The sequence below is a fragment of the Saccharothrix sp. NPDC042600 genome, assembly GCF_040647305.1.
Classification (GTDB): domain Bacteria; phylum Actinomycetota; class Actinomycetes; order Mycobacteriales; family Pseudonocardiaceae; genus Actinosynnema; species Actinosynnema mutabilis.
In genome coordinates, this window is record NZ_JBEZBW010000074.1 from 1 (window position 1) to 42,056 (window position 42,056).

Sequence of the window (42,056 nt, forward strand, 5' to 3'; positions counted from 1 at the left end):
CCGGCAGGCCGTACGGGGAACGAACCGACGCCCTTCCACCCCCGGGGGCCTGCCGCGCGGCGAGCGCCGCTTTTAGCTCTTCGCTCTTGATCTTTTCGCTTTTCGCTCTTTGCTCTTCGCTCTTCGCTCTTCGCTCTTGATCTTCACTTCACGATGACAACGCGCCAGCGCGACGCGACTCCCGCCACCTGCGGTAGACCGGCGACCGATCCCGAGCCTCGTCATACGACTGGGTGACCAGACAAGCGATCCTCTCCCCCGTCGCCGCCATCGGCCCATCCCGGTGCCACGCCAACACATGCCTGAAGTGGATCGGGTCGCCGACGATAGGCCGAACCGCGATCCCCGGCACCTCGTCAAACGTCGGCTGCACCAGGCTCACCGCATGCCCGTGGCGCACGACTTCGACCAGCAACCTGCCCTCCGCCTCGTACCGGATCCGCATCCGCCTGCCCACACCCAGCGCCACCCGCGCCCAGTACTCCGGCGTGCGGTCCTCCGGCCTGGGCACGGCCCAGTCCTGCTCCAGCAGGTCCGCCAGCTCGACCTCCTCCCGGTCCGCCAACCAGTGCGAAGCCGGCACGATCGCGAACACCGGCTCGGTGACGATCGGACGCAACACCACGCCAGGCGAGGCGGGAAGCTCGTACCCGGGGCTGTCACCGACGATCGCCGCCTCCAAACGGCCGCCCGCCACGTCGTCCAGCAACGGTTGCGGCGTGTGGTGCCCCCTCGACGACACGTCCGCGCCCGGATGGACCTCCCGCACCGCGCTGATCAGGCCACCCAGCAAGGGAGCCGGCGCGGAACCCAGGCGGAAGCGTTCAGCTCCCGCCTTCCGAGGAGCCACCGCGGCCGTGTTCATCAGGTCGTCCAAGGTGGGCAGAACCGCCTGAGCCCGAGCCAGGACCACCTCGCCGAACGACGTGGGCACGACCCCGTTCTGCCCGCGCTCGAACAACGTGCCGCCCAGCATGGTCTCGATGCGGCGCAGTTGGGCGCTCAACCCGGGCTGGGTCTGGTGCAGGGCCGCCGCCGCGCGGGTCAGGCTGCCGGTCTCCGCGATGGCGCAGATCGCGCGCAGGTGCCGCACCTCCAGCTCCATAACGCGATGTTAGTGGGATGTGGGAGGTTCCCGGCCCGATCCGGGCGAGGAACTCTTCTGTGCCATGTCACAGTGCACTAGAGTCGGGCTGGTCGCGGTGGTGGGGTTGCTCGCCCTCACCGCGTGCAACGGGAGCACGGCGCAGGGCGGGTCCACCGGCGAGGCGGTGCGGGGTGGGACCCTGCACGTCCTGGCGAGCACGGACCTCGAACACCTCGACCCCGCGCGCAACTACGTCACGTCCTCGCAGAACGTGGCCCGGCTGATCTACCGGACGCTCACCACGGTCGCGCCCCGACCCGGCCAGGCCGGCGGCGACATCGTGCCCGACCTCGCCACCGACACCGGCAGGCCCAGCGACGGCGCGAAGACGTGGACCTTCACGCTCAAGGACGGCGTCAAGTTCGAGGACGGCCAGCCGATCACCAGCAAGGACGTCAAGTACGGCGTCGAACGCTCCTTCGCGCCGGACCTGCCCGAAGGCGCGCCCTACGCCCGCATGTGGCTGGTGGGCGGCGAGAACTACAAGGGGCCGTACGAGAACCCGCAAGGGCTGCCCTCCATCGAGACCCCGGACGACAAGACGATCGTGTTCCGGCTCAACCGGCCGGTCGCGGACTTCGGGTCCGCCGCTTCGCTCCCGCTGTTCGCGCCCGTACCCGAGGAACAGGACACCGGCGTCGGCTACGACGGCCGGCCGGTGTCGTCCGGCCCGTACAAGATCGAGAAGTTCGAGCCCAAGAAACGCCTCGAACTGGTCCGCAACCCGCACTGGGACCCGAAGACCGACGACGTGCGCAAGGGACTCCCGGACCGGGTGGTCCTCGAACTCAACCTCGACCCCGCCGTGGTGGACCAGCGGCTGGTGGCCGGGCAGGGCGCGGACGCCGAGGCCATCGCGATGGAGCCGATCGGCGCGGCGACCGTGGGCCGGGTGGTCAACGACCCGACCTTGAAGAGCCGGCTGGTCACCGGCGAGTCCATCAACACGCGGTTCCTCACCCTCAACACCCGCCGCGCGCCGCTGGACAACGTCAAGGTGCGCCAGGCGATCGCGTTCGCGCTGGACAAGGACGCGCTGCGGACCGTGCGCGGCGGGCCGATCGCGGGCGACCTGGCCACCACGCTGCTGCCGCCGGGCCTGGCCGGGCACGCCCCGGACGACCAGTTCCCCAGCCCGGACGGCAAGGGCGACGTGGCCAAGGCCAAGGCGCTGCTGGCCGAAGCCGGTCTGGCGCAGGGCTTCGCGGTCACCCTCGACGCACCCTCGACCGCCGGCGGGAAGGCGCAGGGCGAGGCGGTGCAGGCGGCCCTGAGCCGGGTCGGGATCACGGTCACGATCAACGCCATCAGCCCGTCGGCGTTCTACAGCACCATCGCCAACACCGCGCAGATCCACGACATGGCCATCGACGGCTGGACCCCGGACTGGGCCGGCCCTTCCACCTACCTGCCGCTGATCTTCGACAGCCGGCTGATCACCAGCGAGGGCAACAACAACCACTCCCAGTACCACTCCGACGCGGTCAACAAGCGGTTCGACGAGATCGCCGCGCTGTCCGACCCGACCGCCGCCGCCACCGCCTACGGGGAGCTGTCCCGGCAGATCGCGCGGGACGTGCCGGTGGTGCCGTTCCTGTGGGACAAGGCCGCGATCCTGGTCGGGCCGAAGGTCGCCGGCGCCTACGGGCACGTGGCGTACGTGGGGCGCGTGGACCTGGCGACCGTGGGGCTGCGCGGGTGACCGTGCTGCCGATCACCCGGCCGGCCGACGTGCCGCCGCTGCGGAGGCTGCTGCGCCAGCCCTCCGCCGCGGTGGCGCTGGTCGTCGTGGTGCTGCTGGTGTTGATGGCGGTGGCCGCGCCGCTGCTGGTGTGGACATCCCCGACCGACTTCGACTCGGCGGCCGTCGACCCGGCGCTGGGCGGGCTGCCGCGGGGCGCGTTCGGCGGGATCAGCGCCGAGCACCCGTTGGGCGTCGAGCCGGTCAGCGGGCGGGACGTGCTGGCCCGGATCGTCCACGGCGCACGGGTCTCCCTGCTGATCGCGGTGCTCGCGACGCTGGTGTCCGTCGTCGTGGGAACCGGGCTCGGGCTGGTCGCCGGGTTCTTCGGCGGGGTCGTGGACGCGGTCGTCGGGCGGCTGATGGACCTGCTGATGTCCTTCCCCAGCCTCATCTTCATGATCGCGCTGATCTCGGCGCTGCCGAGCGCGAACCGCGAGGCGTTGCTCGTGCTGGTGCTGGGCGGGTTCGGCTGGCCCTACGTCGGTCGGATCGTGCGCGGGCAGGCGATGGTGCTGGCGCGGGGCGAGTTCGTGGCCGCCGCGCGGGCCTTGGGCGCTCCCCGCAGGGCCTTGCTGCTCAGGGAAGTCCTGCCGAACCTGACCGCGCCCGTGCTCGTCGTGGCGACCATGTCGATCCCGGGGTACATCGCGACCGAGGCGGGGTTGTCCTTCCTCGGCGTCGGGGTCCGGCCGCCGACGCCGTCGTGGGGGCAGATGATCGCCTCCGCCGTGCCCTGGTACGCGGCCGACCCGGCGTACTTCCTGATCCCCGGCGGTTTCCTGTTCGTCACCGTGCTGGCGTTCAACGTCCTCGGTGACGCCGTGCGGGACGTGCTCGACCCGAGGAGCGTGCGACGGTGATCCTCTACACGGCACGGCGGTTGGTCGGCGCGGCCGGGATCCTCCTGGTGATCTGCGCGCTGACGTTCGCCGTGTTCTACCTGATGCCCGCCGACCCGGCGCAGGGCGCGTGCGGCAAGGCGTGCAGCCCGGAGCGGATCGCGCAGATCCGGGCCACGCTCGGCCTCGACCAGCCGTTGCCCACCCAGTTCGCCGCCTACCTCGGCGGGATCGTCGCGGGCCGCACGTACGGGTCGCTGGAGTGCGGCTTCCCGTGCCTGGGCTTCAGCTTCCAGACCAACCAGCCCGTGTGGGACGCGCTGACCAGCCGGTTGCCGACGAGCGCCTCCATCGCGGCGGGCGCGGCGGTGCTGTGGCTGCTGGTCGGCTGCACGGCCGGCGTGGTCGCGGCGCTGCGGCGGGGCACGGTGTGGGACCGGGCGGCGATGGTGGCCGCGCTGGGCGGGGTGTCGCTGCCCATCTACCTGACCGCCCTGCTGTCGCAGTACGTCCTGGTCGTGCAGCTCGGGTGGTTGCCCTACCCGCGCGAGGTGGCGCTGACCGACGACCCGGTGGGCTGGTTCCAGTCGATGCTCATGCCGTGGTGCACGCTGGCCATGCTCTACGCGGGCGTGTACGCGCGGATCACGCGCAGCGAGGTGCTGGAGAACCTGGGGCGCGACTACGTCCGCACGGCCCGCGCCAAGGGGTTGCCCGAGGTGACGGTGCTGCGGCGGCACGCGTTGCGGCCGGCGTTGATGCCCGTGGTGACGATCTTCGGCATGGACCTCGGCGCGCTGCTGGGCGGGGCGCTGATCACCGAGTCCGTCTACGGGCTGCCCGGCGTGGGCAAGCTCGCCGCGGACGCGATCAACTCCGCCGACCAGCCGGTGATCCTGGGCGTGACGCTGTTCGCGGCGGCGTTCGTGGTGCTCGCGAACGTGGCGGTGGACCTCGTCTACGCCCTGCTCGACCCGAGGGTGAGGACGGCGTGAGCCTGCTGTCGGTGCGGGACCTGACCGTGGACTTCCACTCCGGGGTGCGGGCCGTGGACGGGCTGGACCTCGACGTGGAGGCCGGGCGGGTGCTGGGCGTGGTCGGCGAGTCGGGGAGCGGCAAGTCCGTGACCAGCCTCGCCGTGCTCGGACTGCTCCGCGGCGCCAGCGTGTCGGGGCGGATCGAGTTCGCCGGGCGGGACCTGTTGTCGTTGCCTCCCAAGGCGCTGCGGGCGTTGCGCGGCGACCGGATGGCGATGGTCTTCCAGGACCCGTTGTCGTGCCTCAACCCCTATTACCCGGTGGCGTTCCAGATCGCCGAGGCCTACCGGGCGCACCGCCGCGCCTCGCGCCGGACCGCGCACGCCCTGGCGGTGTCGATGCTCGAACGCGTCGGCATCCCCGAGGCGGAGCGGCGGGCGCGGTCCTACCCGCACGAGTTCTCCGGCGGGATGCGGCAGCGGGTGATGATCGCCATGGCGTTGTGCCTGGAACCGGACCTGTTGGTGGCCGACGAGCCGACCACGGCGCTGGACGTGACCGTGCAGGCGCAGGTGCTGGACCTGTTGCGGGACCTGCGGGAGCGGTCCGGCACGGCGATCCTGCTGATCACGCACGACATGGGCGTGGTGGCGGGGTTGGCCGACGACGTCGTGGTGATGCACGGCGGCCAGCGCGTCGAGGCCGGCCCGGTGCGCGAGGTCTTCCACTCCCCCGCCACCGCCTACACCCGCGGCCTGCTGGAGTGCGTGCCCCGCGTGGACGGCCCCCTGCCGCACCGCCTGCCGACCGTGGAGGTCCCGTGAACCCGCCGGATACCGCAAGCCCGCCGGAAACCGCAAGCCCGCCGGAAACGGCGAGTCTGTTGGAGACGATCGACCTGGTGAAGCGCTACCCCGTGCGGCACCGGCTGACCCGCCGCCGGATCGGCGAGGTCAGCGCGGTGGACGGGGTGGACCTCGCCGTCGAGCGGGGCGAGACCCTGGGGCTGGTCGGCGAGTCGGGGTGCGGCAAGTCGACCGTGGGCCGGCTGCTCACCCGGCTGGACACGCCGACGTCGGGCACGGTCCGGTTCGACGGCCGAGACCTCGCGCCGCTGAGCGACCGCGAGCTGCGGCCGGTGCGGCGCGACCTCCAGATCGTGTTCCAGGACCCGTTCTCGTCGCTCAACCCCCGCCACACCGTGCGGCAGTTGCTGTCCGCGCCGTTCCGCTACCAGGGGCTGGAGCCCACCGAACCGGTGGAGGACCTGCTCAAACGGGTCGGGCTCAAGCCCGAGCACGCTTCCCGCTACCCGCACGAGTTCTCCGGCGGTCAGGCGCAGCGCATCGGCATCGCGCGGGCGCTCGCGCTGCGCCCCAAGGTCGTCGTGTGCGACGAACCCGTGTCGGCTCTGGACGTGTCGGTGCAGGCACAGATCCTGAACCTGCTGCGCGACCTGCAGGACGAACTGGGCCTGAGTTACGTGTTCATCGCCCACGACCTGGGCGCGGTGCGGCAGGTGAGCACCCGCGTGGCCGTGATGTACCTCGGCGTGGTCGTCGAGACCGCCGACCGGGACGCGTTGTTCGGGCACGCCGCCCACCCGTACACGCACGCGCTGCTGTCCGCGGTCCCGGTGCCCGACCCGGACCTGGAACGCGGCCGGCAGCGGATCGTGCTGCGCGGCGACCCGCCGAGCCCGTTGGACCCACCGTCCGGGTGCCGGTTCCGCACCCGCTGCCCGAAGGCGGCGGACGTGTGCGCCGCGGAACGCCCGGTGTCGCGCGAGATCGCCCCGGGCCACCGCGTGGCCTGCCACTTCCCCGGGGAAAGGACCCCATGAGCCCGTTCCACGAGCCGCGCCGCGCGTACGCCCTGCCCGGGATCGCGGTGCGCGAGCACGTCTTCACCGTGCCGCTGGACCACCACGACCCCGGCGGCCCCACCACGGAGGTGTTCGCGCGCGAGGTGGTCGATCCGGCGCGGGACGCGCTGCCCCTGCCGTGGCTGCTGTTCCTCCAGGGCGGTCCGGGCGGCAAGTCGCCGCGTCCCCTGCGGTCGGCGGACGGCTGGCTGCGGCGGGCGTTGCGGACCCACCGGGTGCTGCTGCTCGACCAGCGCGGCACCGGCCGCAGCACCCCGCTGACCGCCCGCACGGCCGCCGGGTTCGCCTCGGCGCGCGCGTTGGCCGACCACCTGGCCCTGTTCCGGGCCGACTCGATCGTGGCCGACGCGGAGTGGATCCGGCGGCGGCTGTGCGGCGACGAGCCGTGGGAGACGCTGGGCCAGAGCTACGGCGGGTTCATCACGCTGACGTACCTGTCGTTCCGCGCCGAGGGGCTGCGGGCCTGCCACGTCGCGGGCGGGCTGCCCGACCCGACCGGCACCGCGGACGACGTGTACGGCCTGACCCACCACCGGGTGCGGGACAAGACGATGGCGTTCTACGAGCGGTACCCGCAGGACGTGGACGTGGTGCGGCGGATCGCGACCTTGCTCGACGCGCGGGACGTGCGGCTGCCCGACGGGGACCGGTTCGGCGTGGGGCGGTTGCGGGCGTTGGGGCTCGTGTTGGGCATGGGCGACGGGCCGCAGCGGCTGCACTGGCTGCTGGACGAGGCGTTCGGGCCGGACGGGGAGTTGAGCGACGCGTTCCGGCACCAGGTGGTGGCGTTGACCGGGTTCGTGGACAACCCGCTGTTCGCCGTGTTGCAGGAGGCGGCCTACGGGCAGGGCGCGGCGACGGCGTGGTCGGCCGCGCGCGTGGGCCGGCGGTTCCCGGAGTTCGCCGAGGACGCCGACCCGCTGCTGTTCACCGGGGAGATGTTCTACCCGTGGATGTTCCGGGAGATCGGGGCGTTGCGGCCGTTCGCCGACGCGGTGGACGTCCTGGCCGAACGCGCCGACTGGCCCGCGCTGTACGACCCGGACCGGTTGCGCGCCAACAAGGTCCCGGTCGCGGCGGTGGTGTACCACGACGACATGTACGTGCCGGTCGAGCTGTCGCTGAAGACGGCGGCGGCGCTCGGCTCGTCACGCGTGTGGATCACCAACGAGTGGGAGCACGACGGCATCTCCGCCTCCGGCGACCGCGTGCTCGCCCGACTGTTCGACATGACCGCCGGCGTCGTGTGACGGCCGGCCGCGGTCAGGCCGGTTCGGCGACCGGGCTCAGCCGGGGCGGCAGGGCGTCGCGGCCGGTGACCTTGAGCTTGCGGTAGGCCTTGGTCAGGTGTTGTTCGACCGTGCTGACCGTGACGTAGAGCCGTTCGGCGATCTCGCGGTTGGTCAGCCCGCGTGCGGCCAGGGCGCTGACGCGCAGTTCGGCGTCGCTGAGCACGCGGGCCGGGTCGGGGGCGCGGCGCGTGAGGGCCGGGCGCGGCGGGGACGGGTCCGCGCCGCACTGGCGGGCCAGGTGCCACGCGCGGCGCTCGACGGTCCGGGCCCGGTCGGGGCGGCCCGCCGCGTGGTGGGCCTGGGCCAGGTCGTGCAGGACGCGGGCGAGTTCGAGCCGCGCGCCGCACGCGTCGAGCACCTCGCGCGCCTCGGTGAGCAGGGCGGCCCGCTCGCGGGCGGGCGCGGTGGCGGCCAGCAGGCGCAGGGCGGTGCCGCGGGTGCGGGACGGGGTGCGCGGGGCCTTGGCCAGTTGCTGCTCGGCGTAGCGGCGGGCCAGGCGCGGGTTGCCGTGGCGCAGGTGCTGGGCGGCCAGGTCGGTGCGCCACGGCGCGAGCGGGGCGAGGTCCACGCGCAGGCGGCGGGCCAGGTGGCCGGAGACCTCGAAGTCGCGGCGGGCGTCGCGCAGGCGTCCGGTGGCCAGGTGGTGGTGGCCGCGGGCGTGCAGGTGGAACAGGCCGCCCACGGTGTCGAACAGCTCCGCCGGGACGGGCCGGTCCACCAGGGCGGCGGCGTCGTCGTGCCGCCCCATGGCCGTGTGCGCCGACACCAGCGCCGCGCGCGGCCCGCCGACCCGCACACCCCACTCCGCCTCGCCGAGGTGGGACAGCGCCGCTTCCCCGTGCTCGACGCACGCGGCCAGGTCGCCGGCGTGCAGGGCCACCACCGACCGCAGGTAGGCGAACTCGGCCCGCCACGTCTGCGAGTTCCGCACGGCGGGTTCCGCGCTCACCCGGTCCACCGCGGCGGCGGCCTCGACCAACCGGTCCGCCGCCACCAACGCCTGCACACCCGCCACCACGGAGTCCACAGTGGACTCGTCCACGGCGGTGGCCGCCAGCATCCGCTCGACCTCCGCGACCAGGACGTCCGACGCCCCGTCCGTCAACACCCGTCGCAGCAGCGTGAACGCCTCCAGGTGCGGCGCGGCGGCGACGGTGGCGGGCTCCGCCGGCAGCACCGCCCGGACCCCCGCGCGCAGCAGGGCGGGGTGGAGGTGGTCCAGCAGCAGCCGCAACCGGCTCAACTCGGCCGGGCACTGCGGCCCACGCCGACGCACGTCCTCGACCAGCCCCTCCAGGGCGTCCCGCGCCTGGCGCACCCGGTCCATCCGCAACAACAGGGTGACCAGGGTCGCGGCGACGGCCTGCGGCAACTCCCCGGCCCGCTGAGCCTCGACCAGCCCACCCAGCCGCCGGTGCGCGGCCAACGGGCTGAACCGCCACTCGACCTCCGCCAACCGGGCCGTGACGAGGTGGCGGGTGGCGGCGTCACCAGCACAACGCCCCGCGGCCTCCAGGTACTCGACGGCCCGCTCCAGCCGCCCAGCCCCGACCTCCGACGCCGAAGCGGCCATCAACACGCCCACGACCCAGGGTTCGGCACGCACCCCGGCGGCCACCACGTGCGGAGCGACCCGCGAAGCGCTCTCCCCCGCCTCGAACAGCTCCCGAGCAGCCGCCCACTCCACCCGCACCCGCTCGGCGGCCGACAACCCCGCCAGGATGGCCCCGGGCACAGCGGAATCCCGAAACCCACCGCCGACCAACAGCCCGGACTCCTCCAACCCGCGCACCACGACATCCACGGCCACCACCCCAGCCACCGCCCCGACCACCCCCGCACCGACCAAGCCAGGACTGTCGGTCCCCCGTGCGACAATGGAAGCGGGGGCCGGAGGCCGCGCCAAACCATCTCGACCCAATCCGGCCGAGCCATCCCGAACCGCCGCAGCCGAGCCATCCCGAACCGCCGCAGCCGAGCCATCGCGAACCGCCGGCGCGGTCAAGCCGTCGCGAACCGCCGGCGCGGAGGCGCTCAACACCGCCAACGCCTTCAGCACGGCCGCCGTCTCGGGATCGCAGCGCCCCAGGTACTCCCGCACCGCCTCCCCGAACCGCCGCCCCGGCCCGACCACCCCCGTCTCCCGGAAGTCCCCGACCAGGGCGTCCAGCAACAGCAGGTTCCCCCCGCTCACCCGGTGGAACTCACCCGCCGCCCCCTCCACCCCGAGCAGCCCGGCCACCTCGTCAACATCCACAGTGGACAGTCGAACCGCCCGCGCGTGCGGCAACCGCCCCAACTGCGCCTCGAACCGCCGGTAGTAGTCGTCCCCACCCCCGGCCGCCAGCACCACCCGCATCGACCTCGACCCCACCCGCCGCGCCACGTAAGCCAAGCAGCGCAACGAAAGCCGGTCCGCGTGCTGCGCGTCGTCCACGCACACCAGCACCGGTCCGCCGGCCGCGAGGTCGAGCAACGCCTCCCCGGCCTCGCCCACGACGCGCGGGTCCTCGGGGTCCGCGCCCCGCCACCCCGGCAGCAACTGCCCCACGACCCCCAGCGGCAGCCCGCGTTCCTCGGCCGACGCCGAAGCGCTGCGCACCTCCCCCGACCACGACTCGGCCAGGCCGTGCAGGAGCGTGCTCTTGCCGGTCACCGGTCCGCCGTGGACGAGGACCACCTCTCCGCACCCACCGGAGACCGACGCCCGCGCACGACCCACCCACCCGCTCGACCGCAACTCTTCTCCCCCGAGAAAGCGAAAGGACCCCAGAGCGGCGACATCGCCGTCGGATCGACCCTCGCACGGCCGTCGCCGGAACTCGATGCGGAGTTCCGACGACTTCCCGGGGTTACCCGCGGTTCCACCCGAACGGGAATCCGCGACTACGGTCAGTGAACGCGGTCAGGGGTAGGAGAAGAAGCCCTCCCCGGTCTTGCGGCCCAGGTACCCGCCCTCGACCATGCGCAGCAGCAACGCGGGCGGCGCGTGCAGCGGCTCCTTGGTCTCGGCGTACATCGCCTCGCTCACCGCCGCGATGGTGTCCAGCCCGATCAGGTCGATCAACCGCAGCGGCCCCATCGGGTGACCGCACCCGGCCGTCATCCCGCGGTCGACGTCCTCCGCCGTCGCCACCCCCGACTCGACCAGCCGCACGGCCGCGAGCAGGTACGGAACGAGCAGCGAGTTCACCACGAACCCCGCCCGGTCCTTGGCCCGCACGACCTCCTTGCCCAGCACGTCCTCCAGGAACGCGCGGGCGCGCTCGGCGGTCGCCGGACCGGTCGCCAGCGACGAGATCAGCTCGACCAGCGGCATCACCCGCACCGGGTTGAACAGGTGCACGCCCACCACCCGCGACGGGTCCCGGGTCGCCCGCGCCAGCTTCATGATCGGCAACGCCGACGTCGTGGACGCCAGCACCGCGTCCCCGTCGGACACCACCTCGTCCAGCGCGGCGAACACGGCGAGCTTGCGGTCCAGGTCCTCCGGCGTCGCCTCCAGCACGAACTCGCGGTCGGCCAGGTCGGCGAGGTCCCAGGAGAACGCGACCCGGGCCAGCGTCCCGGCCCGCTCGTCGGCGGTCAGCTTCCCCTTGCCCACCAACCTCTCCAGCGACTGCTCCAGCCGCTGCCGGCCCCGCGCGGCCGACGCCTCGCCGGAGGCCACGACCACCACGTCCGTCCCGGCCCGCGCGCACACCTCGGCGAACCCGCACCCCATCTGGCCGGGCCCGACGACCCCGACCCGCGTCACGGCGCTCACCCGGACCACCGCACCAGGCCGGTGCCCACCGACATGCCGCCGCCGAACGCCGACAGCAGCACCAGGTCGCCGGGCCGGACGTGCCCGGAGGTGACGGCGTCGTCCAACGCCACCGGCACCGACGCGCTGCCCAGGTTGCCGTACCGGTCCACCACCAGGTGCGTGTGCGCGTCGGCCAGCCCGCAGCGCGCCGCCAGCTCGCGCAGCAGCACGCCGTTGGCCTGGTGCGGCACGAAGCAGTCCACGTCGGCGACGGACAGGCCCAGGTCGGTGACCAGCTCGTCGACCAGCTTGGGCACGTTCTCCAGCACGAAGTCGCGCACGCCCCGGCCCTGCATGGTGAAGTAGTGCCCGCCGGCCGCCACGGTCGCCGCCGACGTCGGCACCCGGCTGCCGCCCGCCACCACCTTGATCAGGTCCTGGGCGTCGCCGCGGCTGCCGAGGTCCACGCGCAGGATGCCGCCGTCGGGCACCTCGCCGACGACCGCCGCGCCCGCGCCGTCGCCCAGCAGCACGGCCGTGCGCCGGTCGGTGAGGTCGAGGATGCGCGAGTACACGTCCGCCCCGACGACCAGGGCGCGCGTGCCCGGCCGGGCGGTGGTCAGCGCGTGGGCCAGCTCGACGCCGTAGACGAAACCGGCGCACACGGCGTTGATGTCGAAGCAGGCCGCGTTCCGCGCGCCGATCAGGTCCTGCACCAGGCACGCCGTGGGCGGCTGCGGGAAGTCACCCGTCGAGGTGGACACGATCAGGTAGTCGATCTGGCCGGGGGTCAGCCGCGCCGCGTCGAGCGCGCGCAGCGCCGCCCCGGCCGCGAGGTCGGAGGTGGCCTCGTCCGGCGCGGCCCACCGGCGGGTCGCGATGCCGGTCTTGGCCAGCACCCACTCGGGGGTGGCGTCGGTGACCAGCTCGGCGATCTCGTCGTTGGTGACGACGCGGTCGGGCAGGTACGAGCCGGTGCCCAGGAACCCGATGGCCATCCGGGTCACCGCCCCGACCGCAGCGGCGTGATGCGGTCCGCGCCGAGCCGGGCGCGCAGGTCGGGGTCGGTCACCCCGAGGCCGGGCTCGGGGGCCATGCACAGCACGGCGACCTTGCCGATGTGCCGGTTCTCCTGGACCAGCCGCACCGCCTCGGCGACCTCGGCCAGCGGGTACACCTCGGTCATCGTCGTGGCGATCGCGCCGGAGGCGATGAGCTGGTTGGTCTCCCACTGCTCCTGCAGGTTCGCGACGTGGCTGCCGATGACCCGCTTGAGCTTCATCCACAGGTACCGGTTGTCGTAGACGTGCTGGTAGCCGGTGCTCGACCCGCACGTCACCACGACGCCGCCGCGCCGCACGACGAACACGGAGATGCCGAAAGTGGCGCGGCCGACGTGCTCGAACACGATGTCGGGGTCGCGGCCGACCCTCTCCCGGATGATCCGCCCGAGCCGGCGGCCGATCTCCAGCACCCGGTCGGGGTCGTCGGACGGGTCGTCGGCCAGGCCGAACTCCGACCGGTCGATGACGATCTCGCAGCCCAGCTTGCGCAGCACCTCGGCCTTGGCGGGCGAGCCGACGATCCCGACGGGGATGCCGCCGCCGTTGCGCACGAACTGCACGGCGTACCCGCCCAGGCCACCGGCCGCGCCCCACACCAGCACGACGTCGCCCTGCTTCATGCGCGCGCCGCGGTCGCCGACCAGCATCCGGTAGGCGGTGCCCGCGCACAGGGTGTTGCAGGCGGCCTCTTCCCACGTCAGGTGGGCGGGCTTGGGGACGAGCTGGCTGGCGCGCACCACCGTGTACTCGGCCAGGCCGCCGAAGTTGGTCTCGAAACCCCAGGCCCGCTGCTCCGCGCCGAGCATGCCGTCGGCGTGCGCGGCGGGCTCCTGGTCGTCCACGTAGGCGGGGCTGATCACCACGTGGTCGCCGACCTTCCACCGCCGCACCCCGGACCCGAGGCGCACGACGACACCCGCGCCGTCCGAGCCGACGACCTGGTAGGGCAGGTCGTGCCGGGTGGCCCAGCCGCCCTGGCGGGCGAAGTTCTCCAGGAACCGGAAGGTGGAGACCGGCTCGAACATCGCCGACCACACGGTGTTGTAGTTGACCGAACTGGCCATGACCGCGACGACCACCTCGTCCGGCGCGGGCTCGGGCACGGGCACCCGGCCGACCCGCAGGGACTTGCGCACGTCCTTGTCGGCCACCCCGAGGAACATGTCCTGGTCCTCGGCCCGCAGGTGCGCGGCGACGTGCTCGTCCGGCAGCGGCAGCCGCTCGATCTCCGCGGGCGGGGCGCCCGCGAGCAGCGCATCAGCCAAAGCGCTCATGTATCCCCCAATGCGCGGATTCACCACGAAATTCGGCCGATCAGACCGACGACAACGCCTCCGGACACTAACCACGGCACTCGCGGCCGGGGCACCCCAGCCAACCCCAGCTCCCCGACCCCACCCCCCAGCGCCGGAACACGGCGCGACCGCGGATCACGACGCCCGGAAAGCCAGCCCGAAATGCCGGTTCCACCCCGCCGGAACGGCCGGGTGACACCCATTATTTCGACCAGATCGCATCGCCGGGCCGGTCTATTCACGGCATGTGGGTGAAGGCCCATGACTAAAGGCCTACGACGTGTGAGTGACGCACTTGTCTGGACCAACCGACCCCCGCTACTGTCGGCCGGGAACGAGTCGCGGCTCATTTTCGGATGACGAGCCGTTCCAGGGGGACCGCCATAGGGTCTGGGCAGTCCGGGCGCATTGTGTCGAATTCCGGATATGCCGTCCTTCGCGCGCCCTACCGGCGTCCCCCGACAAACCGACAGGGGAGATCTCCATGGGCAAGATCGCCGTCCTGACCAACGACCTCCAGGGTGACGTGGTTTTCCTGACCCCCGAGCGCACGGCCGTCATGGCCGAGGCGCAGCCGCACTACACCGGGTTCCTGGCGGAGATGCGCCGGCGCGGCCACACCGTCTTCCACCTGCAGCTGATCAACCTCCCGGACGACCCCAACGCCAACCGCCGGGCCGACGGGACGCTGCCCCTGCGACGCGGCACGGAAGGCGCGGAGATCCTCGCCGACTTCCTCGGCGAAGGGGACGTGGTGGTCGAGAAGAACAAGGACAGCGGTTTCTACGAGACCGAACTGCACGACCTCCTGCAAGCCGCCCGAGTGGACACCGTGGTGGTGACCGGGTTGCAGACGCAGATCTGCGTGCAGACCACCGCCGCCGACGCGTTCTTCCGCGGCTACAACGTCTGGGTGCCCTCCGATTGCGTCGTCTCGGACAACCCGGCGGACCGCGACCGCTCCCTCACCTGGCTCAGCGGGTATTGCGCCACGGTCGCGCATTCGAAAGAGATCCTGGAGACCCTCGACACCAACGGCGAACTGCCCCGCCGGGTCGTCAAAACGCTTCCCTGAACCATTCGGAACACCACCTGGCAAAGGCCCGGAAAGGGAGGACGCGATGGCAAGCCCGGCGACCGGCCTCGACGAGGTCGTCCTCGACCACGGCAGCGGGGCCAAGCTCAGCAACGACCTGATCGCGCTCGTCGTCCGGACGCTCGGCGAGGTCTACGTCGGCGAGATGGAGGACAGCGCCGTGCTGTCGGTCCCCGCCGGCCGGATCGCGATGACGACCGACTCGTTCGTCGTGGACCCGCCGTTCTTCGGCAACGGCGACATCGGCAAGATCGCGGTCTGCGGCACGGTCAACGACCTGGCCGTGGTCGGCGCCCGGCCGCTCTACCTCACCCTCGGCATGATCCTGGAGACCGGCCTGCCGATGGACCGCCTCCTGCGGGTCGTCTCCTCGATCCGCGACACCGCCCTGGAGGCGGGCGTCCGGATCGTCTGCGGTGACACCAAGGTGGTCCGCGAGGGCGAGGTCGACCAGATCTACCTCAACACCGCGGACGTCGGCGTCTTCGAGCGCGCGCCGCTGCGGATGCGGGACGTGCGGCCCGGTGACCGGGTGATCCTCAGCGGACCCATCGGCAACCACACCGTGCACCTGCTGTCCATCCGCGAGGGCCTGGGGTTCGAACAGCGCGTGCTCAGCGACTGCGCGCCCCTCAACGGGCTCGTCGACCACCTGCTGACCGAGGTCGGCGACGGGGTGCGGTCGGTCCGGGACGTCACCCGCGGCGGGCTGGCGGCCGTGCTGCACGAGTACGCCAAGGCGTCCGGGCGCGCGATCAGGTTCGACAAGGACCGCCTGCCCATCCAGTTCGAGACCGTGATGGCCACGGACATGCTGGGCATCAACGCCATCCACGCCGCCAACGAGGGCTGCCTGTGCCTGTTCGTGGACCCGGCGGTCGAGGACCGGGTGCTGGCCGCCCTGCGCGCGCACAAGTACGCCGCCGAGGCCGTGACGATCGGCGAGGTGACGGCCGAGGAGGGCCCGGTCGTGCTGATGCGCGAGGACGGCCGCGACTCGGTGGTCGAGGAGCTCCAGGGCGCCGAACTGCCCCGGCTGTGCTGAGGGCCGGCGACATGTCCGACAGCGACATCCGGCGGCGCATCCGCGTGGTGGGCGTGGTGCAGGGCGTGGGGTACCGGCCGTTCGTCTACAAGCTCGCGCTCCGGCACGACCTGACCGGCTGGGTGCTCAACGACCCGGAGGGCGTGCTGGTCGAGGCGCAGGGCCGGCCCGGCGAGGTGGCGCGGTTCACCGAGGCGCTCAGCGCCCAGGCCCCGCCGCAGTCCCGCGTCACGTCCGTCCACGCCGAGGACGTCCCCACCGCCCGCGCGGACGGGTTCACCATCCGGGAGAGCGTCCACAGCGGACAGCGGACCACGATCGTGCCCGCCGACTCGCACGTGTGCGCCGACTGCCTGGCCGAGCTGCGCGACCCCGGCGACCGCCGGCACCGCTACCCGTTCATCAACTGCACCAACTGCGGGCCCCGCTACTCGCTCATCCGGGACCTGCCCTACGACCGGGCCGCCACGACCATGGCCGTGTTCACCATGTGCGGTCCGTGCGCCCGCGAGTACGCCGACCCGTTGGACCGCCGCTACCACGCCCAGCCCAACGCCTGCCCGGTGTGCGGTCCGCGCCTGTTGCTGGCCGCTCCGGACGGGACGGCCGCGGAGGGCGAGGACGCCTTCCGCCAAGCCGCGAAGACGTTGTCCGAAGGCGGGATCGTCGCGGTCAAGAGCGTCGGCGGGTTCCACTTGGCCGTGGACGCCCGCGGCGCCGACGCGGTCACCCGGCTGCGCCGCCGCAAACGGCGCGACGCCAAGCCGTTCGCCGTGATGGCCCGGGACCTGGCCGCCGTCGAGGCCGTCGCCGAGGTCCGCCCGGCCGAGGCCGACCTGCTGCTCTCCCCCGCCCGCCCCATCGTGCTGCTGCGCAAGCGGCCCGGCGGACTGCCCGAGCAGATCGCGCCACGCAACCCGAACCTGGGCGTGATGCTGCCCTCGGCGCCGCTGCACCACCTGCTGGTCGACCACCCGGGCCTGGACGCGTTGGTCATGACCAGCGGCAACATCTCCGGCTACCCGATCGTCCACCGCAACGAGGACGCGCTGGCGCAGCTGTTCCAGGTCGCCGACCTGATCCTCTACCACGACCGGGACATCGAGGTGCGCGTGGACGACTCGATCGTCCGCTACTCCGAGCACCCCGACCTCGCCGAGCCGGTCACCAGCTTCATCCGCCGCTCGCGCGGCTACGCGCCCTACCCGGTCGAGATCGGCACCGACCTCGTCCCCCTGGTCGCCTACGGCGCGGAACTCAAGACCACGGTGGCGTTGACCAGCGGTTCCCGCGTGTACGTGAGCCAGCACATCGGGGACATCAAGAACGACGAGACCTTCGGCGCGCACAAGGCCGCCGTGCGACACCTGGCGGACCTGCACGCCCTGCGCCCCCGACACGCCGCCGTGGACCTGCACCCGCAGTTCCGCGCGACGCGGTTCGCGTTGGAGGAGCAGGGCGGGGCGTTCGAACAGGTCGTCCATGTGCAGCACCACCACGCGCACATGGCGTCCTGCATGGCGGAGAACCGGTTGCGCGGCACGACGATCGGGGTCGTCTTCGACGGCGCCGGGTACGGCCCGGACGGCACCACGTGGGGCGGTGAGGTCCTGGTCGGCGACTACCGGGACTTCCGCCGCGTCGCGCACCTGCGGACCGTGCCGCTGCTGGGCGGGGACAAGGCCGTCGCCGAGCCGATCCGGACCGGGTTCGCCCTGGCCCTGGACGCGCTCGGGGACGACGCGGTCGAGGCGTTCCCCGTCCTGCAGACCCTGGACGAGCGACAACGGCACGTCTTCACCGCCATGACCAGGCGCGGGATCAACTCGCCACCCGCGTCCAGCATGGGCCGGCTGTTCGACGGCGTGGCCGCGCTGCTGGGCATCACCACCCACGCCGAGTACGAGGCGCACGGCCCCATCGAGCTGGAGGGCCTGCTGCGCCGCGACCTCACCCCGGCCGACCGGCCCTACCGGTTCGGCCTGACCGACCGGGACGGCGTGACCGAGATCGACCCCCGCCCGGTCCTGCGGGCCGTCGCCGCCGACCTCGCGGCCGAGGACCCGGAGGTGATCAGCCGGCGGTTCCACACCGCCGTGGTGGACGTGGTGGTGGACCGGTGCCGGGCGGTGGGCGGCACCGACCGGGTGGTGCTGTCCGGCGGGGTCTTCCTCAACGAGTTCCTGCTGGTCAACTGTCTGGTGGCGTTGCGCGCGGCGGGGTTGTCCGCGCACTGCCACCGCCAGGTGCCGACCAACGACGGCGGCATCGCCCTGGGCCAGGTCGCGGTGGCGAACGCCCGCCTGGCGCCGGACCGAGGAGTGGACGGGCCATGACGAAGTACCTGATCACCGGCGGGCGCGGCTACCTCGGGTCGGTGCTGACCCGGCGCCTGCACCGCTCCGGGTCGGCGGTCGTGGTGGTGGACAACGGGCTGGTCGGCGGGCCGGAGCTGGACCTGCCGCGGGTGGCCTACGTCGAGGGCGACGTCCGCGACGTCGGCGCGTGGGAGAGCGCCCTCGACGGCGTGGACGCGGTGGTGCACCTGGCCGCGATCGTGGGCGACGGGGCGTGCGGCGTGGACACCGACACCGCCTGGGAGGTCAACTACCTGGGCACGATCCGGGTCGCCGAGGCCTGCCGGCGCGCCGGGGTGCGGTCGCTGGTGTTCGCGTCCACGTGCAGCAACTACGGCGTCACCGGCGACGTCGAGGTGGACGTCTGGTCGCCGATGGCGCCGCAGTCCACCTACGCCGAGACGAAGGTGATGTCCGAGCACTACCTGCTGTCGCTGCCCCGGGACGTGCTGTCCACGCGCCTGCTGCGCTTCGCCACCATCCACGGCCTGTCCCCGCGCATGCGGTTCGACCTCGCCGTGAACGTTATGACCGCCGACGCGGTGGCCCGCGGCCGGGTCACCGTGCACGGCGGCACCCAGTGGCGGCCGTTCCTGCACGTCGAGGACGCGGCGGACGCGGTGCGGCTGGTCCTGCGCGACGAGCGGCGCGCCGCGCCCGCGGTCTACAACTGCGGGTCCGGCGAGGAGAACCACCGCCTGGACGCGATCGCCGAGCTGATCGCCGCCGAGGTGCCGGGCGTGCGGGTGGAGGTCCACGCGGAGCAGACCGACCCGCGCAACTACCGGGTGAACTTCGACCCGATCGGGGAAGACCTGGGGTTCACGCCGGGACTGCGGGTCGTGGACACGGTCCGCGCCATCCGGGACGCCCTGCGCGGCGGGGAGTTCGCCGACTACGACTCCCCGCGGTACAGCAACTACCTGACCGCGGTCGCCGCCGTCCACAGAGGAGCCTGACCGGTGAACACCCGTCGCCCGCCGCGCTTCCCCGAACCCGTCCCGCTGACCCGCCCGACCGTGGACGCCGAGGCGGACCTGGAACCGGCGCTGAAGGAGGTCTTCCGGTCCGGCATGCTCACCAACGGCCGGCACGTGCGCGAGTTCGAGGAGGCCGCGGGCGCCTACCTGGGCGGCGTGCACGCGGTCGCGGTCAGCAACTGCACCACCGGCCTGATGCTCGTGCTGCGCTGCCTGGGCCTGTCCGGCGACGTCGTCGTGCCCAGCTTCACGTTCATGGCCACCGGTCACGCCGTCGCGTGGGCGGGTCTGCGCGTGCGGTTCGCCGACGCCGACCCCCGCACGTGGACGCTGGACCCGGACGCCGTGACCGGGCCGGCGGCGGCCGTGCTGGCGGTGCACACCTTCGGCGCCCCGTGCGACGCCGACCGGTTGCAGGCGCTGTGCGACGCCCGGGGCGTCCCGCTGCTGTTCGACTCCGCGCACGGCTTCGGCAGCCGGTACCCCGACGGGACCATGGTCGGCGGCAAGGGCGTGGCCGAGGTGTTCAGCCTCAGCCCCACCAAGACGCTGAGCACCGGCGAGGGCGGGCTGGTCACCACCCGGGACGCGGCGCTGGCCGCCGAGCTGCGCACGGCCCGCGAGTACGGCAACCCCGGCGACTACGACAGCCGGTTCATCGGGCTCAACGGCCGCATGACCGAGGTGTCCGGGCTCATGGGCGTCCACGCGCTCAAGAGCTTCCCGCGCTGGCTCCACATCAGACAGTCGCTCGTGGACCACTACCGGGAACGCCTGGTCGACCTGCCGGGCCTGGACTTCCAGGAGGTGCCGGCGGGTGCGGTGAGCGCGTACAAAGACCTCGCGATCCGCGTGGACGCGACCCGGTTCGGGATGGGCCGCGACGAGCTGGCCGCGCGGCTGGCGCGGGAGAACGTCAGCACCCGCAAGTACTTCAGCCCCGCGCTGCACCGGCAGACCGCCTACCGGGACGTCGTCGGCCCGGACCTGCCGGTCACCGACGCGCTGGCGTCGAGCATGATCACGCTGCCGCTCTACTCGCACATGCCCGCGCACCTGGTGGACGGCGTCTGCGACCTCGTCCACGACCTGCACGCGGGCCGCTGACCACACACGGAGGCATCGTGAACGACTACGTGGCCGACCTGCGCGCGCTGGTCGGCACCCGGCCGCTGGTCCTGCCCGGGACCTCGGTCGTGGTGACCGACGCGGCGGGGCGGGTGCTGCTGCTGGCCCGCGTGGACACCGGCGGGTGGGGCCTGCCCGGCGGGATCATGGAGCCCGGCGAGTCCTTCGAGGACACCGGGCGGCGGGAGGTCGAGGAGGAGACGGGGCTGGTCGTGGGCGAGTTGAGCCTGCTCGGCGTGTTCTCCGGCCCGGAGTACTACTACCGCTACCCCAACGGCGACGAGGTCTACAACGTCACCGTCGCCTACCTGGCCCGGTTGCCGCACGACGCCACGATCACGGTGGACCAGAGGGAGAACAGCCGGTGGCGGTTCTTCGCGCCGGACGAGGTGCCCGACACGGTGATCACGCCCGAGCGGCCGATCATCGCCGAGTACGCGAAGGTCGTGCGGTGAGCGCCGACTTCACCGGGTTCCTCGACTCGTGCCTGCGGGAGGCGTCCGCCGTGGCGGTCCGGCTGCGCGGCGCGGGGACGGCCTCGGTGAAGGAGGATCCCAACCAGGTGGTCACCGAGGCGGACCTGGCGGTGAGCGCGGTGCTGACCGCCCGGATCGCCGAGGCGTTCCCCGGGCACGCCATCCTGGAGGAGGAGAGCGGCGCGCGGCCGGGTGACGGGATCACCTGGGTGGTGGACCCCTTGGACGGCACGAGCAACTACGCGGCCGGCAGCCCGCTCTACGGGGTGATGATGGCGGCGGTCGGGCCGGAGGGCGTGATCGCCGGCGGGATGGCGTTGCCCGCGTTCGGCGCCGTCTACCTCGCCGGAGCCGGTCGGGGCGCCACGCGGGACGGGAAACCGTTGCCACGGCTGCCTTCCACCGCTCCCGAGCGGTCGTTGGTGGCCTACGGCATGGACAAGGTGCCCGAGATGGACGTCGAGGGCCGGTTGGTCGCGGCGTTGGGCACGGCTTGTCTGGGCGTGCGCATGAGCAACAGCGTGTTCGACCTGTGCATGGTGGCCGATGGCGCTTATGGCGCGTTCGTGCACCGCAATTGCCGCATCTGGGACATAGCAGCGGCGGTGTGCGTGCTCAGCGAGTGCGGCGGTGTGTGCACCGACCTCGCCGGCCGCCCGTTGGACCTCACCGACCCGGTGGCGCAGGCGGACCGGGTGTTCGACGTCTGCCTGGCCACCGCCGCCGTGCACCCCGCCGTCATGGCCGCGCTCCGGTCGGTCGAGGAGGACCGATGAACCGCAGGGACACCCGGGTGGGTGTGTTCGCCGTGCTCATGGGCCTGACGTGCGGGTACGACGCCACCGCGATGGCCGGCGCGTTGCTGCTGGTCACCGACCACTTCGGGCTCACCACCACCGGGCAGGGCTCGCTGTTCTCGGCCACGGCCGCCGGGTGGATCGCGGGCGCGCTGCCGGCGGGCCGGCTGGTCGGCGCGATCGGCCGGCGGCGGACGTTGTTCGCGCTGGTCGGGCTGTACCTGGTGGGGACGGCGGTGGCCGTCTCGGCGGGCGGTCCGGTGTGGCTGGACGTGGGGCGGTTCGTGCAGGGCACGGCGATCGGGGTGGCGATCGTGGCGACGCCGGTGTTCATCGCCGAGTCGGCCTCGACGCGCGTGCGCGGCCGGATCGCGGTGCTGTACCAGGTGGCGACCTCGCTCGGGTGCGCGCTGGGGTACTTCGGCGGCTACTTCCTGGCCGGCGGCGGGCAGTGGCGGCTGATGCTCGCCATCCCCGGCGTGCTCGCCCTGGTCGCCGCCGCGAGCCTGGTGCCGCTGCCCGAGAGCGACCGGTGGCGTCGGGACGGGCCACGCCCCGCGCTGCGCGCCCTGGTGAGCGCGCGGCACCGCCGGTTGACGTTCTTCGTCGTGGCGCTGGGGTTCTTCGTGCAGGCCACGGGCATCAACGCGATGGTGTTCTTCAGCCCGCGGATCTTCGAGCGGATGGGGTTCGCCGACGCGTTCGGCCTGCTGGTGCTGCCCGGGTTCGTGCAGCTCGCGGGCGCGGTGGCGGCGTTGGCGTGCGCGTTGACGGTGGACCGGTTCGGGCGGCGGCCCGCGTTGCTGACCGGCACCGCCCTGATGGCGCTGGGGCACGCGGTGATGGTGGTCGTGTTCGCGGCCGACTCCCCCGGTGTCGTGGGGTTCGTGGGGCTGGTCGTGTTCGTCGTCGGGTTCAACTCCGGGTTCGGGGCGCTGGTGTGGGTGTTCGCCGCCGAGGGCTACCCCGACCACCTGCGCGGGGCGGGGGCGTCGGCGATGCTGCTGACCAACCTCACGACCAACCTGGTGGTGGCGCAGTTCTTCCTCGACCTGCTCGGCGCGGTCGGCGGGGCCGGGACCTACCTGCTGCTGCTCGGCGTCACCGCGGCGGCGTGGCTGTTCGTGTTCCTCCTGGCCCCGGAGACCAAGGGGCGTTCCCTGGACGAGGTCCAGGCCCACTGGGAAGGTGCGGCCGGTGCCGCGGCGCGGTGACCGGGACGCGGTGGAGGTCGAGGCCCTCCACGACGGCCGCGACCTGTTCGTCGGCGGGGTCCTGGAGCGGGTGGACGCCTCGACGTGGGCGCTGCCGCCGGTGACGCTCGGCCGGGCCGACGTGCGCCGGGTCCGGGAGGCGACCGGGGCGGTGGCCGGCGCGTTCGGGGTGCGCGGGCCGGTGCACGTGCGGTTCGCGTTGGTGGCGGGCGTGCCGCGGGTGGTGGAGACGGTTGTCGGGGTGGGGCGCGGGGTGCCGTTCGTGTGCGCGGTGACCGGGGTGCCGCTGGTGCGGGCCGCCGCGCGGGTGGCGCTCGGGGCCGGCATCGCGTCGCTGCGCGCCGAGGGGGTGCTGCTTTGCGACGGGGACGGCGTGCCGGTGGCACCCGTGGCGGTGCGGGTGGCGGGCGGTGGTGGAGGTGTCGGGGTGGGGGCGTCGTTCGGTGAGGCTTTCGCGCGGGCGCGGGCGGTCTGCGACCCGTTGCCGACCGGCGGGAGGGTGTTCGTGGCGGTGGCCGACCGGGACCGGCGGGCGGTGGTATTCCCGGTGAAGGCGTTGGCGGACCTGGGGTTCGAGGTGGTCGCGCCCGCGCCGACGGCCGAGTTGCTGCGGCGCGGCGGGGTGCCTGCCGCGGTCGGCGGTCCGGACGGGGCGGACCTCGTCGTGGACACCCGGGACGGGGCGCGGGCGGGTGTCACCACGGTCCGGGGGCTGGCCGCCGCGGTGCTGGGGATCGAGGCCGTGGTCCGGGGTGGGCTCGCCGTCACCGCCGCCCGGTCGGTTCGGCGTCCAACTCGGTGAGCCGGGTGGTCAGGCCGTCCCGCACCGTGCGCGCGGCCGTGCGCCGGACCATGATCAACCGGCCGATCGCCAGCACGCCGTAGAGCGCGGACAGCACCAGGAACACCGTGCGGTTGGCGTCGGCGGACAGGGTGATGCTCGCGACGAACTGGATGGCGAACAGCACCAGCAGGGCGGTCGCCCCGAGCGCGGTCACGCCCAGGTCGATCAGCACGGCCACCGCGAACAGCGACTGCGCGGCCGTGATCAGCAACTCCAGGCGCTGGTTGTCGTCCAGCGGGAGGCCGTGGGTGGTGCCGGAGGACAGCGCGAACACGATCGGGATGGTGCCGACGAGCAGCGTCCACTGGTTGACCTTGCTCGACAGCAGGGTGCCGAGCGACTCGGCCGCCTTCAGCCGCGCGGCGAACAGGCAGGCGACCACCAGTTCGGGTGACTCGCTGGCGATCGGCGCGACCCACTGCACCAGCAGGAACTCGTCCACGCCCAGGGAGTGGCCGGTGGCGACCAGGCTCTCGGCGAAGTGCTCGGCGGTGGCCAGGATGACCAGCCCGGCCGTGCCGAACAGCACCGCGACCAGCGTCCGCCGCCGGGTCTTGGGCCGGCCGCCCACCCACGCGGCGACACCGGTCAGCTCGGGTTCCTCGCGCGGGGCCTTGGCCAGCCGCCACACGTACGCGGCGAAGATCCCGACGAACACGACGGCGTCCACCAGCGACAACGACGACCGCAGCGGGAGCGTGAGCGAGTACAGGGTGGCCAGCCCGAGGAACACGACGTCCACGGCCATCACCGGTTTGAGCGCCACCCGTCCGGGCTCGGTCGTGGCGGTCCGCTTCCGCGCCCGCACCGCCGCGACCGTCGCCACCAACACCACCAACGGCCACCCGAACCCGACCAGGATCCGGTTGGCGCCGGTCATGTTGGCCAGGGCCAGCGAACACGGGTTCACACCGCCGTGCTCACAACTCCCCTGTTCGGCGTACTGCTGCCCGGCGCGGAAGGTGAAGACGAGGTCCACGGCGTACTCGGGCAGCACCGCGAGCACCGCCAGCAACGCGATCGCCAGCCCGGCGCTGAGATCGACCTGCGCCGCCTCCGCCGCCCACGTGAGCAGGAACGCGGAGGCGACGATCCCCAACCCGAACACGACCACGGCCACCGGCGCGCCGAGCCCGGGATGCGGCCACCCCAGGTAGTCGGCCGCGCCGAGGTAGGCGCCGGGGGCGGCGGCGGCGCCGACGAGCGCGAGCCGGCCCCGGATCGGACCATCTCCCATGCGCACGGGGTTCCCCGCGACCGCGCCGGGCAGTCGTCCTCCCGGATCAACCGACCGTGGACAGGGCCCAGAAGTCGGCGTACCGGCCGCCCCGGCCCACCAACTCGTCGTGCGTCCCCTCCTCGACCACCCGGCCGCCGTCGAGGAACACGATCCGGTCCGCCCGCCGCACGGTGCGCAGGCGGTGGGCGACCACGACCACCGTCCGGCCCGCCGCCAGGCGTTCGACGCCCTCGTGCACGGCCGCCTCGTTGACCGGGTCCAGCGCCGAGGTCACCTCGTCGAGCAGGACGATCGGCGCGTCCTTCAGCAACGCGCGGGCGATGGACACGCGTTGGCGTTCGCCGCCGGACAGCAGCGCGCCGCCCTCGCCGACGTTCGCCGACCACCCGCCGGGCAACCGGTCCACCACCTCGTCCAGCCGGGCCGCCTTCGCCGCCGCGCGGACCTCCGCCTCGGTGGCGTCGGGACGGCCCAGCCGGACGTTGTCCTCGATGGTGCCGTCGAACAGGTAGACGTCCTGGAAGACGATCGCGACCTTGCCCATCAGCACCTCCGGGTCGATCGCCCGCACGTCCACCCCGCCCACGCGCACCGCCCCCGCGGCCACGTCGTGGAACCGAGCCAGCAGGTGCAGCAGCGTGCTCTTGCCCGCCCCGGACGGGCCGACGACCGCCAGCCGCCCGCCCTCCGGCACCGACAACGACAGCCCCTCGACCACCGTCCGCTCGCCGTGGCGGAAGGTGACGTCCTCGAAAGCGATGTCGTGGCGGCGCGGCACCACCGGTCGCGGCGCGGTGGGCAGCGGTCGGGTGCTGAACACCTCGTCCAGCCTGCCCAGCTCGGCGAACGCCGCCCGCAGCGCCCCGCCGACCTCCGACAGCGCCAGCAACGGGTCCGCGCACCGGGCCGCCAGCACGAGCGTCGCCAGCAGCTCCGCCGCCCCGATCCGCCCGCCCAACGCGAGGTACGCGCCCAGCGCCGCCAAGCCGGTGAACACCGCCTGGACGGTCAGCGCCGACCCGATCACCCCGGGCAGCGCCGCCAGCGCCGACCGGCGGGACGCCGCGTCCAGGCCGCGCAGCGAGTCGTCCAGCAGGCGGAACCGCTCACCGGTCCGGCCACCGGCCCGCAGCACCGGCTGGGCCTGGAGGTACTCCACGACCCGCGCGGCGGCGGCGTGGTCGCGGGCCGCGCGTTCGGCGTCGGCGGCGACGCCGCGCCGCGCCGTCCACACCTGGACCGCGGCCACCACCGGCACGGCGGCCAGCGCCGCGAGCCCCAGCCGCCAGTCCACCACCAGCATCACGCCCACGACCGTCAACGGCGTCACGCAGGCGGAGACGAACGGCGCGAGGAAGTGCGCCGACACGCTCATCGCCTGCAACACGCCCCGCCCGGCCAGCACGGACACCTCACCGACCCGCCCCGGCGTGTACCAGCCGATGGGCAGCCGGGCCAGGTGGTCGCCCAACCTGCGGTAGACGGCGTGCAGGACGGAGGTCCCGACCCGGAACCCGGCGAGGTCGCTGAGGTAGCGCAGCACCGCGTACCCCGCGACCGCGGCGGCGAACCCGAGCAGCCACGGCCGCGCGTCCCCGCCGCCCAACAGCGCCCGCAGCACCGGGAACAGCAACCCGTACGACAGGCCCTCGACCACGGCGGTCGCGGTCATCAGCGCCACCGTGCGGCGCATCGGTCCGGCGTACTCGTGCCCGAGCACCCGCAGCAACACCCTGATCATCGCTCTCCCCCCGCGGCCCGCTGCGCGTGCCAGAACTCCGCGAACTTCCCGTCCCGCGCCACCAGCTCCCGCGGCGTGCCGCGCTCGACCACCGACCCGTCCTCCAGCACCACCACGGTGTCCGCGTCGGCGACGGTCTCCAGCCGGTGGGCGATGACCAGCACCGTCTTCTCGCCCCGCAGGTCGGCCAGCGTCCGGCGCACGGCCCGCTCGGTGCGCGGGTCGGCGAACGCGGTGGCCTCGTCGAGCACCAGGACCGGCGCGTCGGCGAGCAGGGCGCGGGCCAGCGCGAGGCGTTGCGCCTCGCCGCCGGACAGGCCCGCGTCCTCGCCGATCACCGAGTCGTAGCCGCGCGGCAGGTCCGCCACCCGGTCGTGGATGCCGGCCCGGCGGGCGGCGCGGACCACGGCCTCGCGGTCGGCGTGCGGCACGGCCAGCGCGATGTTGTCCGCGATCGACGCGCGCAGGAGCTGGACGTCCTGGAACACGAACGACACCAGGCGGTTGCGGTCGGCGTCGGCCAGGTCGCGCAGGTCCACCCCGCCGAGGGTGACCGCGCCGCCGGTCGGGTCGAAGAACCGCGGCAGCAGCCGGACCAGCGTGGACTTGCCACTGCCCGACGGCCCGACCAGCGCGGTGACCGTGCCCGGTTCCAGCACCAGGTCGATCCCGCGCAGCACCTCGCGCCCGTCGTCGTAGCCGAACCGGACCCCGCGCAGCTCCACCCGGTGGCCCCGCGGCGAGACCGGGTTGGCCGGTTCGGGCAGCGGCGGCACGGCCAGCACGTCCCGGATGCGCCCGACCGCCCGGTGCGCGGCCTGCAGGTCGTCGAACCCGTGCCCGAGGGCGGCGACGGGCGCGGTCAGCCCGAGCCCGAGCAGCAGGAACGGCAGCAGGTCGGCCGGGGCGAGGCCGCCGTCGCCGACCCGCACCGCGCCGCCGGTCAGCACCACCAGCAGCACGAACGGCGGCGACAGCGCCAACTGCATGCCCGCGGCGATCGGCGACACCCCGCGCACCCAGCGGCTGAACGTGGTGACGAACTCGTCCGCGGCGGTCCGGAACCGGCGGTGCGCCCGCCCGGCCCCGCCGAACGCCTTGACCACCGCGATGCCGCGCACGAACTCCACGACCGAGTCGGAGATCCGGCCCATCGCGCCGTCGAACTCGGCCTGCTCGCGCTGCCGGGCCGGGGTCATCATCAGCGGCACCAGCGCGATCGCCAGCAGCACCGGACCGAGGGTGACCAGCGTCAGCCGCCAGTCCACGGTGAACAGGTAGACCAGCGACACCAGCGGCACCACGAACGCCGACACCAGGTCGCCGGGCGTGTGGGCGATGAACGGGTGCACGGCGCTCACGTCGTCGCCCACGACCTTGGCCAGCTCGCCGGTGCGCCGCCCGGAGAGCCACCCGACGGGCACCCGGCCCAGCCGGTCGGCCAATCGGCGGCGGAACGAGAGCTGGACGCGGCCGTCGAGCAGGTGCCCGGCGCCGGCGGAGGCGGCGGTGAACACCAGCCGCACGAACAACCCGACCGCGCCCGCGACGACCGCGAACCACACCCCGTCGGGGTCGGGCGGGCCGGGCCGCAGCAGCAGCCGCCCCAGCTCGACCACCGCGAGCAGCGGCGCCAACCCGGCGACGGCCCCGATCACCTGGAAGAGCGCGACCAGGCTGAACGTGCCCGCGAACGGCCGCAGCAACGCGCCCAGACCCGGCCGGTCCACCGGGTGCGCGGTGCTCATCGGGCGGCCAGCCCGCGACGCAGGGCCGCGCCCAGCTCGGCGATCTGGCGCTGGGACACCTCGGCCGACAGGATCGCCTGCGACCCGTGGAACGTCCCCGGCCACTGGTGCAGCTCGACCGACACGCCCGCTTCCAGCAACCGGACCGCGTAGGCGATGTCCTCGTCGCGGTTGGGGCAGAACTCCGCCGACGCGATGTACGCGGGCGGCAGGCCGGACAGGTCCGCCGCCCGTGCCGGGGCCGCGTACGGCGTGGCCGGCGCGCCGCCCAGGTAGTGCCGCCACGCGGCGGCGACCTTGGAGCGGTCCATCCACGGCGTGGCGGTGAAGTTGCGCGCCGACCACGACTCCTGCCGGTCGTCCAGGCCGGGCTGGTTGAGCAGCTGGAAGCAGATCCGCGGGCCGCCCTCGTCGCGGGCCCGCAACGCCACGGCCGCCGCGAGCCCGCCGCCGGCGCTGTGCCCGCCGACCGCGATCCGCGCCGGGTCCACGCCCAGGTCCGCGGCGTGCTCGACCACCCAGTGCAGCACGGCCCACACGTCGTCCAGGGCGGCGGGGAACGGGTTCTCCGGCGCCAGCCGGTACCCGACCGACACGACCACCGCCCCCGACTGCTGCGCGATCCGCGCGGCCCACGGGTGCTCGGTGTCCACGTCGCCCATGACCCAGCCGCCGCCGTGCAGCCACACGACCGCGCCCTGGGCCAGGCGGGGGCGGTAGACGCGCACCGGCACGTCCGGGTCGGCGGGCACGGCGCGGTCCTCGACCTCCATGTCCGCGAGGTCCGGCGCGGCGACCGAGGTGGCCAACCCGGCGAACTTCGCCCGCCCGGCGACCGGGTCGGCCGGGTCGGTGCGCGGGAACAGCGGGACGAAGGCTTCCAACTCGGGATCCATGCCGTCCATCCTCACGACGGACGCGCGGATGATCATCCGCCACCCGTCGCGCGTGCGGCCGTGATCACGCACCGTTCGGTGCGCCTATCCTGGCGGCATGGAGGCCCTGGCTCAGCGGTTGTCGCAATTGGACACGCACGTGGAGGGCGCTCTGCGGGTGGTGATGTTCTACGACACCCTCATGCGCCGCCGGGTTGACCTGCCGGCGTTGGCGCGCGCGTCGGCCAACCTCGCCGAGTGCGTGACCGGTTTCCGCCTGCACGGCACCGGCGCCACCACCCGGTTCGCCCCCGACGGCACCCCGGCGACCACCCCGGCGGCCCCGGCGTCCTCGACCGCCCCCGTCACGCTGGACGGGGAGGAGATCGGCACGGTGTGGCTGGAACGGGCCGGCCCACCCAGCCCGTTGGACGACGTGGTGCTGGACCGGCTGGCGATCGCCGCGGCGGCGGTGGTCGAGCGCTACGGCCCGGCGCGCACCACCATGGCCGACCCCGCGCTGGTGGAGCTGGTGATCAGCCCGGACACCGACGAGCCGGCCCGCGACCGGGCCCTGCGGCTGCTCGGCTTCCCGGCCGACGCGCCGGTCCGGGTCGCCGCCGTCCGCTCCCCCGAGCCGCTGGACCGGATCGCCGCCCGCCTGTGCCCGACCCGTCCGGTGAAGGCCGCGCCGGTCGGCGGGGTCGGCGCGATCCTCGCGACCACGCTGGACCCGGCCGGGTTCCCGCCGGGCGTCCGCGCCGGGCTGGGGGCCACGACGTGCCCGGCGACCTCCTGGCACCAGGCCCGGACCGCCCTGCGCTTCACCACCGCCCGGCAGCCGGTCGTCCACCACGACGACCTGGGCGCGCTGGCCCTGTTGACCCGCATCCCGCCCGACGCCGTCCGCGCCAACCCCGACGTGACGAGGTTGGCCGACCTGACCGACGACGACCTGGCGACCCTGGACGCCTACTGCACCACCGCGTCACTGCGCCGTGCCGCGGACCTGCTGCACCTGCACCACACCAGCGTGGCCCGGCGCGTGGAGCAGATCGGCCGGACCTTCGGCGCGGACCTGACCACGCCGACCGGTCTGACCCGCGCCCGGCTGGCCTTGGCCCTTCGCCGCCTGCTGGACGAGTAGAAAGTATCGTCAAGGAACGCACGAGCGGGGACGTGGACGGAGTCGCGGATGGACGTCGGCCGGAGGTCGGAGATGCGGCTGCGCGTCCTGGAGGCGATCACCGACAGCGCGTTGCGGGAACTGGACCTGGACAAGCTGTTCGACGTGCTGCTGGCCAAGGTCCGCGAACTGCTCGCCGTGGACACCGTCACCGCGCTGCTGACCGACCCCGGCGGCTCGCACCTGGTCGCGCGGGCCACCGTCGGCCTGGAGGAAGAGGTCTTCCAAGGGGTCCGGGTGTCGGTCGGGATGGGGTTCGCCGGGCGCGTGGCCCAGCTGCGCGAACCGGTGCAGATCTCGAAGGTGGACGAGTCCACCGTGGTCAACCCGCTGCTGTGGAAGCGGGGGCTGCAGGTCCTGCTCGGCGTGCCGATGATCGCCGAGGACCACCTGGTCGGGGTCCTGCACATCGGCAGCACCACCGACCGGCTGTTCACCGAGGACGAGGTGGACCTGCTCCAACTGGTCGCCGACCGGCTCGCGGTCGGGGTGTACGCGCACCGGTCGCGCTCGGAGCAGGCCGCCGCCGCCGTGCTCCAGGACAGCCTGCTGCCCACCCGCCTGCCGGCGACCGAGGGCTGGGGCATGGCGGCGCGGTACGTGCCCGGCGCGGACAGCGGGGTCGGCGGCGACTGGTACGACGTGTTCCAACTGCCCGGCGGGCGGACCGGCCTGGTCATCGGGGACGTGGTCGGCAGCGGCCTGCCCGCCGCGATCGTGATGGGCCGGCTGCGCAGCGCCTTGCGCGCCTACGCCCTGGAGTTCGAGGACCCGGCGCAGGTGCTCGGCCGCCTGGACCGCAAGGCCGCCCACTTCGAGCACCACAGCATGGCCACGGTCGGCTACGCGGTGATCCACACCGAGACCGGCCGGATGGACCTGTCCCTGGCCGGCCACCTGCCGCCGGCGCTGGCCGTGCCGGGCGAACAGCCGCGCTTCCTCGACGCCCCGGTGGACCCGCCGATCGGCTACCACCTGGCCGTGACCGGCCGCCACACCACCAGCGTCGAACTGCCGGCCGGCGCGCTGGTCGCCCTCTACACCGACGGCCTGGTGGAACGCCGCGACACCGACCTGGACACCCGCCTGGAACTGCTGCGCCAGTCCGTCGTCCCGACCGCGCCGGAACTGGCGTGCGCCCGCATCATGGCCAACCTGGTGGGCGACCACCCGGCCACCGACGACATCGCCCTGCTGACCGTCCGCCACACCCCGCCCCAGCCACCCGGCGCGGCGGCGGGCGGCCTGCTGTAACGGATTCGCCGACCGTGCTGGGACAGGCCCAAGGCGGCGGGCCGGGGCGGTGGCTTCGCGGCGTGCGGCAGATCCGGCCCCGACACCACGACCCGCTCGACCCCGGCGCGCGGACCCGCCCCCTGGTCCGCCTCCGCTAACGCGCCCCCAGCGGGGCGAAGGCCGGGCGGTCGCCGGTGACCGTGGTGTAGACGCGGGTGGTCTTCTCCGCCACGCAGGTGGGGCTGTAGCAGGTTCGGGCGCGGTCCGCGCCGGCTGTGCCGTAGGCGTCGCGCAGCGCCGGGCTGCCCAGCAGGCGGCGCAGCGTGCGGACCAGGGTGGGGCGGTCGTCGCCCGGCACGACCACGCCGGTCACGCCGTCCACCACCAGGTCCGCCGCCGTGCTCGCGGCCGGGGCCACGACCGGCACGCCGCACGCCATCGCCTCCAGCACGCCCGGGCCCGCGGCGGTGCCGACCAGCAGGTCCGCCGAGCGCAGCAGGCGGGGCAGGGCCTGCTCCGGCAGGTCGGTGGCCAGGCGGACCCGGGAGCGCACGCCGTGGTCGTGGGCGAGCGTGGCGAGCCGGTGCACCTCCGCGCCGGCGCCCGGGGCACGGCCGCCGACCACCACCAGCTCGGCGTCGGGCACCGCGGACAGCGCGCCGATCACCTCGTCCAGGCCCGACGTCGGACCGAGGCGGCCGACCGAGACCAGGCGGTGCCGAAGGCGGCGGGTGTCGCGAGGGCCGTCGGGGGTGAAGCGGTCCACGTCGACCATGTCGGGGATGCTGGTCAGGTTCGGTCGGGGCACGCCCATGCGCAGCAGGTCCCCCGGGTCCACGCGGCCGTGGGCCAGCACGTGCGCCGCCTGCCGGACCACCATGCGTTCGAACGCCACCCGCTTGGGGTGCACGGCCACCCCGGTGCGCCGCAGCCGGACGCCCAGGTCGTGGCAGCTCTGCACCACCGGGACGGCCCGCCCGCGCACCGCCAGCAGGGCCGCGACCCCCGACGTCCACTCGTGGGCGTGCACCACGTCCGGCGGGTCCTCCGACCAGTGCCGCTCCAGCACGCGGACGCACTCGTCCAGGTCGGTCGGCGTCCGCACGCACCCGGGGCGCGACGGCGCGTCCGAGTGGACCACGACCCGGTGGCCCAGGCGGGACAGGCCTTCGGTCAGAGCAGCCGACTGGCCCGTCAAGCCGGTCCGCAGGGCCACGACAGCGATGCGCACGGTGTTCCACCCCGGTCTCGCTTCGGCGACCGCGGGCGGCGGGACGGCGGGACGGCGGTGGTCGGCAGGAGGAGGACACCCTGCGGCGAACCGTCCGCGACGCTCGGCCCCCGGCCGTCCGCGGTCGTTCGACAGGCTGTCTGTTCAACCCTTGGTCACCGACCGTACCCAGGCCCGGGCGGGTCCGCCACTCAGAGTGTCCGCACCGGACGACGTGGTTGGAGCGCCGCGCACGGGTAACCACGTGGCGTACGCGCGAACGCCCGCCGAACCACGGACGGAAGGCGACTCATGGCCGACGACATCCCACCCGGGACCGGGCCGCTGCGCACCGACGGCGCCGACCTGGCGACCCACCTGACCTCCATCGCCCGGCTCCTGCAACGACAGGGCGGCGAGCAGGACACGATGGACGCCATCGTGCGCGCGGCCGTGGGCACCGTCCCGGGCGCCGAGCACGCCGGGATCATGACGGTGCTGGGCCGACGGGAGGTGCGGACCGTCGCCGCGACCGGCGAACTGCCCCACGACGTCGACCAGGTCCAGTACGACACCGGGCAGGGCCCGTGCCTGGCGGCCCTCTACCAGGAGAAGGTCGTCTCGGTGCCCGACCTGGCCCACGAGCCCCGGTGGCCCGCGTTCGCGACGCGGGCGGCGCGCCTGGACGTGGGGTCCATGCTGTCGTTCCAGCTGTTCGTCCAGGACGACGACCTCGGCGCGCTCAACCTCTACGCCGCGCGCGACCACGCGTTCGACGACGAGTCCGAGCACGTCGGCAGCCTGTTCGCCGGCCACTCGGCCATCGCCCTGGCCACCGCCCAGCAACGCGAGCACCTGGGCGAGGCGGTGCGCACCCGCGACCTGATTGGGCAGGCCAAGGGCATCCTGATGGAGCGGCACAAGCTCACCGCCGACCAGGCGTTCGCCGTGCTCGCGCGGGCCAGCCAGCTCACCAACTCCAAGCTGCGGGACATCGCCGAGCAGCTCACCCGGACCGGTGAACTCCCGACCCGACCGGGTGAGGACCGCTGATCACCTCCGCCACGGTTGAGGAAGCGATCTCGGGGGTAAGCCGGTGGGGTACAGCGGAGGCGGAGGGAGTGGTGCGGCAGATGTTCCCCGACGTCCCGACCACCGGCCCCGCCCCCGGCCGACGAGCGGGCCGCAGGCGGCCCGCGGTCCTCGCCGACCGTGCCGAACGGTGATCGCACCATGAACGAAGACCACGCCGCTCACGGGCGACCCCCGGACCACGCCGCCGACCGCGCCGCCGAACAGCAACGCAGCCTCGTCCAGGCGTGGCAGCGCGCCGAGTTGTCCACCGAGGAGCTGTGGCTGCGGTACTTCGGGCTGGGCGGCGAGGCCGGTTTCCTCGACGTGGACGCCTACGTGCACGGCCTGGGCGGCCTGGCCCCGCTGGAGCGCGACGTGCTCGCCCACGCGGTCAACGAGCGCCTGGACGAGCTGGCCTGGTCCCACCGCGCCGGCTACAGCCGCCCCTACCGCGACAGCACACCGCGCAGCGAGCCCTTCGCCGCCCTGGTCAGGCTGCTGGAGGGCGGCGAACTGGCCCCGCCGGACCGGCTGCCCGCCGTCGCGGGGGCCGCCGCCAAGGCCCTCGGCGTGACCATCACCGTCCACCTGGTCGACTACGAGCAGCGCCTGCTGCGCCCGATGGCCTTCCCGGGCGGGCCGACCGGCCCCGCCGAGGCGCTGGAGGTGGACACCACCCTGGCCGGCCGCGCTTACCAGCAAGTGCGGATCTTCCCTGCGGAGGGGCCGGGCGCGCCCCGGCTGTGGGTGCCGCTGGTGGACGGCGCGGAGCGGCTGGGCGTGCTGGAGGTCGAGGTCGACGACGTGGCGGACCTGCACGACCCGGGCCTGCGCACCCAGTGCCGGTGGCTGTCGATGCTGCTGGGCCACCTGGTCACCCTGCTGTCCCAGTACGGCGACGGCGTGGACCGCACGCGGCGGCCCGAGAAGCGCACGGTCGACGCCGAACTGATCTGGTCCCTGCTGCCGCCGCTGACCGCGGGCGTGGACAGCTTCGTCGTCTCCGGCGTGCTGGAGCCCCGGCACAGCGTGAGCGGCGACGCGTTCGACTACGCCCTGTCCGAGACCACCGCCACCCTGGTCGTGCTCGACGCCGACGGCCGGGACGTGCGCAGCGGCCTGGTCGCCGCCGCCGCCCTGTCCGCGCACCGCAGCGCCCGCCACGCGGGCCTGGGGCTGGTCGAGCAGGCGCGCGCGATGGACGAGACGCTGCGCCGCCAGTTCGACGGCGACGTCTCGGCCACCGCCGTCCTGGCCGAGCTGGACCTGGTCACCGGTCGGCTGAGCTACCTCAACGCGGGCCACCCCCGCCCCCTGCTGCTGCGCGGCGGGCAGGGTGGCCTCCCGCTGGCCGGGGGCGGTTGCCGCCCGCTCGGGCGCGGGCTGGACGAGGTGACCGTGGGCGAGGAGGTGCTGCAACCCGACGACTGGCTGGTGCTCTACACCGACGGCGTCACCGGGGCGAGCGACGCCGGCGGCGCCCCGTTCGGCGAGCCGCGCCTGGTGGACTTCCTGCGCCGCGAGGCCGCCGCCGGCAACCCGCCCCCGGAGACCGCCCGCCGGCTGGTCAAGGCCGTGCTGGCGCACCAGGGCGGCGCGCTGCGCGACGACGCGACCGTCCTGCTCGCCCGCTGGGCCCACCCGGACCGCATCCTCCCGTGATCGTCCACAGTGGACCTGCCGGTCACCGGGTCGGGTCCGCCGCCGACGAGTCCGTTTCGGGCGGACGGGGTGGGGAACCTTCCGTCCATGTGGCTGTGGAGACCGCCTGGGGTGTACCGCCCGCAGGAGGACACGTGGCTGGCGGCGGAGGCCCTTTCCGTCGCCGGCGTGCCCGAGGGGGCACGGGTGCTGGACGTCTGCACCGGCACCGGGGTGCTGGGCGTCCTGGCAGGACTCGCGGGGGCGGCCGAGGTGACGGCCGTGGACCGCAGCAGGCGGGCGGTGCTCGCGGCGTGGTGCAACGCGCGGGTCCGCGGCGTGCCGATCCGCGTGCGGCGCGGCGACTTCGGCGACCTGGTGGGCGCCGGCACGTACGACGTGGTGCTGGCCAACCCGCCCTACGTCCCCGCGCCGCGGACGCCCGAGCGCGGCCGGGCGATCGCCTGGGACGCCGGGCCGGACGGGCGGTCGGTGCTGGACCGGCTGTGCGCGGTGCTGCCGTTGTTGCTGGCGGACAAGGGGATGGCGTTCATCGTCCACTCCGCACTGGCCGATGAGGACCGGACGCTGCACCAGTTGCGCGGCGGCGGGCTGAAGGCGGCGGTGGTGGCGCGGCGGGTGGTCCCGTTCGGGCCGGTGCTGCGCGGGCGGGCGGAGTGGTTGCGCGCCAACGGTTTCGTCGAACCCGGGCGGGACCAGGAGGAACTCGTGGTGGTGCGGGCGGACGCGGCGTGAGAGCGCCGGGTCCGCACCGCGCGGACCCGGCCCCGCACCACGTCACCCGGCCCCGCACCACGTCCACCCGGCCCCGCACCCTCACCCGGGCCGGACCACGTCACAGGGGGCGCAGCAGCGAGCTGTGCCCGGCGTCCCACGCGCCCAGCAGGTGGTCGGCCAGGCGCTGCTCCAGCAGCTCGGTGGCCCGGATGCCGAACACGACCGACCCGGCCAGCGCCGGTTCCCGCGCCACCAGGTCGCCCACCACGTCGTGCCGCATCACCTGCTCGTGCACCGCGTCGGCCTCGATGTGCTCGGTGAAGAACTCGACGCAGTCGGGGTGGGCGTTCATCCGGGTCAGCGCCTTGGCCAGGCGGGCGGCGCTGGGCGCGGTGGTGATCTCGGCGGCGGCGAAGTGGCCCACCAGCGCACCGCGCAGCCCCTGGTGCAGGCCGCACAACGACATCAGGTTGACCGCGGCCAGCATCGGCGCGGGGACGTGCTCCAGGTAGTGCAGGTAGCCGGTGGCCAGGCCCGCGCCGGCGAGCAGCCGGGCGTAGAGCTGGGAGTGCATCCGGTCGCCGCGCCCGCCGCCGAACTCGTCGAACTCCACGGCCACCAGGGCCGCTTTGGCCTTGCCGGACAGGCGCGGGATCACCCACGCGTGCGGGTCGGCCTCCTTGAGGTGGTAGACCGACCGGTGCACGAGGTACTCGCGCATGTGCCACCACTCGCCGCGGTCGCGCAGGAAGTGGCTGACGCCCGCGCCGTCCACCGGTTCCACCAGCAGGTCGTCCAAGGCGTCGGCGAGGTCCACCCGGTCGGCCAGGTCGGCCTCCAGCGCGGCGCGGAACACCCGTTCCAGCTCGGCGCGCAGCCGCAGCAGCTCCGGCTCCCACTCCCGCTCGGGCGAGACGTCCCGCCAGCCCCGGTAGTGCAGCTCGTAGAGGACGTGCAGGGCGAGGTGCAGGTCCTCGCCGTACGGGTCGGCGGCGGCGGCCCGCTCCAGCGGCAGGTCGGCGGCCGGCGGGTCGGCGCGCAACGCCTCCACCACCGCGGCGGACACCTCCCCGCGCGGGGTCGGGAGGACGGGGATCTCCAAGGCCAGGGTCACGACGGCGGGTTACCCGCCTGCGCGCCGGCGATGCACGCCCGCGCGAGGGCGTCCACCACAGCGACCGGTCCCCCGGCCGCCGCCCGCCGCTGCAACCGCGCGCCGCCGTCCTCCCGCGGCACGTCGGGCAGCCCGACGTGCCGGACCAGGGCGGTGACCAGGTCGGTCGCCGGGACCCGCACCCCGCGCCGGGGATCGACGCCCGGACCGTCCAGGCCGTACCGGGCGGCCGTCCACACGGCGGCGGCCAGCACCTGGTCGTCCAGCACCGGACCCTCCCGGCCCGCCGCCAGGTCGGCCAGCGCCCGGTCCACCAGCGCCCGGGTCAGCACGGCCTGCGCCACGGCCCCCGCGACGGACGCGGCGGTGTCGGCCGCCCGCACCTCCACGGTCGGGTACTTGGTGGACAGGCGCGCCAGCCAGAAGCTCATGCCGGCGTCCACCACCACCCCGCAGTCCACCAGCCGCGCCACGGCGGCGTCGTACTCGTCGGCCGACGCGAACCGCGGCGGCACGCCCGAGCCGGGGAACCGGGACTGCTCGACCATGCGCCAGCTGCCGAACCCGGTGTCCCGGCCGTGCGCGAACGGCGAGTTCACCGACAGGGCCAGCAGCGTCGGCAGCCACGGGCGCAGGTGGTTCACCACGGCCACGGCGGTGTCCCGGTCCGGCACGCCGACGTGCACGTGGCAGCCGCAGCACTGGTAGTCGGCGACCTGGCCGCCGTAGAGGTCGGTGATCCGCCGGAACCGCTCCTGGTCGCGGCGCGGCGGCGGGGTCGCCCCGAGCACCGGCGCGCCGGCGGGGACGAGCAGCACCCCCACGTCCCGGGCCGCCCGGTCGAGCGCGCGCCGGCCCTCGGCGAGCTGGTCGGCGAGCTGCCCGGCGGTGGTGCACACGCCACTGGCGAACTCGACCTGCGTGGCGTGCAGCTCGCCGTGCACCCGCCCGGCGCGCAGGCCGCCCACCCGGGCCAGCACGTCGTCCGCGCACGGCACGGGCCGCCGGGTCTCGGCGTCCACGAGGAGGAACTCCTCCTCCACACCCACGGTCGAACCGGGTCTGTCCAGCACGGGTCTCCTTCGGTCGTCCCCCGATCGGTCGATACCCCGCCCCGCCCGTGACGAACCGCGACCGCCCGAGCGGGTGGGATTGGCGGGTCACCGGCCCGGGAACCCGCCGGGTGCGCCCCGCGGCGCGGGTCCGCGGGCGGCCCGAGGCGGCGATGGCGGATGAGTTCGGCGATGAGCGTTGCGGAGCTGGTCGACGCGGTGGACCGCGCGATCCGCACCGCGTTGAGCGAGACCTGCCCACCCCACGACCCGGCCACGTGCGCGCGTGCCGCGCACCTCCGCCTGGTCGAGGCGCTGGAGTCCACCCACCGGGGTGACGAAGGCCTGCCGGGAGCGGCCCAGGCGTGCGTGGACGCCGCGTGCGAGCACCTCCGGTACGGCGAACTGCTGGAGGCGCGCATCCTGCTGACCGCCGCGCTGGGCCAACTGGCCCCGGCCCGGACCCCGGCGGACGGCGCAGCGGCTTCAACCCGGCGGCGGCGGGGTAACCGTCCGGCATGACCGAACCCGGCGACGCGCCGCTGAACCCGGACCCGCCCCCGTCCCCGGGCACCCCGCGCCTGGAGGACCTGGACGTCGAGGTGCCGGCGGTGACCCGCGAGACACCGACCACCCAGGACACCGCCGAGGAGGCCGGGACCGTCGAGCCGCCCGACTGAGCCGGTCAGGGGCGGAGCGGGCGACGCTCCGCCCCTGACGCCGAAGCGCGGGAAGCCGGTGCGGCCGTCAGCTACCGGAGGACGCGCCGTCGCGCAGCCACGCCGGCGTGTGCTCCTCCGCGCGCGGGAACAGTTCCAGCTCGCGGGCGTAGGCCTCGGCCGGCGGCGGGGTGCCGAAATCGGGCAGGTCGGTGCGGTTGTAGTCCACCGAGTACTGGTCCGGGTAGTCGAGGCGGAGGGTCGCCTGGAACCACGTGCCGCGGTCCGGGCGGGCCATGCCGGCGCGCAGCGCGGCGAACCGCTCCTTCACGTCGTCGTCCGGCGGGACCCACCCGTACAGGCCGCCGTTCTCCATGCGCAGCAGGCCGGAGAACGCGACGTACTCGCCCACCGCCGCGTACACGAGCTGGAGGTGGCTCCACCCCGCGGGCAGGTCGAACACCAGCCGTTCGGTGATCCCGGCCAGGACCTCGCCCTGCGCTTCGAGGCTGAGTGGTTCGGTCATGCGCGTCAGTATCCCTCACTCGTGTCGGACAGCCGCGCCCGCAGCCACTCGGGGACGTGCTCCGGGTCGCGCGGGTAGGTGGCCTGGTCGTTCGCCCACGCCTCGACCGGGAGGTCCGGCGACCAGCGCGGGTCGCGGTCGAAGTTGAACAGCACCCGGTACTCCTGCGGCGGGTCCAGCGTGTAGCGCAGGGAGAACCACGTGCCGGCGCCCGGCTCGTACATCAGGTCGCGCAGCTCGCGCAGCGCGGGCTCCACCGTCGGCGGCAGGTCCACCGCCACGGCCTGGCCGCCCGGTCGCAGCACCGTCAGCGTCGAGTGTCCGTAGTGGACGTTGCCCCAGTACTTCAGGTCGATGCGGTGCCAGCCCGCCGGGGCCGCCGCGACCAGGTCGAGCCCGACCCGGTGCAGCAGCCGTTCGCCTTCCTCACGGGGTTCCCGCCGGTGGCGGGGTGCGGAAGTTGGCGTGTCGGGCCTGTTCGGGGACATTGTGGAAAGACCTTCCTTCGGTGCGCACCAGGGGCGGGTTGTCCGTGGACAGCGTCCACCTCGCGTGCAGGGCGTCGGGCGTGTGCCGGTCCGGCGTCTGGCGCTCGGCCCACACGTCGAACCGGTCGACGTTCACGCCCCTCTGCTGGCCCATCTTGGTGAGGTCGTTCTCCATGGCGCGCCAGGAGTCGCTGGTCGGGCGCTCGTCCAGCTTCCAGTTGCTGTTCTCGTACGCCCACTGCGGCACGTGGTTGATCCGCTCGCCGGGACCACCGGCCTCGTAGGAGATGAGGTGGCCGCCCGCGAACCGGTACCACTTCTGCTCGTTGAGCGGCTTGGACTTCTGGTCCAGCTCGCCGGGCAGGTGGGTGGCGGGGTTGGAGTTGTGGAGCGTGCCGCCGGTCGCGATCTGACCGACGTCGGTCTGGAGCCTGCCGTCGTTGTCGATGCCGCCCTCGCCGCGCCGCGGCCCCCAGTGCGCCGGGGCGCTGGTGCCGGCGGGCGGGTAGTCGGGCCTGCCGCTGGCCGCGATGGTGTCGCCGTGCTCGTCGGTCCGGTAGAGCTGCCGGGGCTCGCGCGGGTCGAAGCCGTGGTTCTCCATGTGCTTCGGCCCCACCGCGTAGGTGGTGTTGGGGCGCGGCACGTCCAGTTGGTCGCTCCACGTCCGGCCGGTGCCCAGCTCGGGGTTGAAGCCGTGCTTCTGGTTGCCCGACCACGTGTGCACGTGCGAGAAGTTGCCGTCCCCGTCGGTGTAGAACGTGCCGTGCCAGTCGCCGTTCTTGTCGTACACGTCGTAGCGCGTGTGCCGGTCGAGCGGCCCCTTGAGCGAGAACGGCCCGTCGGTGCGGACGTCGTAGTCGCGGACCGGGTCCGCCGTCGTGTAGTGGCCGTCGGCGTTGCCCGGCGGGTCCCAGTCGACCGCGGCCGGGGCGTTGCCCGAGTCGAACCCGTCGAACCGCTGCGGCGGGTGCACCGGCGCGGGCTCCGCCGGGTCGCGCGGCGGCGGCACGGTGGCGTCGGGCTCGGGCCCGGACGGCCCGCGGGTGTGCGGCACCGGCGCTTCGTAGACGTGGTTGAAGTTGTGGCCGAGGTCGAGCCGGTACACCGCGCCCGGGACGGGCTTGTCCAGGTCGGGGTTGGTCGGCGCGACGTACGGGTCGGTGCCGAAACCCTTGTTGGGCAACGAAGTCTCGACGTGGGTGATGTTGCGGTCGGCGTCGGTGTAGAAGACGCCGCGCGGGTTGCCGTCGCTGTCGGTGACGACCATCCGCGAGTTGGGCTGGAGCGGGTCGCCGCCGTTGAAGTCGGAGACGCGGGTGCCCGGCGGGACCTCCAGCGCCACCTCGGGCAACGGGTCGCCGTTGGGTTGGCGCGGCGGGTCCCAGGTGGTCTGGTGCTGCGGGGTCCGGTCGTAGTCCGGCGAGTCGGTGACGGCCTTGACCGGCTTGGCCATGCGGTCGCGGGCGTCGTCGGCGTCGGTGTGGTTGGTGCGGTGGTGGTCTGGGGTGCCGGGGACGTAGCCGTCTTGGCTTGCTTTGGTTTTGGTGCCGTCGGGGTGGTGGGTTTCCCATTCGCCGTTGGGTGGGATTTTGGGTTGGCG

36 protein-coding genes and 1 pseudogene are annotated in these 42,056 nt (G+C 74.0%); 22 read left to right on the top strand and 15 right to left on the bottom strand.

The features are described 5' to 3' along the window. Nucleotides 1–148: 148 nt before the first annotated feature. Complete coding sequence (locus tag AB0A74_RS31255) at nucleotides 149–1,105, bottom strand: LysR family transcriptional regulator (RefSeq protein ID WP_358255100.1); 957 nt, start codon at nucleotides 1,103–1,105, stop codon at nucleotides 149–151. Nucleotides 1,106–1,169: 64 nt separating this feature from the next. Between AB0A74_RS31255 and AB0A74_RS31260 the strand changes: the two genes are divergently transcribed. The 6 genes from AB0A74_RS31260 to AB0A74_RS31285 all read left to right on the top strand — a co-directional run bounded on the left by AB0A74_RS31260 (nucleotide 1,170) and on the right by AB0A74_RS31285 (nucleotide 7,842). Beyond that, the gene (locus AB0A74_RS31260) at nucleotides 1,170–2,849 is read left to right on the top strand and encodes an ABC transporter substrate-binding protein (protein ID WP_358255102.1); all 1,680 of its coding nucleotides are present in this window, start codon (nucleotides 1,170–1,172) and stop codon (nucleotides 2,847–2,849) included. Continuing rightward, entirely contained in the window at nucleotides 2,846–3,751 is a 906-nt protein-coding gene (locus AB0A74_RS31265) for an ABC transporter permease (protein WP_358255103.1), read from the top strand. The genes AB0A74_RS31260 and AB0A74_RS31265 overlap by 4 nt, the downstream gene beginning before the upstream one ends. After that, nucleotides 3,748–4,725 carry an ABC transporter permease gene (locus tag AB0A74_RS31270; protein WP_358255105.1) on the top strand — a complete coding sequence of 326 codons (978 nt, stop codon included), beginning with the start codon at nucleotides 3,748–3,750 and terminating at the stop codon, nucleotides 4,723–4,725. Before AB0A74_RS31265 ends, AB0A74_RS31270 begins: the two co-directional genes overlap by 4 nt. Continuing rightward, nucleotides 4,722–5,531: an ABC transporter ATP-binding protein gene (locus tag AB0A74_RS31275; RefSeq protein ID WP_358255107.1), complete on the top strand. Its 810-nt coding sequence runs from the start codon at nucleotides 4,722–4,724 to the stop codon at nucleotides 5,529–5,531. Before AB0A74_RS31270 ends, AB0A74_RS31275 begins: the two co-directional genes overlap by 4 nt. Nucleotides 5,532–5,608: 77 nt before the next feature. Next, nucleotides 5,609–6,550: an ABC transporter ATP-binding protein gene (locus tag AB0A74_RS31280; RefSeq protein WP_358255109.1), complete on the top strand. Its 942-nt coding sequence runs from the start codon at nucleotides 5,609–5,611 to the stop codon at nucleotides 6,548–6,550. Next, nucleotides 6,547–7,842, top strand: a complete 1,296-nt coding sequence (locus tag AB0A74_RS31285; RefSeq protein WP_358255111.1) for an alpha/beta fold hydrolase — start codon at nucleotides 6,547–6,549, stop codon at nucleotides 7,840–7,842. The genes AB0A74_RS31280 and AB0A74_RS31285 overlap by 4 nt, the downstream gene beginning before the upstream one ends. 13 nt (nucleotides 7,843–7,855) lie before the next feature. On the opposite strand, the gene AB0A74_RS31290 is transcribed toward AB0A74_RS31285, so the two are convergent. From AB0A74_RS31290 to ccrA, 4 genes are all read right to left on the bottom strand, one after another. Then, nucleotides 7,856–10,564, bottom strand: coding sequence for a LuxR C-terminal-related transcriptional regulator (locus tag AB0A74_RS31290; RefSeq protein ID WP_358255113.1), 2,709 nt, complete (start codon nucleotides 10,562–10,564; stop codon nucleotides 7,856–7,858). A 225-nt stretch (nucleotides 10,565–10,789) separates the two neighbouring features. Then, a complete protein-coding gene (locus AB0A74_RS31295; protein WP_358255115.1) occupies nucleotides 10,790–11,650 on the bottom strand; it encodes a 3-hydroxybutyryl-CoA dehydrogenase in 861 nt (286 codons plus the stop codon). Beyond that, on the bottom strand, nucleotides 11,647–12,630 hold the full coding sequence (locus AB0A74_RS31300) for a beta-ketoacyl-ACP synthase 3 (RefSeq protein WP_358255117.1): 984 nt from the start codon (nucleotides 12,628–12,630) through the stop codon (nucleotides 11,647–11,649). Before AB0A74_RS31300 ends, AB0A74_RS31295 begins: the two co-directional genes overlap by 4 nt. 5 nt (nucleotides 12,631–12,635) lie before the next feature. Continuing rightward, nucleotides 12,636–13,970, bottom strand: a complete 1,335-nt coding sequence (ccrA, locus tag AB0A74_RS31305; protein WP_358255119.1) for a crotonyl-CoA carboxylase/reductase — start codon at nucleotides 13,968–13,970, stop codon at nucleotides 12,636–12,638. A gap of 505 nt (nucleotides 13,971–14,475) precedes the next feature. Between ccrA and AB0A74_RS31310 the strand changes: the two genes are divergently transcribed. From AB0A74_RS31310 to AB0A74_RS31350, 9 genes are read left to right on the top strand one after another with little or no spacing between them, the layout of a single operon-like run. Continuing rightward, nucleotides 14,476–15,066: a cysteine hydrolase gene (locus tag AB0A74_RS31310; protein WP_358255121.1), complete on the top strand. Its 591-nt coding sequence runs from the start codon at nucleotides 14,476–14,478 to the stop codon at nucleotides 15,064–15,066. Nucleotides 15,067–15,112: 46 nt separating this feature from the next. Further along, nucleotides 15,113–16,132: a hydrogenase expression/formation protein HypE gene (hypE, locus tag AB0A74_RS31315; RefSeq protein WP_358255123.1), complete on the top strand. Its 1,020-nt coding sequence runs from the start codon at nucleotides 15,113–15,115 to the stop codon at nucleotides 16,130–16,132. 11 nt (nucleotides 16,133–16,143) lie between these two features. Beyond that, the gene (hypF, locus tag AB0A74_RS31320) at nucleotides 16,144–18,468 is read left to right on the top strand and encodes a carbamoyltransferase HypF (protein WP_358255125.1); all 2,325 of its coding nucleotides are present in this window, start codon (nucleotides 16,144–16,146) and stop codon (nucleotides 18,466–18,468) included. Further along, the gene (locus tag AB0A74_RS31325) at nucleotides 18,465–19,448 is read left to right on the top strand and encodes an SDR family oxidoreductase (protein ID WP_358255127.1); all 984 of its coding nucleotides are present in this window, start codon (nucleotides 18,465–18,467) and stop codon (nucleotides 19,446–19,448) included. Before hypF ends, AB0A74_RS31325 begins: the two co-directional genes overlap by 4 nt. A gap of 3 nt (nucleotides 19,449–19,451) precedes the next feature. After that, the gene (locus AB0A74_RS31330) at nucleotides 19,452–20,576 is read left to right on the top strand and encodes a DegT/DnrJ/EryC1/StrS family aminotransferase (protein ID WP_358255129.1); all 1,125 of its coding nucleotides are present in this window, start codon (nucleotides 19,452–19,454) and stop codon (nucleotides 20,574–20,576) included. A gap of 17 nt (nucleotides 20,577–20,593) precedes the next feature. Next, the gene (locus tag AB0A74_RS31335) at nucleotides 20,594–21,052 is read left to right on the top strand and encodes an NUDIX hydrolase (protein WP_358255131.1); all 459 of its coding nucleotides are present in this window, start codon (nucleotides 20,594–20,596) and stop codon (nucleotides 21,050–21,052) included. After that, nucleotides 21,049–21,849 (top strand): inositol monophosphatase, encoded by an 801-nt coding sequence (locus AB0A74_RS31340; RefSeq protein ID WP_358255133.1) that lies wholly within the window; start codon nucleotides 21,049–21,051, stop codon nucleotides 21,847–21,849. The genes AB0A74_RS31335 and AB0A74_RS31340 overlap by 4 nt, the downstream gene beginning before the upstream one ends. Next, nucleotides 21,846–23,084, top strand: coding sequence for an MFS transporter (locus AB0A74_RS31345; protein WP_358255135.1), 1,239 nt, complete (start codon nucleotides 21,846–21,848; stop codon nucleotides 23,082–23,084). The genes AB0A74_RS31340 and AB0A74_RS31345 overlap by 4 nt, the downstream gene beginning before the upstream one ends. After that, nucleotides 23,068–23,886: a hypothetical protein gene (locus tag AB0A74_RS31350; RefSeq protein ID WP_358255137.1), complete on the top strand. Its 819-nt coding sequence runs from the start codon at nucleotides 23,068–23,070 to the stop codon at nucleotides 23,884–23,886. The genes AB0A74_RS31345 and AB0A74_RS31350 overlap by 17 nt, the downstream gene beginning before the upstream one ends. On the opposite strand, the gene AB0A74_RS31355 is transcribed toward AB0A74_RS31350, so the two are convergent. The 4 genes from AB0A74_RS31355 to AB0A74_RS31370 are packed head-to-tail and all read right to left on the bottom strand — an operon-like array spanning nucleotide 23,849 to nucleotide 29,553. Then, nucleotides 23,849–25,165, bottom strand: coding sequence for a sodium:proton exchanger (locus tag AB0A74_RS31355; protein WP_358255139.1), 1,317 nt, complete (start codon nucleotides 25,163–25,165; stop codon nucleotides 23,849–23,851). The genes AB0A74_RS31350 and AB0A74_RS31355 overlap by 38 nt on opposite strands. A gap of 46 nt (nucleotides 25,166–25,211) precedes the next feature. Beyond that, nucleotides 25,212–26,909: an ABC transporter ATP-binding protein gene (locus AB0A74_RS31360; protein WP_358255141.1), complete on the bottom strand. Its 1,698-nt coding sequence runs from the start codon at nucleotides 26,907–26,909 to the stop codon at nucleotides 25,212–25,214. Beyond that, entirely contained in the window at nucleotides 26,906–28,657 is a 1,752-nt protein-coding gene (locus AB0A74_RS31365; protein WP_358255143.1) for an ABC transporter ATP-binding protein, read from the bottom strand. Before AB0A74_RS31365 ends, AB0A74_RS31360 begins: the two co-directional genes overlap by 4 nt. Then, nucleotides 28,654–29,553 (bottom strand): alpha/beta hydrolase, encoded by a 900-nt coding sequence (locus tag AB0A74_RS31370; protein ID WP_358255145.1) that lies wholly within the window; start codon nucleotides 29,551–29,553, stop codon nucleotides 28,654–28,656. Before AB0A74_RS31370 ends, AB0A74_RS31365 begins: the two co-directional genes overlap by 4 nt. Before the next feature lie 97 nt (nucleotides 29,554–29,650). Between AB0A74_RS31370 and AB0A74_RS31375 the strand changes: the two genes are divergently transcribed. Together AB0A74_RS31375 and AB0A74_RS31380 are read left to right on the top strand one after the other, a co-directional pair. Further along, entirely contained in the window at nucleotides 29,651–30,679 is a 1,029-nt protein-coding gene (locus AB0A74_RS31375) for a helix-turn-helix domain-containing protein (RefSeq protein WP_358255146.1), read from the top strand. 48 nt (nucleotides 30,680–30,727) lie between these two features. Next, entirely contained in the window at nucleotides 30,728–31,972 is a 1,245-nt protein-coding gene (locus AB0A74_RS31380; protein WP_358255148.1) for a GAF domain-containing SpoIIE family protein phosphatase, read from the top strand. A 136-nt stretch (nucleotides 31,973–32,108) separates the two neighbouring features. Here AB0A74_RS31380 and AB0A74_RS31385 read toward each other — a convergent pair whose 3' ends face one another. Further along, the gene (locus tag AB0A74_RS31385; protein WP_358255150.1) at nucleotides 32,109–33,185 is read right to left on the bottom strand and encodes a glycosyltransferase family 4 protein; all 1,077 of its coding nucleotides are present in this window, start codon (nucleotides 33,183–33,185) and stop codon (nucleotides 32,109–32,111) included. Nucleotides 33,186–33,476: 291 nt separating this feature from the next. Between AB0A74_RS31385 and AB0A74_RS31390 the strand changes: the two genes are divergently transcribed. The 3 genes from AB0A74_RS31390 to AB0A74_RS31400 all read left to right on the top strand — a co-directional run bounded on the left by AB0A74_RS31390 (nucleotide 33,477) and on the right by AB0A74_RS31400 (nucleotide 36,635). Next, nucleotides 33,477–34,217: a GAF and ANTAR domain-containing protein gene (locus tag AB0A74_RS31390; RefSeq protein ID WP_358255151.1), complete on the top strand. Its 741-nt coding sequence runs from the start codon at nucleotides 33,477–33,479 to the stop codon at nucleotides 34,215–34,217. Between the two features lie 180 nt (nucleotides 34,218–34,397). Then, nucleotides 34,398–35,900 (top strand): SpoIIE family protein phosphatase, encoded by a 1,503-nt coding sequence (locus AB0A74_RS31395; protein ID WP_358255152.1) that lies wholly within the window; start codon nucleotides 34,398–34,400, stop codon nucleotides 35,898–35,900. A gap of 87 nt (nucleotides 35,901–35,987) precedes the next feature. Next, a complete protein-coding gene (locus AB0A74_RS31400) occupies nucleotides 35,988–36,635 on the top strand; it encodes a HemK2/MTQ2 family protein methyltransferase (RefSeq protein WP_358255153.1) in 648 nt (215 codons plus the stop codon). Between the two features lie 100 nt (nucleotides 36,636–36,735). Here the strand turns inward: AB0A74_RS31400 and AB0A74_RS31405 are convergent, their stop codons facing one another. Both AB0A74_RS31405 and AB0A74_RS31410 read right to left on the bottom strand, forming a co-directional pair. Beyond that, nucleotides 36,736–37,731: an iron-containing redox enzyme family protein gene (locus AB0A74_RS31405; protein ID WP_358255155.1), complete on the bottom strand. Its 996-nt coding sequence runs from the start codon at nucleotides 37,729–37,731 to the stop codon at nucleotides 36,736–36,738. Next, complete coding sequence (locus AB0A74_RS31410; protein WP_358255156.1) at nucleotides 37,728–38,804, bottom strand: YbdK family carboxylate-amine ligase; 1,077 nt, start codon at nucleotides 38,802–38,804, stop codon at nucleotides 37,728–37,730. The genes AB0A74_RS31405 and AB0A74_RS31410 overlap by 4 nt, the downstream gene beginning before the upstream one ends. A 171-nt stretch (nucleotides 38,805–38,975) precedes the next feature. Here AB0A74_RS31410 and AB0A74_RS31415 point away from each other — a divergent pair, with 171 nt between their 5' ends. Both AB0A74_RS31415 and AB0A74_RS31420 read left to right on the top strand, forming a co-directional pair. Then, nucleotides 38,976–39,305: a hypothetical protein gene (locus AB0A74_RS31415; RefSeq protein WP_358255158.1), complete on the top strand. Its 330-nt coding sequence runs from the start codon at nucleotides 38,976–38,978 to the stop codon at nucleotides 39,303–39,305. Then, on the top strand, nucleotides 39,302–39,463 hold the full coding sequence (locus AB0A74_RS31420) for a hypothetical protein (RefSeq protein ID WP_358255160.1): 162 nt from the start codon (nucleotides 39,302–39,304) through the stop codon (nucleotides 39,461–39,463). The genes AB0A74_RS31415 and AB0A74_RS31420 overlap by 4 nt, the downstream gene beginning before the upstream one ends. A gap of 67 nt (nucleotides 39,464–39,530) precedes the next feature. Here AB0A74_RS31420 and AB0A74_RS31425 read toward each other — a convergent pair whose 3' ends face one another. From AB0A74_RS31425 to AB0A74_RS31435, 3 genes and pseudogenes are all read right to left on the bottom strand, one after another. Next, the gene (locus AB0A74_RS31425) at nucleotides 39,531–39,968 is read right to left on the bottom strand and encodes a hypothetical protein (protein ID WP_358255162.1); all 438 of its coding nucleotides are present in this window, start codon (nucleotides 39,966–39,968) and stop codon (nucleotides 39,531–39,533) included. Nucleotides 39,969–39,973: 5 nt separating this feature from the next. Next, nucleotides 39,974–40,456 carry a hypothetical protein gene (locus AB0A74_RS31430; protein ID WP_358255163.1) on the bottom strand — a complete coding sequence of 161 codons (483 nt, stop codon included), beginning with the start codon at nucleotides 40,454–40,456 and terminating at the stop codon, nucleotides 39,974–39,976. Beyond that, a pseudogene (locus AB0A74_RS31435) lies at nucleotides 40,395–42,056 on the bottom strand (hypothetical protein); the annotation flags it as partial. The gene AB0A74_RS31430 and the pseudogene AB0A74_RS31435, both read right to left, overlap by 62 nt.

Excerpts from the sequence above, each read along its gene's own strand:
- AB0A74_RS31255 (WP_358255100.1), bottom strand. The coding sequence starts at position 1,105 with ATGGAGCTGGAGGTGCGGCACCTGCGCGCGATCTGCGCCATCGCGGAG.
- AB0A74_RS31365 (WP_358255143.1), bottom strand. The coding sequence starts at position 28,657 with ATGAGCACCGCGCACCCGGTGGACCGGCCGGGTCTGGGCGCGTTGCTG.
- AB0A74_RS31345 (WP_358255135.1), top strand. The coding sequence starts at position 21,846 with ATGAACCGCAGGGACACCCGGGTGGGTGTGTTCGCCGTGCTCATGGGC.
- AB0A74_RS31420 (WP_358255160.1), top strand. The coding sequence starts at position 39,302 with ATGACCGAACCCGGCGACGCGCCGCTGAACCCGGACCCGCCCCCGTCC.
- AB0A74_RS31370 (WP_358255145.1), bottom strand. The coding sequence starts at position 29,553 with ATGGATCCCGAGTTGGAAGCCTTCGTCCCGCTGTTCCCGCGCACCGAC.
- AB0A74_RS31300 (WP_358255117.1), bottom strand. The coding sequence starts at position 12,630 with ATGGCCATCGGGTTCCTGGGCACCGGCTCGTACCTGCCCGACCGCGTC.
- AB0A74_RS31400 (WP_358255153.1), top strand. The coding sequence starts at position 35,988 with ATGTGGCTGTGGAGACCGCCTGGGGTGTACCGCCCGCAGGAGGACACG.
- AB0A74_RS31425 (WP_358255162.1), bottom strand. The coding sequence starts at position 39,968 with ATGACCGAACCACTCAGCCTCGAAGCGCAGGGCGAGGTCCTGGCCGGG.
- AB0A74_RS31390 (WP_358255151.1), top strand. The coding sequence starts at position 33,477 with ATGGCCGACGACATCCCACCCGGGACCGGGCCGCTGCGCACCGACGGC.
- AB0A74_RS31360 (WP_358255141.1), bottom strand. The coding sequence starts at position 26,909 with ATGATCAGGGTGTTGCTGCGGGTGCTCGGGCACGAGTACGCCGGACCG.
- AB0A74_RS31380 (WP_358255148.1), top strand. The coding sequence starts at position 30,728 with ATGGACGTCGGCCGGAGGTCGGAGATGCGGCTGCGCGTCCTGGAGGCG.
- AB0A74_RS31355 (WP_358255139.1), bottom strand. The coding sequence starts at position 25,165 with ATGGGAGATGGTCCGATCCGGGGCCGGCTCGCGCTCGTCGGCGCCGCC.
- AB0A74_RS31325 (WP_358255127.1), top strand. The coding sequence starts at position 18,465 with ATGACGAAGTACCTGATCACCGGCGGGCGCGGCTACCTCGGGTCGGTG.
- AB0A74_RS31375 (WP_358255146.1), top strand. The coding sequence starts at position 29,651 with ATGGAGGCCCTGGCTCAGCGGTTGTCGCAATTGGACACGCACGTGGAG.
- ccrA (WP_358255119.1), bottom strand. The coding sequence starts at position 13,970 with ATGAGCGCTTTGGCTGATGCGCTGCTCGCGGGCGCCCCGCCCGCGGAG.
- hypE (WP_358255123.1), top strand. The coding sequence starts at position 15,113 with ATGGCAAGCCCGGCGACCGGCCTCGACGAGGTCGTCCTCGACCACGGC.
- AB0A74_RS31395 (WP_358255152.1), top strand. The coding sequence starts at position 34,398 with ATGAACGAAGACCACGCCGCTCACGGGCGACCCCCGGACCACGCCGCC.
- AB0A74_RS31430 (WP_358255163.1), bottom strand. The coding sequence starts at position 40,456 with ATGTCCCCGAACAGGCCCGACACGCCAACTTCCGCACCCCGCCACCGG.
- AB0A74_RS31260 (WP_358255102.1), top strand. The coding sequence starts at position 1,170 with ATGTCACAGTGCACTAGAGTCGGGCTGGTCGCGGTGGTGGGGTTGCTC.
- AB0A74_RS31310 (WP_358255121.1), top strand. The coding sequence starts at position 14,476 with ATGGGCAAGATCGCCGTCCTGACCAACGACCTCCAGGGTGACGTGGTT.
- AB0A74_RS31415 (WP_358255158.1), top strand. The coding sequence starts at position 38,976 with ATGAGCGTTGCGGAGCTGGTCGACGCGGTGGACCGCGCGATCCGCACC.
- hypF (WP_358255125.1), top strand. The coding sequence starts at position 16,144 with ATGTCCGACAGCGACATCCGGCGGCGCATCCGCGTGGTGGGCGTGGTG.
- AB0A74_RS31285 (WP_358255111.1), top strand. The coding sequence starts at position 6,547 with ATGAGCCCGTTCCACGAGCCGCGCCGCGCGTACGCCCTGCCCGGGATC.